Below are 57,671 nucleotides of genomic sequence, written 5' to 3' on the forward strand. Positions count from 1 at the left end.
CCACTAAAGCCGTTTGCCGGCACCATCGGCGTAGCGCCCGCAGAGCCCGGCACCCATTCGGTTGTCCCGCCTCGCCGGGTCGGCGGCAATATGGACATCCGTGACCTGACGGCAGGCGTCACACTTTATCTGCCCGTTGAAGTCGAGGGCGGCCTATTCTCAATCGGCGATACTCACGCAGCCCAGGGTGATGGCGAGGTCTGCGGCACTGCAATCGAGAGCCAGATGAATGTGGAGGCAACGATTGAAGTCGTGAAGGACGCTCGCCTGCAAACGCCGCGTTTCACCACGACGGAGCCGGTCACGCGCCATCTCGATGGCGCCGGCTACGAAGTCACCACGGGAATCGGCCCCGACCTGATGACGGGAGCGCGCGAAAGCCTTATGCGCATGATCGACCTGCTGGCGGCCGAGCACGGTTTGAGCCCAGTAGACGCCTACATGCTCTGCTCGGTTTGCGGCGATCTGCGCATCAGCGAGATCGTTGACCAGCCGAACTGGGTCGTTTCGTTTTACTTCCCGAGGATTGTATTCGCGTGATGTCATCCGCCGCGTCTGTACCCGTTCTTTCTGTTCGAAGTCTCGCTGTCGATGCTCTGACACCCGAGGGACGCAAACCGGTGCTTCGGGACATTGGTTTCGATCTTGCCGCCGGAGAGACCTTGTGTATCGCGGGGGAGTCCGGCTCCGGCAAATCAGTCACGTCGCTCGCGATCATGGGACTGCTTCCCAAGGCATCGCTTCGCGTCGTGGCGGGCAACATCATTCTTGGAGAGCGAGATCTGCTGACGCTCTCCAACCGCGCGATGCGCAGCGTGCGTGGGGGCGATGTCGCCATGGTGTTTCAAGAGCCCATGACCTCGCTCAATCCGGTCATGTCCGTTGGAGCGCAGCTGACGGAGGCGATACGCGAGCACCAGGGCAGTGAACAGGCCGAGGCCGTTGCCTTGAGGATGCTTGATGCAGTGCAGATCACCGATCCAGCGCGTCGCCTTAAGCAGTTCCCACACGAATTGTCCGGCGGGATGCGCCAACGTGTCATGATTGCAATGGCACTCAGCTGCCGCCCCAAGGTGCTGATCGCGGACGAGCCGACGACCGCCCTCGACGTCACAGTTCAGGCGCAGATCCTGAAATTGATGCGGGAACTGAAGGCGGAGTTCGGCACTTCGATCATCCTGATCACACACGACATGGGCGTCGTTGCGGAAATGGCGGATCGGGTCATCATCATGCAGCACGGCCGTATCGTTGAGAACGGTCAGTCGGCTGCAATCTTCAATACGCCCAGGCAAGCATATACGCAGCAGCTACTGGCTGCCGTCCCCCGTCTCGGCGCAATGACGGGAACGGATGGGCCGCCCCGCGTGACGCCGAGGTCGGGCAAGACACAGCAACCCGACGGCGAGCCGATCATGGCCGTGCGCGGTCTGAACGTCAGCTATGGCAACCCAGGAAGCCGTTTCCTCAAGAGCACACCGCCCGTCCAGGCTGTCAGCGATGTTTCATTCGACATTCGCCCCGGCGAGACACTCGGCCTCGTCGGAGAGAGTGGATCGGGCAAATCCACGACGGGCAAAGCCGTGCTCGGTCTCATTCCCTTCACCGGCGACGTTGTCATCGAGGGTCGCAACGTCGCTGGACGCAGTCAGCGTGACATGCAGCCGGTCCGGCGAGCAGCCCAGATGATTTTTCAGGACCCCTATGCATCACTCGATCCGCGCATGGCGGTGGGCGCAGCGGTCGCCGAACCTATGGTAATCCACGGGATCGGCAACAAAACCGACCGCCAGGAACGCGTTGCGGAACTGTTGCGCCGTGTGGGGCTTACTCCAGACGCGGCGACACGCTATCCACACGAATTCTCCGGCGGCCAGCGCCAACGTATCTGCATTGCCCGGGCGCTCGCTCTCGAGCCACGCATTATCATCGCAGATGAAAGCGTCGCAGCACTCGATGTATCGGTGCGCGCTCGGGTTCTGGATCTCCTTCTCGAGCTTCAGGAGACTTACGGTCTCGCTTACCTCTTCATTTCGCATGACATGGCCGTCGTTGAGCGCATGTGCCATAAGGTTGCTGTCATGCGGTCCGGGAAAATCGTGGAAGCAGGATCAAGGCGCGACATTTTCGAGAACCCACAGAACCCCTATACCCAGACCCTGATGGATGCTGTTCCCACGCTTCCGCCTGCTCCTGTGAGGGCGAGCGCCTAGCGACAAGTAAACCGGCAACAAAAACCATGATCATCCTCGGAGCACGGTTTCCGTCGGTTGATGAGGGCACTTCTGCGGCTCTTCGTGTTGCATTTGGCTCGGCAAAGCACTATCCAGCCGGGCGCGCCCCTAATATGGAGAAACAAACTCATATTTTGGTGTCGCGGCCGGGCGCTTTGCGCATACCCCCTTTTCGTTTCGAGTGTTTGAAATGCTGCGTCGTTTTTTCTCCTACTATCGGCCCTATCGCGGTCTTTTCATTCTCGATTTTTCCTGTGCCATCGTCTCCGGTCTGCTCGAACTGGGTTTCCCGATGGCCGTCAAGCTTTTCGTTGACCGGCTGCTGCTTAGCCAAGAGTGGTTGCTAATCCTGCTTACATCGGCAGCTCTGTTTGCCGTCTACATTGTCAATACTGGCCTCATGGCGGTCGTCACCTATTGGGGCCACATGCTCGGAATCAATATCGAGACCGACATGCGACGTGCAGCATTCAACCATCTGCAAAAGCTGTCATTCAGCTATTTCGACAACCAGAAGACGGGGCATATTGTCGGCCGGCTTACGAAAGATCTCGAAGAAATCGGCGAAGTCGCCCATCACGGTCCGGAAGATCTTTTCATCGCCCTCATGACCTTTGCCGGCGCTCTGCTGCTGATGTTTTCGGTCAACTGGCAACTGGCGCTGATCACGGCGGTTGTCGTTCCGCTAACGGCATGGGTGACCAGCCACTTCGGCAGCCGCATGACGCACAATTTCAGGCGTCTCTTCGAGAGGATCGGTGACTTCAACACGCGCATTGAGGAAAATGTTGGCGGAATCCGGGTGGTACAGGCCTTCGCCAACGAAACCCATGAGCGCGCGCTCTTCGAGAAGGACAATCAAAGCTATCGGCGCGTCAAGCTCGACGCCTACAAGCTGATGGCAGCGAGCAGCTCGCTCAGCTATATGAGCATGCGCCTGACACAGATGGTGGTGATGATCGCTGGGGCCTATTTTGTGCTGTCCGGCGACCTGACGGCTGGCGGCTTCATCGGTTTTCTGCTTTTGGTCGGTGTGTTCTTCCGCCCGGTTGAGAAGATCAACTCGGTGATCGAGACATATCCCAAGGGCATCGCCGGTTTTCGTCGTTTTACCGAACTCATCGACACTGAACCGGATATCGCCGATGCACCTGATGCCGTCACGGTCGACCACCTCAAGGGCGAGATCGTCTACGATGAGGTCTCCTTTGGCTATAGCGCGCAAGCACCAGTGTTCAAAGGCGTCAACCTGACGATCCGGGCCGGTGAAACGATTGCCTTCGTCGGGCCCTCGGGCGCCGGCAAGACGACCATCTGTTCGCTCCTACCCCGGTTCTATGAAGTTGGTGCGGGTCGTATCACGATCGACGGCACGGATATCCGGCAGATGACGAAGGTATCCCTGCGTCAGCAGATCGGTATCGTGCAGCAGGACGTCTTCCTGTTCGGCGGCACGATCCGCGAGAACATCGCCTACGGCCGGCTCGGTGCCAGCGAATTCGACATTGTCGAGGCAGCGCGCAGGGCACGACTGGAGGAGCTGTTGGCAGGACTTCCCGCAGGGCTCGATACGGTGATTGGTGAACGTGGCGTCAAGCTGTCGGGCGGTCAAAAGCAGCGTGTCGCCATTGCGCGCATGTTCCTCAAGAACCCACCGATCCTTATTCTCGACGAAGCGACCTCCGCTCTCGACACGGAAACAGAACGCGCAATTCAGCGTTCGCTCGCAGAACTGTCGGAGGGTCGCACCACACTGATCATCGCCCATCGCCTGGCGACCATCCAGGGTGCTGACCGGATCGTCGTCATCGAGGGTGACGGCATCGTCGAACAGGGCACCCACCTTGATCTGATTGCCAGACGCGGCGCCTACAACCGGCTTCATGATGCGCAAATGAGGAATCACTGAAACGGCGAAAACGTCAGGATTGATGCATCGCAATAAACTTGATAATTACACACATGTTTTATTGTAGCGGGACTTCGCCATGACATTTCAGCCGCGCATGCAGAACGAGATTGAGGGTTTCTCGGTCATCGGCGGGCTCAGACGTCGAAACTGGAACGGCATAACCGCTGATTTGTGGGATGTCGAATGCGGTCCATACGCGGGCGGACACTATGTTGCCCGCGATCCACGCCTCTTCATTCTCCTCGACCATTTCGGCCGCGGTCGTCCATCCGTCAAGCTTTCGTCACGCGCCGCCGGCAGCCCACAGGACCGACAGGCGAGCCCGATTTCCTACATTCCGGCCGAAATGGACCTTTGGGTGGATATCAGGGACGTGCAGTCCATACGCCATCTCGATATCCATTTCGATGCCGATATCCTCGGTCAGCGTTTGATGGAAGAGATCGATCCACAGAAACTAGGCGATCCGAAACTGCTGTTCTTTGACCAGCGTATCATGGCGCTTGCCGAACTGATTGCGGCCGAAATCGCCAGTCCCTCTCCGTTGCATGACCTTTATGGCGACGGACTTGCGGTCGCCCTTTTGATCGATGTCTTGAAGATGACCAAAACGCCGGAGCGCAAGCGCGGGGCACTGGCGCCCTGGCAACTTCGCCGCGCCACGGAGTTCATCGAAGAGCACTGCGTACGCAGCATCCGCCTCCAGGAACTGGCTGATCTGACCGGGTTATCCCCATCGCATTTCAGCCATTCGTTCAAGGCCTCCACGGGTCTAACTCCACATGATTGGCAGATGAACGCCAGGCTCGAGCACGCCAAGCAATTGTTGTGCGACAAAAGGCAGGCCCTGATCGCCATTGCTGCGGAAACGGGGTTCTCCGATCAGGCGCACTTCACCCGAGCTTTCCGCAAACACGTTGGAACGACGCCTGCGCGCTGGCAAAAGTCGAAGCTTGGGTGATGCATTTTTGCAAGGATTTGTCCACGAATTTTGGAATTGCCCAAAATCGTTCAATCAGCGCAGATCACGCCAAGCCCGGGAATTAAATTTGAGTTAATCGCTCACCTTATTGCGGGGCCGCATTCGGCCAGTGGCAGCAGGTGGTACGAGCGGGGTCCCGGGAATGCATGAAGTAGAAGGTTTCCAAAGCAAGCGGCGAGTTCTGAGTGCGAGCGTAGCGCTGATCGGAATGTGCGCCGCATGGGCCGCGCAAGCGCAGACTGCCGACACGGCACTCGCACCAATCGTCGTGCAGAGCAAAAACGCCGATGCCAGTGCGATCGGCCCCGTGAAGGGCTACGTCGCCAAGGAAACGACGACGGGCTCGAAAACCGACACGCCACTCAACGAGATCCCACAGTCGGTCTCCGTCATCGGAAGGCAGGAACTCGACGACCGCGGCGTCGTCAACAAGGTGGATGAAGCACTGCGCTACACCGCCGGCGTTACGGCAGCCCCATATGGTACGGATCCTGATACGGACTGGTTCTACATTCGCGGTTTCAACGCGACACAGACCGGCGTCTTCCTGGACGGTCTCAGCCTGTTTAGCTACGGCTTCGGCGGCTTTCAGATCGACCCTTTCATGCTGGAGCGTGTCGAGGTCCTGAAGGGACCCGCCTCCGTCCTTTACGGCGGCTCAAACCCAGGCGGCATCGTAAACATGGTGCGGAAGCGTCCAACTGACGAGCCGTATTACTATACCGAAACCGGCATCAACAGTAACGGCAACGGGTTCGGTGGCTTCGACTTCTCGGACAAGGTTGGTAGCAGTGATACGATGAGCTATCGTTTGACCGGCAAGATCGCTGGTGGCGATAACTATTCGGACTACTCGCACGACCTCCGCGGCTTCCTCATGCCGCAGCTCACTATATCACCGGACGAAGCCACCAAGCTTACCGTCTGGGCCTATGCGGGCGGGCTTGACCAGGTGCATACCAGCAACGGCTTCTTTCCTTATGAGGGCACCGTGGTCGACCGGCCCGGGGTCGGAAAAATCCGCCGCGACTTCTTCGCTGGTGAACCCGATCTCGACACCGGACGCTATAATCAGGAAATGGTCGGCTACGAATTCGAGCACGAGTTCGATGGCGGCTGGAAGATCGCGTCGAACTTCCGCTATGGCCATCTCAATAAATACGAGTTCGGTCCGTACCCCTATCTGTGGGCGACGCAAACCGAACTTCAGCGGATCGGCTTCGAGGGCGACACCAGCGCGGATAACGTCGCCTGGGACAATCGCGTCGAGAACGAATTTGATCTTGGCGGAGCGACGCACGAGATCATGGCTGGCATCGACTACCGCTACTACCGCATTGACAACGTCCAGAGCTCTGTGTTCGGCGCCGGCTTCCCGCCCCAGCCCTACAACGGCAATCTCGACGTACTAAATCCGAACTACGGCCAGCCGCAACCAACGCTGGGCTCGCTGTACAACGAAATCATCACGATGAACCAGCTGGGTTTCTATACCCAGGACCAAGTCCACTTCGGGGACGGCTGGCTGCTGACCCTCAACGGCCGCTACGACTTTGTCCATACGGACTTCGACAATCGACTCACACCGGCAAACAGTTTCACCAGCTCCGAAGGAGCCTGGAGCGGCCGTGCCGGGCTCGCCTATGAATTTAGCAATGGAGTGACGCCGTACATAAGCGCTGCAAGCTTCTTCAACCCCTTGGTCGGACTTGGCGCGCAAGGTCCGCTGTTACCGGAAGAGGGCGAGCAGTTCGAAGCTGGCGTGAAGTATGAACCGACTTTCATGGACGCCACTTTCACGGCCTCGGTCTTCCATATCAAGAAGCGCAACAACGTTGTCTCGATAGCAGTACCCCCATGGCAGGACCAGTTGGGCGAAGTCAAATCGCAAGGCGTCGAGCTCGAGGGTAAGGTCAACCTCAACGACAACTGGAAGGTCCTTGGGTCATTTACCTATAACGATGTCGAGGTCACCAAGAACGATCCAAATCCCGCCCTCGTGGGCAAGACTCCGTATATCGTACCGGATGTCACCGCTTCGCTTTGGCTCGATTACACGGTCACAACGGGCACATTGGAAGGCCTCAGCCTCGGAGCAGGCGTACGCTACAAGGGAGAGTCCTGGGCCGACGAGGCCAATACGCTCAAGGTTCCGGATGCAGCACTCGTGGACGCGGCGATCCGCTACACGAAGAACGACTGGGTCGCTTCGCTCAACGTCACCAACGTCTTTGACAAGGTCTACGTGGAGAGCTGCGGCGGCGTGGGCGCATGCGGATATGGCGACGCCCGTACGTTCACATTCAAGCTCAGCAAGGTCTGGTAACATATTGTTTGCATTGCAGACTGAGGCGCTAATTGCGTCCTCCTTACGCAACTGGAGTTGGATGTGAACACTCCACGTCTCACACGCAGGGCCTTTGTGGCTGGAGCAGCCGCACTCGCCGCTGGAAGCGCTTGTGCGCAGTCTTCGCAGACACGCGTTGCCACCCTCGATTGGGCGCTCCTCGAAACGCTCCTTGCAATCGGCGCCAACGTGGTCGCTGCAACCGAGTTGCGCCAGTTCCGTCAGGTGGCGGTGACACCGGAGGTGCCATCCGCCGTTGCCGATCTTGGACTTCGCGGAACGCCAAACTTCGAGGTTTTGCGTTTTTCTCGCCCCGATCTGATTTTCAACTCAAACTTCTATGCCTGGGCCAATCCGCTAATGAGCCGGATCGCGACGATTGACAGTCACACGATATATGTGCCCGGTGAGCGCCCGTATGGTAAGGCTGAACAGGCAACACTAGCGATCGGAGAGCGTCTGCAAACCCCAGCGGCGAAACCCCTCGTGGAAAATCTCTCCGCCAAGCTGGAAGCCTACAAGTCCACATTTGCAACCGCCACAGACGGGCGGCCAGTTCTGCCGATCAACCTCGGCGACGCACGCCATTATCGGGTTTTCGGTTCTGATAGCATGTTCGGCGATGTCTTGCGCCGCGTTGGTCTTTCAAACGCGTGGAAAGGTGCCACCAGCTACTCTGCCACGGCGCCCGTCGGCATAGAAACGTTGGCGGCCATGCCGGATGCATGGATCGTCCTTATCCCACCGCATCCACAAGACGCATACCAGACATTGACGCGCAGTGCGTTCTGGAAAGCCCTCCCCGCCGTTCGCGAAGGCCGCGTACTGACGACAGGATCGATCAATCCTTACGGGGCGCTTCCTGCGGCAAGTCGCTTCGCTGACTTTCTCGCCGAAGGGTTCTTGCGTGTCAAAAACGGTTAGCCCGCCTATGGTTCGTGCGCCTTCCGTTGGAGCGACAATACCCGCCATTGTCCTCGCGGTTGCCTGCGCCACGCTCTTCATTCTGCTTTTGTTGCTGCGTCCCCATGTGCCTGACGCCTCCGGACAGGCTGACGCTCTGGACGAGATTTTGCTCTGGGATAGCCTCCTGCCACGCGCCGCCATTGCACTGATCTCGGGTGCTGCTCTTGGTCTGGCAGGTGCTCTGCTGCAACGAGTCCTGCGCAATCCGATAGCGGACGCCTCGACGCTCGGAATTGCGTCGGGGGCGCAACTCGCGTTAACGCTCGGCCTGCACTTCTCACCAGTTCTCTTAGGATTGTCGCGAGAGTTGGTCGCCTTTGCCGGCGGCCTTGGCGCCATCGTGACTGTGCTTGCATTGGCCTGGCGCCGAGGTCTCGATCCGGTGACCGTCGCGATCTGCGGCATGATCGTAAGCATGGTCGCCGCTTCGCTCAGCGTCACTCTGGTGCTTGCGAGCGGTGAATATGCAATGTCGATCCATATCTGGGGTGCCGGTGCGCTTAATCAGCAAGACTGGAGTGGGGTGATGTCGCTTGCACCCCGGTTGGCGGCTGGCCTGCTGGGCGCGCTGCTGCTGCTCCGCCCGCTCAATTTGCTTGCGTTGGACGATGCCAGCGCCAAAGGCCTTGGAATCTCGCTGCATACCGTGCGGTTCGCTATTCTGCTGCTTGCGGTCTGGCTCTCGGCCTCAGTGACGGCAACAGTCGGCATCATCGGCTTCCTCGGGCTTGCGGCACCAGCGATCGCAAGGCTCTGCGGTGCACGAACCACGGCGCAGGTGATGACCGGCGCACCCCTTACGGGCGCAGCGCTACTGTTTTTGACTGATTGCCTCACGCAGCTGCTAGGCCCTGGCTTTTCGGATCTGGCACCGACCGGCGCAGCGACCGCACTGATCGGCGGCCCCCTCTTACTCTGGCTGCTCCCGCGCATTCGTGGCCGAGCGGAAGTTGCGGCCAAATCCGATCCGGCCGTTCGACGGAACTCCCGGTCAGTGCCAACAATGCTGTTTCTCGGTGCGCTGCTGACGGCGGCCATTGCTGGCGCTGTCGCAATTGGCCCAACCGAAGGTGGTTGGAATATTGCGACCGGCGGTCTCTTCTTTGACCTTCTTCCGTTCCGGCTCCCTCGCGTCCTTGTCGCCGTTGGCGCCGGAGCCATGCTCGGCGCAGCTGGGTTTCTCATGCAGCGCATGACCGGCAATCCGCTGGCAAGTCCGGAAGTGCTCGGTGTTTCCAGCGGCGCAGGTGCCGGCCTGACCGTGACGCTATTCCTGTTCGCATTCCCTTCCCCGCCGATCATGATCGGCGGAATGGCGCTGGGTGCCCTAGTGTCTTTCCTCATAATGATCGCAATCGCCCGGCGTGCAGGTCTGTCCGCCGAGGCGCTCCTGCTTGCGGGCGTTGCCATCAGTGCCTTCTGCCTGGCGATCATCAGCATGGTACTCGCGCAGGGTGACATGCGAAGCTACATCCTCTTGAACTGGATTTCCGGATCGACCAGTCGAGCAGGCAATTTGGAGGCGTGGACGGCGATCATCTCCGTAATCGTCTTGGCAACGCCGCTCTTCCTGATGACGCGCTGGTTCGCCATACTGCCGCTTGGCACCGGGATTGCGCGCAGCATTGGCGTTCGCGTCACACCGGTTCGGCTCCTGCTTGCGATGCTAGCCGCGCTCATGACGGCAATCGCTTCCTTTCTGATCGGACCGCTTAGCCTAACCGGCCTCATCGCACCTCATCTTTCGAGGCTGCTCGGTCTTCATCGTGGTCGCGACCACCTTCTCGCGGCCATGCTGACGGGAGCCTGCCTGCTCGTCTTCGCCGACTGGCTATCGCGTATCGTGATCTACCCTTACCAGGTCCCTGTCGGCCTGTTTGCCGCGCTGATCGGGGGTCCATATCTCCTCTGGCTGCTCGCCCGCAGGCGCAACGGCGCGTCGGGGTGATACTCACCCTCGTCGGTCCCGTCGGACACATTCCGTTAGGTCATGCGACGCGCAACAGTGGAAAGCTGGCATGAGCATTTCTACGCAAACAATTGATCAGCCATAATTTTCTGCGCCCCCCACGATTTCGAACCGCTTTTCCCGATCTCCGTGGGACTACTGCAGAGTTCGACTCCCGCCGTCGTCGGACGGCACTTCCGCACTCAAGAGCAGCTTGTCGATCCTGCGCCCGTCGAGATCGACCACTTCAAATCGCCATCCGTTCATGACAAAGCTCTCGCCGACCTCGGGGAGGTGCTTCATCTCTTCGAGGACGAGCCCGGCCACCGTCTGATAATCCCGGTCGGAACCGACCTGGAATCCCATGAAGTCAGCGAACTCGTCGATCGGCGTCCAACCGGAGACGAGATAGCTGCCGTCGTGACGTCGAACGATCGCCTTCTCCCCAAGCGCATCCTCCTGAACCGCACCCATAATGGCTTCGAGGATGTCACCCGAGGTCACGACGCCTTCGAAATGGCCGTATTCGTCATAAACGAGAACCATATGGCACGGTGAACGCCGAATGGCCTGAATAACATCAAGCGAACCCGACAAATCTGAAACGATCGGAACTTGCTGCACGAGCGCAGCAATATCGACATGGCCGGAAGTGGCGAGCGCATCGTAGAAATCCTTTGTGAGGAGAACCCCGATGATCTCGTCCGAACTGTTCGTCCTGACAGGCAAGCGCGCCTTGGCGGTTCGGTGAAGCTGGGCTCGGATTTCGTTGAAGCCGTCCTCGACATCGATCACCTCCACGTCGCGGCGAGGCGTCATCAATGCCCTGGCATTTCGGTCGGCCAATCTCATAACGCCGGAGATCATCGCGGACTCTTCCGTCTCAATGACGCCTGCGCTGTGCGCCTCTGCGAGCACGGTCTTGATTTCCTCATCAGTGACGATGTCTGTGGATTTGCCCGATTGACCGAGAAGCTTCAGGAGAGTGCGACCGGAGGCATCAAGAAGCCAGACAAGCGGCGCAGCCAGGCGGGAGAGAAGCATCATCGCCGGCGCAACCTTGCTGGCGACAGCCTCGGGCGCGCGAAGCGCGATCTGTTTCGGGACCAACTCGCCGACGATGAGCGACAGATATGTGATCGCCATGACCACCGAACCTACGCCGAGGGCATCGGCAGCGCCTTGGGACAAGCCTTGGGTGCTCAACCAGCCAGAAAGTCGGGCACCAAGTGTCGCGCCCGAGAAAGCACCGGACAACACGCCGACGAGGGTAATGCCGATCTGGACGGTGGAAAGGAAGCGCCCGGGCTCCTCTGCCAGCCGGATCGCCATTGCCGCCCCGCGGCTTCCTTGGTCAGCGAGTACCTTGAGGCGCGCTGGCCGCGCGGAAACCACCGCGAGCTCGGACATCGCGAGGACGCCGTTGAGGATGGTGAGAATGGCAACGATTGAAATCTCGAGGAGCAAAAATGGGAACCTTATTATTCACAACTACGCGAAACATAGGCATTCTCCCGCAGAACACCAGCACTTCCAACAGGTTCCGGTAAATGTTTACTCGCCTGTCGCCGTAGTAGATGGGGTAGTAAGGGATGGTAACCCGGCCCACAACCTGAGGGCCATCCATTTTGACGCTCACTAACTGCCTACCATGGCTTTACGAAAACAGACGTGGATGGCAGACAACTTCAAGCCTGGCTGCGGTCGGAATGCCTTGCGACCCTCCGTCTCACGGCATAGCAACCGGCGACAATGGTGATTGACGCGAAGACCAGTGCGATCAGCAAGTGCACATGAAGCTGCAACCGACCCAATAGAGCCTCAACAGCATTTCCGAACGCATATCCAATAGCGGTTATCAAAATGCCCCAGATGATGGCGGCAACACCGTTGAGCACGAGAAACCTCGCCGCGGACACCTTCGAGATGCCGATTGCCACCGGGCTGATTGTTCGGATTCCATAGATGAAGCGAAACGCTAGAATAAATCCTGTCGGGTAAGCTTCAAGAAGCCGCGTCACCCGCGTTAGCGGCTCCGATCCAAGAAGCTTCTGGACGTAGGACCACCTCGTGGCATATCGACCTGACACGAAGAAGAACTGATCGGCAGCAAACGATCCGAGACAAGCCGCCAAGGCGACTTGCCAGTAGGGAATAAGCTGTCGATGGGCGAGGACGCCCCCGAGGAAGGCGGCCGTTTCCCCTTCGATCGCTGCACCAAAAAAAACGGCGAGAACACCGTACGTGCCAATCATCTCTTCCAGCAACGCCTAAGCCTCCGGTCGCAGCAACGCCGCGCAATCTGACGCGAATTGTCTCCTATGCCAACATCTGCAGAGAAGGTACGACCTGCATTTCCAGCATTCCGCGAACTGTTTGTCTCCGCTGCCGTCTGGCAAATTCACAAGGAACACACTCGCAACGCCTTGGGAATGTGCTAGCCTAACGGTCTGGGCGGCTTTGGGCTAGCGGCCACCGAGGGAAGCGCGATGCAGGACAACGATCCGAATGGCGCCATGAAACCACCCGCCAAGCGTGGCCGGAGGAAAGTCCAAGCCGCAACCAATACCGTCGAACGCCGGATCGTCACAGCGCTTTGCTACGATCTGGTGGACTCAACCGAACTCTTCCATCGCATGGATCTCGAAGACTATCGCGAGCTGATATCCGCGTTCCAAGCAGCAGCGAACAAATGCATCGTGGCACACTCTGGCGTAATTCGAGTGGAGGCGGGCGACGGCGGTCTCGCTTTATTTCCTATCGATCTCGGACCGCGGGATGCGGCTTCCCTTGCAATTCGGGCCGGTCTCCACATCATCGAAACGTGCAGGCGCGTTGGGGAGGCAGCAGGTCGTGCCGATCTGCAGGTTCGCGTCGGCATCGCCACATCGGTTGCTCTAGTTCAAGGAGGCCACGAACAAAGCTGGAGCCATGAACCCGTCGTCGGCGTAGCCCTTGCACTCGCCACGCGTCTGGAGACCATCGCGGCTCCCAACACAGTGTTCGTGTCGGATGAAACCTGTCGCCTCGCGGGACGTTCACATCCGTTTTCATTCGAGGGTGCCTGGAACCTCAAGGGTTTCGAGACACCCGAGAGGGCATGGCGTGCACTCGGTCACAAGAACGAAGTGGACAGGTTTTATGCCTTCGGCAGGCTCGGCGGTTCCTTCGTGGGGCGTACGGACGAACTCGAGGCCCTTTCGAAGGCATGGTCAGGAGTCGTTGCGAGAAATGGACAGACTGTCGTCATTGAAGGAGACGCCGGCATCGGCAAGTCCCGCCTTCTACACGAGTTCCGCCGTTTGACTCGAGCTGAGCGGTCGAAATCCTTCTTCTTTCAATGCGTTCCCGGTGGCTTTCACTCGACGCTCCATCCCCTGGCCAATAGTCTTACTGGCATGCCCGAGACCGGCGGGCAGTCGAAATTGACCGTATCGGCGGTCGCCGCCCGCTTCCGAAGACACGGCATACGGGACGATGATATTATCGAGGACTTCGCCTATCTGCTTGGTGCTGAGGGTGGTGAAGGCCTGGCGAGCGGCACCGCCAAGCTCGTACGCGATCGAGCGAGACAAGCGATATCGCGGACGCTGCGGGCGCTATGCGAAACTGGCCCAATACTCTTGGTCATCGAGGACGTTCACTGGATCGATCCGACCTCGCGTGAATTTCTGATCGAAGCGATCCGTGGCATCTCTGACCTGCCGATCCTGCTCGTCGCGACCACACGTCCCCAACCGCTTGCAGAATGGCCGGCTGACGCCAATGCATCGCGACTGCACTTACTGCCTCTGGATGCAAGCGAAACGCGGTTGGCAATTGAACGGAACTGGCCGCAACACAGACAGGCTGAACTCTCGGAATTGGTTGAGGTAACGGAACGAATTTCCGGCGGCGTGCCGCTCTTCATCGAACAGATTTGCCAATGGGTGTCGGACACCAAAGGTGCCGATAACGTCACGATGCCGGAAACGGTATCTGCAACGCATGTGTCCGCGTTCGAGGAGATACTCGAAGCGCGGCTTCGCCAACTGGGTCCGGCACGAGATGTGGCACGCGCGGGCGCCGTTGCGGGCACTCGATTCACCTTGCCGCTACTCCAAAGGCTACTTCCGGACCATGGCAAGAAGGCTCTGGTCAACGCGGCAGACATGCTGTGCGATACCGGCTTCGTAACGCACGTACGCGTTGGTGGCGCGGTTACCTACGGCTTTCGCCACGCACTGATCCAGGAAACGATCTACAAGCCGCTACTGCGACGGCAGAGCCAGGCGCTTCATCGACGGCTCTTTGAAGCTGTTAGCGAAGATCCAGCGATCGCACCATGGATCGATGTCAGCTCCCTTGCTGAACATGCCGAACGAGCGGGCCTTCACGAGAGGGCGGTCGAACTGTTTATCCGGTCTGGTCAGGAAGCGGCACGTCGTTCAGCCCTTGCCGAGGCTCGCCACCATCTCGAGCACGCCCTGTCAATATGCGACGGCCTGGAGTTGGTCGATCGGATTGACCGGCTGCGGCTCACGGCCGTAACAGCGTTGGGGCCGGTCCTTACCGGCGCGGTTGGCCTCAATTCTCCACCGGCGCGGAAGCTCTACGAAGATGGAGTGGAGATCGCCAATCGTCAGCCGCTGGAGGAAAAGTCACAGTGGTTCCCGATCTACTGGGGTTGGTGGCTGACCGGGTCAGATTTCTTGACAATGCACGAGCGAGCGATGGAGGTCCAGGTCATGCTGGCCGGCGTCCAGGAGCCTGAAGTACGCCTGCAGATGAAGCATTGCATCTGGGCGATCGACTTCAATCTTGGACACCATGGAGAAACCCAGAACGCGATCCGCGAGGGATTGGCGCTCTACGACCCACAAACCGCAACCGAGGCCCGAACCATCTACGGCGGCCACGATGCGCGTGTCTGTGGCCTGGGCCAGTTGTCACTGTCTCTGTGGCTAACGGGCCAAACGCATGAGTCGGACCGAGCGCTCCAGGAAATGCGGCAATTCGTCAATGAGATATCTCACCTGCCGAGCAAGGCCCATTCTCTCGACACGGAGGCCGTTTCCGCATTTTATAGAAATAATTACAATCGGTTGTCAGACGTCTCTGAAGAAATGTCTGAATTTTCCGCCCAACATGAAATGCAAACTCTGGCGGGCCTCTCGCTTCTCTTCGGCGGGTGGGCCGACGCGCATCTTGGCAATCTCCAAGGCGGCTATGCGCGGTTCTGCAAGGGGTTTGATCTACTGACGGAGCTTGGAGCAGTCATTGATCTACCGATCTATCTTTCCATGCAGGCCGCGATGTTAGGCCTCGACGGCAAGATAGACGAAGCTATCAGCACTGCAAGTCAGGCCATTCTCAAGGCGCGAGAGACTGGACACGCCTATTGGCTGGCCGAGCTTTATCGTGTCCGCGCCATGCTACGCGCTCGTGCGGGTGCTGTCCAAAATCTGGTCGTGGAGGACCTTCGCATGGCGGCAGAAATCGCCAGCACCCAAAGAGCGGTTGCCCTCGAGCAGAGAATAAACCAGTCGATCGAGGACCTTGGGCTTGTTGTCGAGCGGTGAACGCCTTGTTGAAGATGAACTTCTAGCTGACCTTGCAGAGGACGTCGCCTCCAATCGTGTCTCTCCCCTGTACCACGAAGAAAAACCGACAGATCTTGCCGCCTTCCTGTGTAGGTTGAGACCGATCTGCAGGCAGGTGGGCGTAACCCGCATCGCGGACCTTACTGGGCTCGATCGGCTTGGCTTGCCTGTAGCCCAGGCAATCCGCCCACACGCCCTTTCCGAGGTGACTGCGCTTGGCCGCGGTCCATCCATCAAACATGCGGCTGTAGGAGCGATCATGGAAGCGCTTGAGCGCCACTATGCGGAAACAATTCCTGTCGACCGTATCGTTCACAGTAGCGCCGATGAGTTGGACGTTCCGGAAATGCTCTTTGATAGTCAGCTTACAGGACCACATCCAACTTGGCGACAAGCGCAGATACCCTGGATTGCTGGCCAAGACCTGATGACGGGTAGCCGCCGAATGGCACCATTCGAACTCGTTCATACTCACTACACCGAACCACCCGCAGATTTCGATGGGCTCTTCTTGCGCACCACAACGGGCCTCGCATGTCATTCGAGCTGGCATCAGGCAGTCGCACATGGGCTTTTCGAATGCGTTGAGCGCGATGCGCTTGCCCGAGCGTTCGCCACGCACGGCTTTTTTGACAGGCAGCGCCTTTCGCCCGACAGTCTTGGCTCCAGTGTCGCTCAGCTGACCGGTCTACTTGCAAAGCGCAACATAACAGCCGGGTTCTGGCAGGCGCCTTCCCCGACCGGAATATCTGTTGTCTGGTGCCAAACGATCGAATGTGGCGCCGGGCATCCGATACTTGCGTTGCCGACGGAGGGCTACTCGGCGGGACCCGATCTGAAGGTGGCGGCCGAGACTGCCTTGCTTGAGGCATTGGCGACCCGCGCGGGGGCGATATCGGGTGCCCGGGATGACCAGACCGCGAAGCACTATCACAGGCGCATAGACGAGATTGTTTCAAGAGCCCGGGCGCTAATTCTTGATCCCGTGTCCTCCACACAAAGCGTGGAAGGTCGGCCGGTCTCCACCCTCGAAGATCTGCTCGTCCGCATCGCAGATGCAGACCTTGGTCCCGTTATTGCAATTCCGCTCGGCTCGAATTCTGATGCTACCGTTTGCTGCGTCAGGATCTTGCTCCCGCGCAGTCGCCCATTTTCCATCGTGCGCTAGGAGGACGATGTGGGTAGCACTGATAGATCGCCGCCTATACTGGTGTTTCTGGGGCCGACATTGCGCCTGCCGGAAGCCCAGGCCACGCTGGATGCGATTTACCTTCAGCCTGTCGCACAGGGCGATATCCTCCTTGCTGCCCACGCATTTCGACCGAAAGCAATGGTGATCATCGATGGGCATTTCGAAGGTCGCCCATCCGTGCGACACAAGGAAATCCTGTGGGCGTTGGCGCAAGGAATCGTCGTGATCGGGGCAGCCAGCATGGGGGCGTTGCGCGCGGCGGAACTGAGCAAATTTGGCATGATTGGCGTAGGCCTGACCTACAGGTGGTACCGGCGCTGGGCGCTGGCGCCGGACGATGCGGTCGCCATCCAGTCTGGTCCGGTCGAACTTGGCTTTCCTCCCGTAACGGATGCTCTCATCGATCTTCAGCGAACGTTTTCCTTTTTGATGCGCCAGGGGAGCATTGGCGCGGCTCAACGCGACCTTCTCACGGCTACAGCGCGGCAGATGAATTTCCGTGATCGCACCTTTGACAGGGTCATGCGCGCGGCAGGCTGGCCTCGCGCAGGAATAGATGACCTGCGCCATGAAATTGTCCGACAGAAACGAACAGATGCCTTACTCGCCCTGCGGCAGGCGCCTCGTCTGGCAATTGAGTTCTCCGGTTGCCGCCCGCTCGGAGCTTGGGTTGCAACGAATACTTTCATTCGCGATCTCGAAGCCTCAAATATTGACACTGCCTTAATTAATACTTACTGATTAAACGTAAAGTTGTTTCGACCTTTAGGGCGAGGCCGACATGGATTTACACCCGAATGTTGCGCCGACCCCAAGGGAGGCCGGAACAGGGACACGGTTCTGGATCTTTCCTCAGCCGCCGTTCATCCCCGGCTACGAACAGCCTGACCGCGTCTGGCTTTCGATGCTTCCCGACGAAATCTCCGAGGGTCCGAGCGATGCCCTGATGTATGTGGCGGATCCACTATACAGCAAACAGCCTTACGGTTTGTCGCGCCTGCCACCATTCGATGGCGCCAGGCGTCCGCCAGTACCAGCAGGTCCCGATCGGCATTTCGACAGTATTGCCCCCCGATCGCGGGCCTATTTTGGCGTTCACGCCTACGCCTGCATTCATCGCGTGCTCGACATCTGGCAAAGTTACCTTGGCCATCAGATCCGCTGGTTTTTCGACGGCACGCTCCCGAGACTCGAGATTGTTCCATTTGTCGAATGGGACAATGCTCAAGCAGGCTATGGTTTTCTCGAACTTGGATGCTCGCATGCCGGAGGTTCTCCGAGACCCTATGCCCTGAATTTCGATGCGATTGCCCACGAAGTTGGTCATCTCATTCTCTTCTCGGAGATCGGCGTCCCGCTCGGGGCTTCCCGAGAAAGTGATTTCTTCCCCTTCTCCGAGGGATTTTCCGACTGCGTGTCGCTCATCTCATTCCTCTATTTCGACTCGGCCATCGACCGGCTGTTGCGGAGGACCAGTGGAAACCTTCTGCTCTACAACGAGCTCAACCGGTTCGCCGAAACCAGTCCGGAAAGCCAGATCCGCCTTGCGACAAACTTCAGACGGATGTCGCAAGTCACCCGCGAACCGCACGACCGCTCCCTTCCCTTCGTCGGTGCCGTGTTCGACAGCATCGTTGAGCTTTATCATCAGAACCTGGTCGCAAATCACTGTGCCGGGAGCCGGCTCCTCGAGGTGGATCTGCGAGAGCTGGCGCTCGATGAGTTTGATCGCTTCCGGGAATTGACGGCCGAATCTTTCCGCGAAAAGCCCCTGCTCTTCCAACTATCGCTGATGAAGGCGCGTGATGACGTGGGGCGTGCCCTGGGTGCGGCACTGGCAAATCTGGATGCACGGACATTGACGTTCGGTCAGGCCGCGATGGCGATCGTTGATGCTGCCGACGGCGCGGCGGCTGAACGTCTCGAAGACAATTTTGCGTGGCGTGAAATCATCTCGTGAGACAACCCCAGAGGAGACGACAATGAGCGACTGCTGCGGAAACCCTGGTGTCGGCTACCTGCCGAACCTTCTCGGTAACCCCACGTACGACACCTACAACCCGAGCGAGGTACGCCTTTATGGTCGACCAGCAACGGACATCACCAGAGCGCCGGTGTTGGAAACCGCCAATGAGAGTGAGATCAGGTCGGCGATTGAGTCCGATCCCGCGTACATGAACAACTTTTCACAGAACAATGATGAATTTTGGCGCCTGTTCGACAGAGTAATTGAAGCAGCAAACAGGAGAATAGAAGCCAATAGGCAAGCACTTACAGACTTCATCGACACGAACATGATGGTTTCCATTCGGTTCGACGACGACCTGGCCTCACTGCCGATCACATTGAACCTGCCTGGGCCCGACTACGGCGCTGGTGGAGCCAACTACATCAGGAGCATCGGCATCATCTACGGTTACGCCTACGAGGGACATTGTTACAAAATGCCAAAACCTCAGATCATGTTGCTACCGGCGCCACCGAGAAACATCACAGGAGATGACCGTGGCTGTGATTGCGGCTATTCGCCGGTACTTGGTTATGCCGTATGGCAGCTGGACAAGCGACAGCGGGTAGTCGCGTTGGATGTCCGCTCCGACGACCTCAAAACGGTTGTGCTTGATGAAAATCTACCGGGAAATCGGTCACCGCAGGCCTATGGCCAGTCGATGTCACTGGCTCCGATGCGGGCGCGCGACTAGTCAGGACGCCCCCTCCTTGCAAGCGATAGTGGGAGACGATATCCCGCTGTCCAGAACACGTGCGGCCCGGCGGTGCAAGGAGGTATCCAATGGTTGCAAAGACGATCGGGTTCATCGGTACCGGAACCATCACCGATGCAATGGTCAGGGGATTGCTGGCCGAGCCTGCATTCGCGTCGCAGGTAACGATTTCGCCGCGCAATGCAGAGATTGCGCAGCGCCTTGCAGGTGAGTTCGCGGAAGTCTCGATTGCGACCGACAACCAGGGCGTGGTCGACGCGAGTGACATCGTCATCCTGGCAGTGCGTCCGCAGATTGCCGAGGACGTCCTGCGGAGATTGTCGTTCCGCGATGGGCAGTCGGTTGTCAGCGTCATTGCGGCGACCGACCGCAAGGCGCTTCTCGAGTGGATCGGGAAAGACATTCACCTTGTCCAGTCCATTCCATTGCCTTTCGTCGCGGACCGCGAGGGCGTGACGGCCATCTTCCCGCCAGACGCTGAGACCGCTGCTCTCTTTGCCGCCCTTGGCACGGCAATCGAATGCGAGACCAAAGAGGAGTACGATCTTCTGGCCGCTGCCAGTTCCTTGATGTCCACTGTCTTCGGGATTATGGACACCGCGGTAGACTGGTTGGAAAAACGCGGTCTCGCCAAGGGCAAGGGCCGCGCCTACATCGCGCCACTGTTTGCCAGCCTTTCGCAGACGGCGGTGCGAGCCCATGACGTTCCCTTGGGCGAACTCAGCCGGGAATTCGCAACCAAGGGCGGCCTTAACGAACAGGTGCTGACTGATTTTCAGGGAGGCGGTGGTCGCGATGCGATTACGTCAGCTCTAGACCGCGTGATGGCAAGGATTCAAAACGGCTAGCAGGGTTGGCGGTGGCCAATGACCTCTGATGCAAATCAATGTGCCGGAACCATGCAGTCGCGCTTTGCTGACAAGGTCCATCTCCCGGCGTAGGAAAAGGCACTCTGGCAGTTTGCTTTTTTGCTGCGTCGGGATAAGGATCGCGAAACGCGGCCAAGGAGTTTTCCATATCGATGTCAAAGCCCCGGTTGAGAAGGGAAGCAGATCTCCTTCTGCATCGCGGGACCAGGACGGCCAGCGGTGACTATCCTGTCAGCCGCACGCGCAGACCTGCCCCCGTCCACCGTCTCATCGGTGCCTTGGGAAACATCCTACTGTCCGATGCCGCGCCGTTCATGGAAAAGTTCGTTGCGGGCAAGGTTTTCCACCTGCTTCAGGAGCCGGGCGCCATTGCGGCCAAGCCTCCCACTCCGCTACCGCTGGCCCCGCAGCTGCAGTTCGCGCTGCGCAACTTGGCACTGAAGGGCGAGCCTTACGCCGAGGTCGCGGCAGCCATAAACGACGTTGCGAAAAGCCTCGAGTGGGTTTCGAGCAAGAGCGGCCCATTTGCGAGCATCAATATCGAGCACACCCACGCACATGCCGTCGTCGCCGGCCCATCAGGCGTGGAAGAACGCGGCGACGTCGCACTTGGTCTGACGATCATGGCGCCCTACAGCCGCTTTCCTGACCACATTCAATATCGATCTCGTGTCTTCCTGGCACTCTCCGACTGCGAGTTCTCCTGTGACGACAAGGGATGGCAGCGCGGTTCCGTGGGCTCGATTTTCTTCAACGAGGCCGGACATAACGTCGCCATGCGATGCACCTCGCGCCCGCTGCTGGCGGCGTGGTGCCATGTCGAACGGTAGCCAATACATTTGAAGGATCGTCATGCATCGGTATGCATGACGACCCGCCCTTACTTCACCAGCAACGGCGCCTTTCCCTTCACACGCTCATAAAGATCAATCACATCCTGGTTGAACATCCGGACGCAGCCGGACGATGCGTTCTTGCCGATTGTCTGCCACTCCGGCGAGCCGTGAATACGATAGAGCGTGTCCTTGCCATCCTGGAAAATATAGAGGGCGCGGGCGCCGAGAGGATTATTGAGGCCGGGCGGCATGCCTTGCTTCCATCGTTCAAGCGTCGGATTTCGCCCGATCATCGCCGGTGTCGGCGTCCAGGTCGGAAACTTCCGCTTCCACTGAATGATCGCCCGTCCCTTCCATGCGCGCCCCTGCGCACCAAGGCTCACACCGTAGCGCATGGCGCGGCCATCGCCGAGAACGAGGTAGAGAAACTTTTTCTCCGTCTCGACTACGATAGTCCCCGGCTGTTCATCCGTTGCATAGTCGACCTCCTGGCGGAGATATTCGGGATTGACCAGCGTGTGGTTGATGGCTGGCCAACGAAATTCTCCGTCATCAACTTCGGCATAGGCCAGCGCATAATCCGGTTTGTCGGGAGCACGCATTTCCAGTTGGATCTGCGGTTCAGGCGCAGCATCAAAGGCGTGGGCCGATGGGACATCGGCAGTTACGACAATTCGCTCCGCCGGAAGTTGTGTACAGGCTGCAAGAAGTGAGGCACCGGCCGCTGCCAGCAGCGGTCGGATCATGGACGTGGCATGCAATTTCAAAGATTCCGATTTCGTAATTTGAATAGGCGAGACATGCTCTAACTCGTGCATACAATGGCCGAAATGTGGTTGCGGCCTTCAATAGTGCGAATCAAGAGCTGTTAAGTCGCACCTGTTGGCGGCGTGCAACAATCCCCGGCGGGGAAGGTAGTACCGCGCCGAAATCCATTCCCCTTTTGCTACTTCGTGATCCGGAATCCCGAAGGCATCACGCCACCTAAGACCGCCTCTACCTCGACAGCAACGACCTTGGCCCCGACCGGCCCCATCCAGAACTCCTTCAACATCACCGAGACTGCAGCCTCTGGCCCGGCGATGAGAGCCTTCACGGATCCGTCGTCCTCGTTGCGAACCCAACCTGCCAGACCATGTCGCTCGGCCTGCGCGCGCGTCCAGACACGAAAGCTCACGCCCTGTACCCGGCCGGATATCCGCACCAGCACCGCCTTTCGATCCTCGCCCATCCCAGCCTCCATGCCAGCCGCCTATAGGCAATCTGGAGTACGGAAGGATAATTCAAGCGCGTTCAGTGAGTGTGTTGCTGCAAATGCCATCAACAGCCCAATGTCGTGCAATTTTCCGCGCAAGTGCCCTTTGTCCGGCTGGCGCAAATCAAACGGCGCTCTATACTCATAAGTGTATCAACGTGAAGGAATCTCGATCATGCGCAGGCTTATCGCAGTGACTTCAGTTCTCATGTTCAGTTTCGCCGGTTCAGCCTTCGCACAGTCGAGCATGGGCATGGACGCCAGTGGCCGCTTCGACGGTTCGCCTCCTCTCGGTACGTCCCGAGAGGACGAAGCACCAAGCGGCGGATTCGCAATACCGTTCGACACGTCCGTAACCGGCAGCACGACAAACTCCGGCAACATACAGTGGACGCGATGCCCGCCACAACGCCGCGGCGTTCAAGGCAGCAACCAAGCATGCCTTGACAACAACTGAACTCCAATTTCCGGCAACCGCGAACCTTCTCAAAGGTTCGCGGCGCTCTCGTATCTGTGCTAGGGGAACCGCGAAACGCGAGGCACGAAACTATGCTCCCCTGGATCCAACTTGATTCCGCACCGATTCCTGGAGAAGGCGGCGAATTGCGCCTCAAGCAACGAGGCAGCGAATTCTCCATCATGCTGGGTTCAAACGAGCTGATGAACAGCCGCCTGAGCGGGTCGGAGGAGGCGTTGGCGACCCTTTCCCATGAAAAAATCAGGGATCGGCCTCATCCACATGTTCTGATAGGTGGCCTCGGCATGGGGTTCACGCTTCGCGCGGCCCTGTCGGTTTGCCCGCAAGACGCCACTATCACCGTCGCGGAGCTGATTCCAGCGGTGGTGCAATGGGCACGCGGCCCGATGGCGGAAGTGTTCCGGGGGTGCCTGGACGACCCACGCGTACGCATCCACGAGGGCGACGTCAGCGAACTCATCCGGCGAAGCAAGTTGCAGTTCGACGCGGTGCTCCTCGACGTGGATAACGGGCCCGACGGTCTTACCCGCCGTTCCAACGATCGTCTCTACGACTTTGCGGGCCTCACGGCAGCCCGCAACGCCCTGCGACCCGGGGGTGTTCTCGCGGTCTGGTCGTCAGGACCGGACGCAGGCTTTACCAAGCGGCTCCGCGACTGCGGCCTTTCCGTCGAGGCGGTCAACACGCGCGCCAACGGCAAGCGCGGCGGCGCACGTCATGTCATCTGGCTTGCCGTCAAATAATTCAGCTTGCCTGAACGCGACGTGCAGCCGCGATGGCGCTTGCTGCGCCTGCACGCAGTTGCTGGGTGTCGGCCCCGGCAATGACGAGATCAAAGCCCATTTTCAGGAGTTCGCCGGCCCGCTCGCCATTGCTGCCAAAGACGCAGGCGAACTTGCTGTGGGCCCGGCACCGCGCGATGAGGTGCTTGAGCACTCCGTCTATCTCGGCTGTGTCGGGCGCCAGCTTTGCTCCATCCGAGAGGGCAATCGACAGGTCGGACGGTCCCACGAAGATCCCGTCGATACCGTCGACCCGCATGATTTCGTCCGCAGCATCGAGCGCCGCGCGCGTTTCGATCATGGCAATCGTCACGGTCTGCGAATTTGCCGACGCGAGATAGTCCGCTGCAGAAAGCCCCGTATGGTTCAACGCAAGCGTCGGACCCCAACTGCGCTCGCCCAGTGGCGGATACTTGGTTGCCTTGACCAGAGCTTCAGCATTAGACACCGAGTTGATCATGGGGGCGATAATCCCCGATGCGCCAGAATCGAGGAGCCGCGACGCAGAGGCGAAATCGCCAACCGGAATTCTTGCGAGCACCGGTTTTCCGGCAAGCCTTCCCTGCCCAATGGCAACAGCCGCCGACCCAAGACCCCAAACACCGTGCTGCATATCCAGCACGACCGCATCGAACGCCTCCTGCGCCAGATGATTGACAAAAAGTGGATCCGGAATACCGATCCACGCGGAAATCAATCCGCCCCCACCGCTTGTGATCCGCTTTGCGAAGCTGTCGATCATCGTTGGTATGCTCATTGCATTCTCCTTTGGCGGCCTAAACGGCCGCGCGCTGCTTTTCCTGATGAAGTTCCTCGATGAAGGCCTTCTGCAGCAGGATCCCATCCCACTCGTCGGCAAAAAATGGTGAATCATAAATCAGCGTATAAGGCCCGCTGTAGCCAGCCTTCCGGCACGCTTCGACAGTCTTGCGGTAGTCTGCCGCATCGAGCCCTGCATCATTGTATTCTGCCTTGGCATGGCAGAGCTCTGCCCGGCGCATGATGTCGGCGAGCCCTGCGTATTTTTCAGGAGCAGCCCAGTTGCCGAGATCGCCATTCAGGCCGACCTGCCCCTCAAGAGCATCGAGGAGCCAGTTCGTCTCCTTCGGCGAGGGAAGAAGGTCGAACCAGTTTTCGATGACGATGCGGACGCCGCTGCCTTCGGCTTGTGCGGCGAGCCACGCAAGGTGGTGGGCGCAGCGCTCAAGGTTCTCCTTGGTGGGTGCCTGCTTGCCTGCGATGACCCGCATGTTCCTGGCGCCTAGCGCAGCCGCAATTTCGATCCAGCCGGCAATCCAGCGAATGTCGCGCTCGGCCTCTTGCGGATGGCTTGGATCTCCGTCTTCTACAAGCAGGGTCTGAAGCAGAACCCCAGACGTCTCGAGCGCTTCGCGCATCTCCACCAGATAGCCATGGTCAAGGCTCGGCAGATGGAACGAGCATACTTCAAGCCGGCCGATGCCACGCTTGGCGAGTTGTCCCGCGACATCTATCAGCGAGGCGCGTCCGGCCCCGTATGGCTCCTTGCGAGCTACGTTCATTCCCGGATCAGGGCTATAGGGATAAACGGCTCCCAGCAGCCGATGCAGCGACCATGTCGAAACCGCAAATCGGCTACTGTCTAAAATGCCTTCCATCATATTCTCCTCCACTCACAGCCGGCAGCAGCTGCCCGCAGTCTCAAATGAAATCGCCGCGGATGACCTCTTCCGCCGACAAGGCCGCACCAAGGAGATCTTCGTCCCGCCCACCTATTGCCGACAGCAGGAACCCGACCGGCATGTTCGCGTCGCCCGTACCACAGGGGATCGAGACACCACACCAGTCGAGGAAGTTGCCAAGCATGGTGTTGCGCAGCGTCTTCCCATTGGTGGCAACAAAGAGATCGTCATCGGCCTCAAGGGGCTCAATTGGTGGTGCGATATGAGCGATCGTTGGGAGTGCGATGAAGCTATTGCCGATAAGGCGTCCGACATCGGCAATCAGCCTTTCGCGTCCCTCGAGTATCGCAAGATAGCTCGCCAATGTCGTCTTCTCGCCCATCCTCGTTCGCATCACGACACGGCGATCCATTTCAGAAGCTTGCGGCCCGGCAAGCCGTTCGCGGTGAAGTGCGAAGGCCTCTGCTGTAACAAGCGCGCCGTATTTCCCCATCAGCGCCAGGATCTCGTCAAAAGCGGGGATTTTGATGCGGCTTACTGAGGCTCCTTCTGCAACGAGCCAGTCGATGGCAGTTTCGAACGCAGCAACGACGCCAGCCTCCGCGCCATCGAAGACCACATTCTCAGGAACCACAATGTCCAGTTCCTTGAGCGGGCGCCTTACGACGGATGGCGCAGCTGCGCCGCGCATACCCGCGTCGATCCATACGGTATCCTGGACAGTCCTGCACAGGGGACCCAGTGAATCGAGGCTCTTCGCCAGAGGAAAGACGCCCTCCATAGGGTAGCGACCGCGCGTTGCCTTGTAGCCGACTATACCATTGAAGGCGGCGGGGATGCGCACCGACCCCCCGGTATCGGTGCCGATCGCAACCGGCAGGAGACCAGCCGCGACCGCCACGCCGGCACCGGATGACGAGCCGCCGGGAATGCGCGGAACGTCGGGGCTACGCGGATTGTGGGGTGTACCGTAATGCGGGTTAAGCCCAAGCCCCGAGAAGGCGAACTCGCTCATGTTCGTGCAACCGACCGAGATGACACCGGCATGCCTCAGGGCCGAAACAACTGCCGCATCTGCTTGTGCGGCGGGCTCAGTGGCAAGTATCGTTGACCCGGCGGATGTCGCCCTCCCCTCGATGTCGAAAAGGTCCTTCCAGGCGAGGGGTATGCCGTCCAGTAGCCCTCGTGAGCGCCCTTCTTTCAATCGCTTCGACGAGGTCCTTGCCTCGCCAAGCGCGCGCTCTTTGAGAACTGCAGTAAAGATTGATTGATCCGGGTAGGCTTCAATGCCTTCGATAACAGCCTCGGTCACGTCGATAGGATCAACGGCTGCTGTCTGGATGAGACTGGAAAGCTGCGCGATAGACATCGCGCCAAAAGGTTTCGTCATGGGGGTTTCCGCAATCTGTCTGACGCACCGAACTAAGCCGAATTTCGACAGCACGCCAAGCCCTTAAAGTCAGATCAAACCGATTGGTTCGATTTTATGAACACTGCGTTTGCGTATCCGGTCTTCAACTTGAACCGCAGACATCACAAATGACGGAAAGCGTGCTAGTATTCGCCGGCTTGAGAGGACGAGCGTACGCCGGTGCACGCCTCAGTGTAGGAGTAAAGACAATGACAAACGGCGAGAGTTGGAACACGGCGCGCGGCGACGTGGTGCACCACCACGCAACGGATGACGAGCTGGACGGTATGGGTGAACGAGAATACGCCGAGCATGTGAACGCGCACAAACCATCGATGTCGGAACGAACGATCGTGATCGGAGCGCTTGCGCTTCTAGCGATCGCCGGATTGACGGTCCATTTTGGGGTCCCCATGGCTTCTGGCCTTGACACGTCAGCGGTCGGATCGATTTCGGAACCACTGCCGTCGGTCGATTTCTGCCGTGAGCACAGCCCTTACCCCAACAGATCCTGCTAGGAAAATGCCTCGATCCGGGCATGGACAACCCCTCGTGGCGAACTAGTTACGCACACGGGAGGGTCGTCAATGCCCGGGGAGATCGATTACAATCTGGACCGCTTCATCGATGCGCAAAATGGCATTTATGAGCGTGCGCTGTCCGAGCTGAGGGCGGGGCGAAAGCGTTCCCACTGGATGTGGTTCATATTTCCGCAGATCGCGGGTCTTGGATCATCCTTCATGGCAGAAAAATATGCCATCCGTTCGGCAGAGGAAGCCTTGGCTTATCTTGCTGATCCGGTTCTCGGTAGCCGGATGGTGCGTTGTGCTGAGGCCGTGCTCTCCATCGAAGACAGGTCCGCGCATGACGTCTTTGGTTCTCCCGACGATTTGAAGCTAAAATCATCCATGACACTCTTTGCAGCCGTCAGTGAGCACGGATCGCCTTTTCACAGAGTGATTGATCGCTTCTACGAAGGCCGGTTTGATGAGCGCACGATCCAGCTTCTGGATGCAAGTAATTAAGGTGCGCTCGAATGCTCGAGCGAGTCTATTTCAGCCGATATTTCGACTATTTGGTCCCGCAATTCCCGCTCTGTGCCATCATCGATCTCTTCGTCGCCAAAGCAGCTGCGCGCTTCATAGAGCTCAAGCTTTTCCTCGAGTTCAGCGCGTCTGGCATACAAGCGATAAAGGTAACTGCAGTTCATTTTCTTGCTTCCCACATCACTCAGAAACGACAGTGAGAGCATATGGTTCCCGCCGCAAACGGGCGCCATCACGCAAACGCGGTGATGGCGGCGTTGCAGGCCTTGGAGAAGTGGTTGCAGCAGGTGTCGTTACCCATTGCCTGGCGGGTTACGCGTGCACCCTCAAGCAGGAGTGTCAAAGTGTCGGCTAGAAGCTTTGGTTCGCGCGCACCGGCTGCAAGACAGAGTGCCTCAAGCCTGTCACGTTGCTCGGCCTTGTGGCGTTCGATAACACCGTAGGCGGGATGGCCCTCACCTTTCAGCTCGATCGCGGCATTGGCCAGATCGCAGCCCACGTGCTCGCCACAGAGACTCTGCGTTCTTGCCTCGACCCACGCCCTCAGTTGCGCCTTCGGATCGCCCGGATGAGAGGCATCAAGCTCGCGCCAGATCGCCTCCGCCTTTTCCGAGGCGCGCCGAAGCGTCTCGCACACCAATTCGTCCTTCGAGCCGAAATGGCGATAGAGTGTCATTTTGTTGGTAAGAGCTGCATCCGCAATTGCGTCGACGCCAATACCGCGTATGCCGTGCTCTCTAAAAAGCTCGGCAGCGGTCGAGACAATTCGCTCCCGCGGCGGGATTTTATCGTCAGTGTTTGCAGGAGACAGCAGGTTCAACGATTCTGATTTTTTTGCGGACAAGGTCCTTGACATCCATGTGACCGATCGGTAACAAATGCATTGTTACTTACCGGTAACACCACCCTTCGCAAAAGTCAATGTCGATGAATATGCGACTGCGGTGGAACACGGGCGACTGCCCACGAAAGGAGGCAACCATGAGCAAGACCAGAGAAGACCTGACAATCACCGAAGCCCTTCGTGACCCACTGATCGCCATGGTGCTCCGTGCCGATGGCGTGAAACTCGACGACTTCAAACGCCTCCTCGAGACGGCGGCCAAGAAGCGCGAGCAGCGAACCTCTCCGGTGGGCAAGTTTCTGAACGTGATTTCCAACAATCCGGCAGCCATGTGCAGCTATTGCTGAAGTTTCGGGCGCTTCCCTGCCCCTGTGAGAGTCGTCGCTAACCAGCGACGGCTTTTTCCGTTTCGACCCATGCACTGCGAGAAACGCGTATCCCGGGCTTACGAGTGTCCGCTCCCGCGAGGGTGCCCACATCTGGAAAGGCACTCCGACAACACGAACTTGGTAGCGCTCGCCATCTCCATCGCCAAGATGAAATGTCCGTAGGCGGCTGAATATCGCAACCGGCAGATCGTCGGTCAGCGGCAAACACAAAGGGCCGTTGGCTTGACGCCAGCGGCCCCACGAAAAGCCTTGGGAGGCTGAGGATCAGATGATGCCGCCGCCACCGGCGACGGATGCGGGACGCTCTGCGGCGACCTTCTTGCGGTAGCCGCTGGCGCGGTAGGTCGCGACCGGATCGATCGCACCGCCAGCACGACGACGGGCTTCCGCCAGGATCGGCTCAACGTCCGTGCGGTAGCCCCGCTTTAGGGTTTCTGTCGCCATCAGCGCGTCGTTTTCGTCCTGGAAGCCTGCCAGCGCCTTGCGGTCTACGATCAGCGCCTGCGCATAGGCGCGGCGAATTTCGTTGGCGCTGTTGATCAGGCTTTCGATCGGATCGGTCACATTGTGCGATTGATCGATCATGTGCGCCGGGTTGAAGTCGTTGACGCCGCGTTGTTCGGCCTCAACGAGCTCGTTGAAGACGAGGAACAGGCGGTAAGGCTCGATTGCACCCGCGTCGAGATCGTCATCTCCGTACTTCGAGTCGTTGAAATGGAAGCCGCCGAGCTTGCCGAACTGGATCAGGCGGGCGACGATCATCTCGATATTGGTGTTTGGCGCATGGTGGCCGAGGTCGACAAGGCAATGCGCTTTCGGTCCCAGCGTCTGGGCGATCAGGTAGTTGGTGCCCCAGTCCTGTACGACGGTCGAATAGAAGGCCGGCTCGTACATCTTGTGCTCGGAGAACAGCTTCCAGTCGTCAGGCAGCGCCTTGTAGATGTCGGCCATCGAGGCGAGATAACGTTCGAAGGCCTTCGTAAAGTTGCTCTGGCCCGGGAAGTTCGAACCATCGCCGACCCAGACGGTCAAAGCCTTCGAGCCGATGGCCTTGCCGATCTCGATGCATTCGATGTTGTGCTCGACGGCCTGCGCGCGCGTTGCCGCGTCGGTGTGGCTCAGCGAACCATACTTGTATGAATGGGCCTGGCCGGGCGCATCTGAGAAGGTATTGGAGTTCATTGCGTCGAAGCCGAGGCCGAGCTGATCGCCCTTTGCCTTCAATTCCTTGACGTCAGTCTTGTCCCAAGGAATGTGGAGCGAGACGTTCGGCGTGGCGCGCGTCAGCTCGTTGATGACCGAGCAGTCGTCCAGCTTGTCGAAAATGCCACGCGGCTCGCCGGTACCAGGGAAGCGGGCAAAGCGCGTCCCGCCCGTGCCCACGCCCCAGGACGGAACGGCGACGAAGAATTCGGATACGCGGCGCGTGACGTTTTCAATGTCGATGCCACGGCGCGAAAGGTTGGCGCCCAGCGCTTCGTAATCGGATTTGAGCGCGGATGCGCGCTTGTCGTTTTCCTGCGCAATCACATCCTGCGCGATTTTGGACTCGGCCATGAGTTCCTCCCGAGATAGTGGATGAGACGCGGCGGGCATAACGCCCGCCGCAGCAATTGACTTAGCGTGGGAAGCTCTGCGCGTTGCCGGCATCAACATTGATGATGTTGCCGGTGGACTTTGCCGAGAGATCGGACGCCAGGAAGTAGATCGCTTCAGCGATGTCTTCAGGGAAGACGTTGAGCTTCAGCATGGAGCGCTTGCGGTAGTGCTCCTCGAGCTCGTTGATCTCGATCTTTGACGATGCTGCACGCTGCTCGCGCCACTCGCCGTTCCAGATTTTCGATCCGCGCAGGACCGCATCCGGATTGACGGTGTTGACGCGAATGCCGGCTTCTGCGCCTTCCAGCGCCAGGCAACGGGCGAGATGGATCTCGGCAGCCTTGGCCGTGCAGTATGCGGCGGCATTTGGCGAGGAAGCCAGCCCGTTCTTGGACGCGACGAACACAACGTTGCCGCCGAGGTTCTGCTTGCGGAAAAGACGGAAGGCTTCGCGCGAAACGAGGAAGTAGCCGGTCGCCAGAATGTCGATATTCTTGTTCCACATCGAAAGCTCGGTGCTTTCGATCGGAGCGGACGAAGCGATGCCGGCGTTCGAGACGAGGATATCGACGCCGCCGAACTCCACGCAGGCTTCCGCGAAGGACGAGATCACGCCGTCTTCCTTGGTCACATCGAGCTTGACGCCGCGAACGGCATCTGCACCGAACTGCTTGGCGAAATCAGCCTTGGTGCTGTCGAGGGCTTCCAGGTCGATATCGGCCAGAACCACGCAGGCACCCTCACCGATCAGGCGGGCAGCTGTCGCGCGACCGATGCCGCCGGCGCCGCCGGTGACGAAGGCAACCTTTCCGGCCAGGCTCTTCGGCTTCGGCATGCGCTGAAGCTTGGCTTCTTCGAGCAGCCAGTATTCGATATCGAAGGCTTCCTGCTCAGGCAGACCTTGATATTCCGAAACGGTCGATGCGCCGCGCATGACGTTGATTGCGTTGACATAGAACTCGCTGGCGATGCGGGCAGTTGCCTTGTCGCGGGCAAACGAGAGCATGCCGACGCCGGGAACGAGGAAGATAACCGGGTTCGCGTCACGCATGGCGGGCGAATTGTCATGCTTGCAGTCGTTATAGTAGCGTGCATAGTCGGCGCGGTAGTCCTCGAGTGCCTTGTCGAGACCGGCAACGATCGCATCCACGTCAGGCTTTGCCGGGTCGAAATCGACGATCAGCGGACGGATCTTGGTACGCAGGAAGTGGTCGGGGCAGCTCGTACCAAGCGCGCCAAGCGGCTGCAGGTTCTTCGAATTGACGAATTCGAGAACGGCGTCCTGATCATCAAAGTGACCGAGCTTGCGCTCCGCCTTGCCGATGCGGCCGCGGATTTCGGGCATCAGGCGGGCTGCGATGGCGCGGCGCTGTTCAACAGCCAAGCTCTGCGTGGCCGCACCACCGAAGATGGTCTTGCCTTGTGTCTTTTCGGCGAACCAGACAATCGCCTTGTTGATGATCTCGAGCGTCAGCTCGTAGCAGGCCTTTGCATCGTTGGCCCAGGTGAAGAGACCGTGGCTTTCGAGCACAACGCCCTTCGAGTTCGGGTTTGCCTTGACGAAGGCTTCGAGATCGAGGCCGAGCTGGAAGCCCGGGCGGCGCCACGGCAGCCAGCCGATTTCGTCGCCAAAGATCTGCTTCGTCAGTTCCTTGGAGTTCTTCGAAGCGGCGATTGCGATGATCGCATCGGGATGCATGTGGTCGACATGCGTGAAGGGCACGAAACCATGCAGCGGCGTGTCGATCGAAGCGGCGCGGCTGTTTAGGTTATAGGTGCAATGCGGGAGGAAGCCGACCATACGGTCTTCGTCTTCAACGCCCTTGTAGATACTCTTCAGCGAGTCCAGCTTGTCCTGGTAAAGGGTCGCAAAGCCATCAAGCTTGATGGTGCCGACGTCGCCGCCAGAACCCTTGACCCAGAGAACCTTGACCTTTTCACCTGTCAACGGGTCGGTTTCCATGACCTTTGCAGAGGTGTTACCGCCGCCATAATTGGTGATGCGCTTATCGGCACCAAGCAGATTCGAGCGATACAGCAGCTTGCCTGGCTCATCGAGGCCAGCAGCGTAAGCATCGTCCCAACGGTTATCTAGAAGCCGGACGGTGGCCGCCATGTCATCCTCCCATAAAGAAATTTCTTGAGGACGCGGAACGAGAACTGCGCCCTTTGCGCTGACGGTATCGCTCATCAAAATACGCGTTGTCAATCGAAAACGATCAAATTCGCTTATTGTGCAGTGCAATATGCAAATTTCTGATCGTTTTTGATTGACACATTCTCACAACTGCGAAATAAGCAAGCTAGGAGGAACCCCATGCACGAACGCGAACGCCATCGCATCATTCTGAGCGCCGTTCAGGAGAAGTCCGTTGTCACGGTTCAGGATATTTCCGAGCTGACCGAGGCTTCTGAGGCGACCATTCGACGTGACATCACGGCCCTTCATGTGCAGGGAAAGATCCGCCGCGTTCGCGGTGGGGCGGAGGCTGTGCATCCACCGCAGCTCGGAAATCTAGCCGGACGCCCATTCCGCGTTTCAGAATCAGTCAATATCGATAAAAAGCGCTCAATAGCGCGAGCCGCAGTCGATTTGTGCGACCCCGGCGATGCGATCATCATCAACGGTGGCACCACCACCTTCCAGATGGTGCACTTCATGGCGGCCCATCGCATGCAGGTCATGACGAACTCGTTTGCGATCGCAGAGCATCTCGTCAAGCACTCGAAGAATACGGTCACCGTGCCTGGAGGCGTGATCTATCGCGAGCAGAGCCTGATCCTGTCGCCTTTCGACAATGATGCGATCCGCAATTTCTACGCCCGTCGCTTTTTTATCGGCGCACAGGGCGTAGGGCCGCACGGCATCATGGAAGCCGACGCGCAGATTATTCAGAGTGAACAGAAGCTGATGCACCAGGCCGACGAACTCGTCGTCATGGTTGATTCCAGCAAGTTTAACCGCCGGTCGAGCCTGATCTTGTGCCCGCTCGACCGTGTTTCGACCATCATCACCGATGAGGGAATTCCCGAAGAGTCGGTACGGATGATCGAGGATGCGGGCATCAGACTCGTCATTGCGAGCACGATCTCGCAAGCGAAGGAGGATTCCTCGTCGGTCGCGTGAGTGGCACCGGCAGGATGTATTCAAGCCTTAACAACGTGGGAGGATGAAAGCATGAAACTCGCAAAAACACTGGCAGTGGGCGTCGCCTTTGCCGTCGCCTTGATGGCAGGCGCAGCAAGCGCCAAGGACGTCAAGATTGGTCTTGTCGTAAAGTCTCTCGGAAACGGCTTCTTTGAAGCTGCCAACAAGGGCGCACAGGAAGCAGCCAAGGAACTCGGCGGCGTAGAAGTAATCTACACCGGCCCGACCTCGACGACGGCCGAAGGCCAGATCGAAGTCATCAACTCGCTGATCGCTCAGGGCGTTGACGCCATTGCGATCTCCGCCAACGATCCGGACGCTGTCGTACCGGCCCTCAAGAAGGCCAAGCAGCGCGGTATCAAGGTCATCTCCTGGGATTCCGGCGTCAACAAGGACGGCCGTATCCTGCAGCTGAACCCGTCGTCGAACGAACTGATCGGCAAGATGTGCCTGACGCTCGTCAAGGATCATCTTGAAGGCGGCAAGGGCGACTTCGCAATCCTGTCTGCAACCACCACCTCGACGAACCAGAACATCTGGATCGACCAGATGAAGAAGCAGCTCAAGGACTTCGCTGGTCTCAACCTCGTTACAACCGTTTATGGCGACGACCTGTCTGACAAGTCCTATCGCGAAGCTGAAGGCCTGCTGAAGTCCAACCCGAACGTCAAGGTCATTGTCGCTCCGACGACCGTCGGCGTTCTGGCTGCGTCGAAGGTTGTCGAAGACAAGGGTCTCGTCGGTAAGGTCTACGTAACGGGCCTCGGCCTGCCGTCAGAAATGGCAGGTGCGATCAAGTCGGGTGCGACGAAGGAGTTCGCAATCTGGAACCCGATCGACCTCGGCTACTCCGCAACACAGATTGCTTATCACCTGGTCAAGGGTGACGCGACGGGCGAGCCTGGCACCGAAATTGAAGCCGGCCGCATGGGCAAGATCAAGGTTGGCGAAAACGGCGAAGCCGCGATGGCCGATCCCTTTGTCTACAATGCGTCGAACATCGACCAGTTCTCGAAGGTTTTCTAAGACCTCGCTGAAGACACAAAACCCGGCGGTTCATGCCGCCGGGCCTTTCCCAATGAACACTGGTAGACGCTGATGAACACTGCCCTTCAACAACCCGTCGCGAGCGCCAAGGCGGACGACGCACGCCCGATTCTGGAGATGCGTGGCATCTCGCAGATTTTCCCGGGCGTGAAGGCTCTCGATAACGTCAGCATCGCGCTCTATCCCGGCAAGGTGACTGCACTGATCGGCGAAAACGGCGCCGGCAAATCGACACTCGTCAAGATCCTGACGGGCATCTATCGGCCGAACGAAGGCGAGATCATCGTCGACGGCAAGCCAACGACATTCGCTAACGCGCAAGCCGCGATCGATGTCGGCGTAACCGCCATTCACCAGGAGACCGTCCTCTTCGACGAGTTGACGGTGGCCGAGAACATTTTCCTCGGCCATGCGCCGCGCACCAGGTTCCGGACAATCGACTGGAAACTGATGAACAGTCGCTCCAAGCAATTGCTGCATTCCCTTGAAAGTAATATCGATCCGACGATCCGCTTGAAGGATCTCTCGATTGCACAACGCCATCTCGTAGCCATCGCCCGCGCCCTTTCGATCGAGGCTCGCATCGTCATCATGGACGAGCCTACCGCGGCCCTTTCACGCAAAGAAATCGATGATCTCTTCCGGATCGTCGACGGTTTGAAGGCACAGGGAAAGGCTATCCTTTTCATCAGCCACAAGTTCGACGAGCTTTATGAGATCGCCGATAACTTTGTCGTCTTTCGCGATGGGCGTGCTGTTGGCCACGGCCAACTCAAGCAGACGCCGCAAGACGATATCGTCCGCCTCATGGTCGGGCGCGACGTCGAGAATGCGTTCCCCAAAATTGACGTTGCGATCGGCGGTCCGGTTCTGCAGGTAGAGAAATACTGTCACCAGACCGAGTTTCGCGATATCTCCTTTACCCTCCGCAAGGGTGAGATCCTCGGTGTCTACGGGCTGATCGGCGCCGGTCGCTCCGAACTCTGCCAATCGCTCTTCGGCATCACCAAGCCGGCCTCTGGAAGCCTTACACTCGACGGTCAAAATCTTGTTGTCCATTCGCCGCTCGACGCCATCCGTGCAGGCATCGTCTACGTCCCGGAAGAGCGCGGCCGCCACGGTTTGGCGTTGCCGATGCCGATCTACCAGAACATGACGCTGCCTTCGCTTGCACGCACCTCGCGGAAGGGCTTCCTGAAGGCGGCCAATGAGTTTGCCTTGGCACGAAAATACGCAGAGCGGCTTGACCTGCGCGCGGCAGCCCTTTCCGTGCCGGTCGGCACACTGTCAGGCGGCAACCAGCAGAAGGTCGTTATCGGCAAGTGGTTGGCAACCCTGCCCAAGGTGATCATCCTCGACGAGCCGACCAAGGGTATCGACATCGGCTCGAAAGCTGCCGTTCATGGCTTCATCAGCGAGCTTGCTGCCGAAGGGCTCTCCATCATCATGATCTCCTCAGAGTTGCCGGAGATCATCGGAATGTCCGACCGGGTCCTCGTCATGAAGGAGGGTCTGATGGCCGGCCTCTTTGAACGCAAGGAACTGACGCCGGAAACGCTGGTTCGCGCGGCGACCGGCAACGCTTGAGGTAAACAGAATGTCCAGACTGCTGAAAAAACGCGAAACCCTACTCTTCGCAATTATCGCGATAATGGTCGCGATATTTTCGACACGAGCCCAGGATTTCGCAACACCGGGCAACCTCGCTGCGATCTTCAACGACACGTCGATCCTGATCATTCTCGCGCTGGCGCAAATGACAGTCATCCTCACAAAATCGATTGACCTGTCGGTTGCTGCAAATCTGGCCTTCACGGGTATGGCAATCGCGATGTTGAACGCGACCTATCCCGATCTGCCGCTTATTGCCCTTATCCTTGCAGCCATTTTCATCGGCGCCTTCCTCGGAGCTATCAACGGCTTCCTCGTATGGGCACTTGAGATTCCGCCGATCGTCGTCACGCTGGGTACGCTTACCATCTATCGCGGCATGGCCTTCGTGCTGTCGGGTGGCGAATGGGTCAATGCTCACCAGATGACGCCAACCTTCCTCAACGTTCCTCGCACTGTTGTCGCCGGCATGCCTGTCCTTAGCTGGGCCGCCATTGTTGTCGTCGCTCTCATTTATGTTCTTCTGAAGTACACGCAGTTCGGGCGTTCTGCCTATGCCGCTGGCGGCAATCCGACGGCAGCCGTTTACGCCGGCATCGATGTTGGTTGGACCAAGTTCCTGGCATTCGTCCTATCGGGCGCGCTCGCCGGCCTCGCTAGCTATCTCTGGGTATCGCGCTATGCGGTTGCCTATGTTGATATCGCCAATGGCTTTGAACTCGACAGTGTAGCTGCCTGTGTCATTGGCGGAATCTCAATTGCCGGGGGCGTCGGCTCCGTCATTGGAACAGTGCTGGGCGCCTTATTCCTTGGCGTCATCAAGAATGCCCTTCCGGTCATCGGCATTTCGCCCTTCACGCAAATGGCGATCTCGGGAACCGTCATCATCCTTGCCGTCGTCTTCAATGCACGGCGCGAACGCAATCGCGGCCGCATCATCCTGCGCGACAAGGCCGCCTCAGAAAACCCGGCAGAGGTGGCAGCATGAGCACCGTCGTTTCTACAGCCACCGAAAAGCGCGTTATTCCCGACCGTCTCGGCACTCCGTTCAAGCGGATAATGTCGAGCTGGGAGGTGCTGCTCTTTGGCGTCGCGGTCCTTATCTTCATTTTCAATTCAGTTGCATCGCCATATTTCCTCGATGCCTGGAACCTTTCCGACGCGACCTTCAACTTCACCGAGAAAGCGATGATCGCCTTTGCTATGGCAATGTTGGTGATCGTTGGCGAGATCGACCTGTCTGTTGCCGCCATCATAGCACTTGCCTCGACCGCGATGGGTGCTGCTGCTCAGGCCGGAGTGGGTGCTCCCGGACTTGTTGCGATCGGCATCGGCGTTGGACTGCTCTGCGGCATGTTCAATGGATTCCTGGTATCGGTCATGAAGCTGCCGTCCATCGTCGTAACCATCGGTACCATGAGCCTCTTTCGAGGTATTTCCTACATCGTCCTCGGCGACCAGGCCTATGGTGGCTATCCTGAAGACTTCGCCTACTTCGGCCAGGGCTATGTGTTCTGGGTATTCTCTTTTGAGTTCGTACTGTTCATCGTGCTGGCGATTGTCTTTGCTATCCTGCTGCACGCCACAAATTTCGGCCGTCAGGTTTACACGATCGGGAACAACGAGTTTGCGGCGCGCTTCTCGGGCATTCCAGTAGAGCGCGTCAAATTCATCCTGTTCTTGCTGACCGGTGTCATGAGCGGAGTTGCCGCCGTCTGCCTGACCTCCCGCCTCGGGTCCACGCGCCCGTCGATCGCGCAAGGCTGGGAGCTTGAAGTTGTTACCATGGTGGTCCTCGGTGGCGTTTCGATCCTTGGCGGCTCTGGTAAGATTGGGGGCGTCGTCATCGCCGCCTTTGTCATGGGTCTCGTCACCTTTGGTCTCGGCCTCCTCAACGTGCCCGGTATCGTGATGTCGATCTTCATCGGCTTGCTGCTGATCGTGACGATCGCAATTCCGATCATCGCGCGCCGCATCAAAGCCATGAGCACCAAATGAGTGGGTTCCAAATGACGCTCCAAAAACACGCCTTCAAGATGAAACTCAACCCGGGCATGGAAGCCGAATACAAGAAGCGGCATGACGAGATCTGGCCGGAATTGCTGGAACTGCTGCACCAATCCGGCGCCCGCGACTACTCAATCCATCTAGACCGCGAAACGAACACGCTCTTCGGTGTATTGACGCGTCCCACTGATCACACAATGGCAAACCTGCCGGATCACCCCGTCATGAAGAAATGGTGGGCACACATGGCCGACATCATGGAAACCAACCCGGACAACTCTCCCGTCCAAAGCGATCTCGTCACCGTATTCCATATGCCATGACCGTAAACTACCGCCGTATCGCCGTTCTCGACATCGGCAAGACCAATGCCAAAGTGGTCGTTCTGGACAGTGCCACCGGGGTAGAGATTTCGGTAGCCAAGATGCCGAATTCCGTAGTCCGTGATGGAATTTACCCGCACTACGACGTCGAGAAACTATGGACCTTTACGCTGGATGCCCTGCGCTCGTTCGCTAGGGAGCCCGGCTTCGACGCGATCTCGATCACGACACACGGCGCATCGGCTGCCCTGCTGAATGCAGCTGGCGATCTTGCTATGCCGGTACTGGATTACGAGCATGAATATCCTGCCGACGTTCGCGAAGCGTATGCCTTGCTGCGGCCTCCCTTCGAGGAGACGTTCTCGCCACATCAGAGCATGGGTCTGAACGTCGGCGCGCAGTTGCATTACCAGAAGACGACCTTTCCCGACGCCTTCGCGAAAGTGACAACGATCGTCACCTATCCGCAATACTGGGCATCTCGCTTGACGGGCGTCGTGTCTAACGAGGTCACATCGCTTGGCTGCCACACCGACCTCTGGGCGCCCCGAGAAAGCACTTACTCCTCACTCGTTGACACCCTTGGCATCCGCTCGCTGATGGCGCCGATCCACTCAGCCTTCGATGCACTCGGCCCGGTTCTTCCGGCGATTAACAAAGAGATTGGTCTTTCCCGCGACATTCCGGTCTTTTGCGGCATCCACGATTCCAACGCGTCGCTTCTGCCGCACCTTCTTGTTCGCCCTGCCCCCTTCGCAGTCGTTTCAACCGGCACGTGGGTGATCAATTTTGGTGTCGGGGGCGATCTCGATCATCTCGAGCCGAGCCGCGATACGCTGGCCAATGTCGATGCCTATGGCCGCGCCGTGCCCTCCTCCCGCTTCATGGGCGGACGCGAGTTCGAAACGGTCTCTGCCGAAATCGGCCACGTAGATCAGGAATACAGTAGTGCTGCAATCGAGCGGGTGGTCTCAAACAGCATATTGCTGCTTCCAAACGTTGCGCCGGGCTCAGGGCCGTTTCCAGGTCAAACCGCGCGCTGGATCAATGCTGAAGGCGCAAGCGCCGAAGCGCGCTATGGCGCACTGTGCCTATATCTGGCGCTGATGAATGAAGCCTGCCTCAATCTGATCGGCGCACGCGGTCCTGTTATCGTCGAAGGACCGTTTGCGCTGAACGACACCTACCTCACTCTGCTCGCTGCGCTAACTGATCGCGATGTGATCGCGGTTCCCGGCTCGACCGGCACCAGCCAGGGGGCCGCACTCCTGACCGGCATTCAACCGCCCGCCGCCGTTGAACGACGGATTCAGCCAGGGAAAATCACAGGGCTCAGTGCCTACCGCCAGTCCTGGCATACAGCGTTGGCATAGCAGTCTTTCCGCCGATGCCCCTCGCTCCACTTTGGTGTTGCCTATAGGTTAGCGACTCACAACAAACAGGAGGAGTCCCATGGTAGAGTCGACCGCTGCACCCTTTGATCCACGTGCGCTTGCGTCAAAGCTTCACGGCCTGCGTCGAGTACGAAATCAGGCCCCGACGGCCGATTTCGCCTTGCCTCCTAATCTTAGGCAAGCGGTGGATGCCCAGAACTTCCTGGCAGCCGACGAGGCTATCACGAGTAATGCCTGGAAGGTGACGGTCTCGCCCGATGGGCAGGCAGTTGCTGCACCGCTCCATCCTTTTGTGCAGGCTGATTCCGGTGCGCGGATTGACTGGCAAAAGGGTATCAGGTTCGAGGCGGAGATCGCGGTGCGCCTTGGCAAGGATTTGCCTATACTTCGAGATGGCAACTACTCCAGAGCCGACATTGTGGGCGCGATCGCGGCTGTATATATCGGCGCCGAATTGCTGGTCAGCGCTATCGAAGAAAGCGGCAAGATCTCATTTCTACTGTTCCTCGCCGACCGGCTTGGAAACGCCGGATATGTTCTCGGCCCCACTGTCGCAAAGTCAGTCGTTGATACGGCGGGTGGCACGCCGCTCAAGGTCACCCTCAACGGCCAGTCGATCTACGACGCACCTGCTCAGCATCCGAAGGGCGACGTGTTGACCTGGCTCTTTGAGTACGCAAATGATGGGTTGCGACCGGCCTCCTCCCTCAAGGCTGGGGATGTCATCACCACAGGCACCCTCTGTGGTGCAATTGAACTCTTAACGCCTGGGGATATTGAAATTACCTTTGGCGGGTCTGCCCATCTAAGGATTACACTCGCCTGAAATGATGTCGGATGCGTCCGCCGGTAACCGGTGGACGCATCCGTTCTTGTCCATTATTCGCCTCGGCGGCTAACTTCCGGCTAGCCCTCCGCCACCCAAGCCGGGGCCGCGGAAACGGCCAATCTTTTTCGATTGTTCATGGGAATGTACCTACCAGGCGGAGCCAACTGGCGTCCCACGATTTCTTGCCCGAAGCGCCAACCCTAAGATGACGCGGCTCCAGCCCTGAGAGATAAGATCAATCCTGAGCTTGATCGCAAGAAGCCGAGCCTACTGGCCACGCGCGCAAAATCATCCCGCCAAACACAATACAATAGTTCACGCTGATGGTGGCAAACCCTCCCCATACCTTTTTGATTGGTCACGGAACCCCACGAACATTCGGAGAGTGCCGGATACTCATTCAAATCACAATTGTTATTGCTAAACAGTCTATTAGCTAAGATTATTCAAGTTCTCATCCTGTAACGTCAGGGTCCACTACCCTCATTCGCTCCAACGATGGTTTCCAAGGGTTGGCCCGGTGCGATCTGCTCATTTCCGCCAGGAACAACGAGGGGAGCAAAAACCCCGGCTAACATGAAAGCAACTATCAACAGCATCAGCATTCGCATCCTGCACGCTCCACCATCCGATTTCGAATGCCTACCCAGCAGACCCAGCCGCTTTTGATCTGGTAGCACCAAGTCAAACGTTTCTAATGATAATCCTGGTCCTGACGTTGCCGGGCAGGACGGCAGATGCGCTGAACATCACCGTCAAATCTTCCGCTTGTGCGTCAAGTGAACCGAAATCCGACAACCCCAAACCGTCCCTTCCAAACCATGTCGAGGATATAATGGGGCAGCCTGCCGCGATCGCTCCGAGTATACTCGCTCTGGGGTGCATCAGTGCTCCGGGATCGGTTGTTGTCACGAGCCTAAGGCGACAATGTCCCTATTGGAATCCAACCTTTGTCCGCGCGCGCAATACGTTTGTATAGTTGGCACTGGACCCCAATTCGCGGCACGTACGAAATTGAATTTCCAAGTTTCCGCTTCGATCATTGGAGGCGCAGATATGAACCGAAATGCATTGATTGAAGTCGGAAATCTTAAGACGAAAAAAGGACAGGAAGACCAATTACGGATCGATGCCCTGCTGCAGCGAGACCCTGATGAGTCGCTTTGGGACCGTCTCTATTGGCAGTTTAAACTCTCACCACTTCTTAGGGCCGAGATGGCCGAGGCCGTTGCTAGCGTCTCCTCAAGTCTCATCGAGCCGCAGGAATGAAAGAGCTGACGCATACCCCATACTGGCGAAATCGTCGCCAAAGACACCGGCGGATACGTCCCGATGGGCACTGCCAATAGCGGTGAGCCACACCAATCGAGGACCTCCCATAGACTCTCGTACGATATCAAACACATGAATTCGAAACGATATTGTTCGACACATGAACCAATATCTGGTGTCGGGACAATGTCACAAGAGCGTTCGGTAGCCATCATCGATGACGACGGGTCTACAAGGGAGGCTTTGGAAGATCTCCTGGATTCATACGGCCTGCCAAGCCACTCGTTTCAATCCGCAGATCAGTTCCTTTCCGACCTCCGTCGAACAGGGGTTTGCTGCCTTCTTCTCGATGTGAACATGCCCGGGTGTAGCGGAATAGAGTTGCAGGCCGAGCTGGCAAAGGATCCAAACCCGCCGGCAATCATATTCGTCACGTCCTATCAGGATACGCGCACCCGCACTGCTGCGATGAGGGCCGGTGCTGTAGCTTTCCTCGCCAAGCCGGTCGACGTTTCATTGCTGATTGCTGCGCTCGAGACAGTGTTACACGAGACGATCGTGTAGCCTTGGAGGCATCAAGCATGCGGAACCTGAAGGTGCGCATCCTTAAACTCGCCCATATGACGCCGGAATCGGCGGTCGTGCAAATAGACCCAAGAAACTGGTGATGTCCTCATTTGGAGAGCGGCGATGCACGAGCGTGGCAACAGGGTATTCTTACAACTGCCGGCCATAATAGCGCTGGGAACTGTCGTTGCGCGCGCATTCGTTTCGTAGGGGACTGCCGTACCGGTCTTACCCGAAGTCGGCATGAGCGCCTCTTCGATACTGCCGCCGCTATCGAATGGACGGGCTGGAATGGCCTGGCTGGCAGAGGTGATGCCCGCGGTGATCCACCGGTACCTGGCAGACTGGCGTCGCGTCTTGTCGAGAGGGAGTGAAATTGAAGCGCGGTGCTACCCAATCGTTTTTCAGTGTGACCGTTCTCGCAAAGTCCCAGCTTGCCTTCCAAGTGAGGGATCCGGCCTCGCTTTGGACTTGCGCACTAACGCTGCTATTCTCTCTTGCTCGACAGGGGTCGCTACCGGTTGGACGCCGGTAGCAGTATCGGCTCGGATGGCAAGCACTCTTCCAGGGACCAATGGCTAATTGGCGATCCGGAGCGTAAGTGCTGTGATGCCGGCAGCAAGATTGAGGCCCTCCTCGGCCTGAACGGCAACCGGCTGCAGGGAAATCGTACCGTGCTCGCCTCCGACTAGAACTTTCGCTCCAACACCAACACCGACGGCTGCATCGGCGCTGACGCCGCTATAGGTTCCGGCAAGTGCTCCCTTGCTGCGGGTCGTTGGCGCGAATACGAGCCATGCCATCTTTCCCTTGTCGGTTTCCCCGATATCGAGACCGAACTCCGTAATCTTGCCCTTGTAATTTTCCCTGGCGCCGCCCCCCGTGGGCGTGAATACACAGCTGACTTCCTGCTGACCGCCAACGATGACGCCGATTCCAGCCGATACGTCACAGTTGATCGCGCCGACTTCTGTATGCTCGGCCGCGAAAGATGCACCGCATCCAAGGGCAGACAAGATTGCCGTTGCTGCTGTCGAAATCATGAGTTTGCGCATTTTGGAGTCCTTTTCTTGAGTGCTTGTCGACATATCCGCAGTCGCACCGCCGGAACGCGACAGACATGAATGAGATAAATTTTGTGGGAGGCCACCGTACAGAGGTGGCAGCGCATTGATCGTCTCAGCGAACCCAGAACGTTATGCTGCCGTCGGCCGCCTGCTCGGCATTCACGACGTTCTTGACGTCGATACCCTTTGCCGCAAGCTTTTCAGCAAGCCGTCCATTTGATTTGATTGCGGCCTGGATATGTTGGACACCGTCTGCGGTGCGGGGCAGGAACGCATCCGCTGCATCCGGCTGGTCCATCTGGTTCTGGTAATCGCTCAGATACTTGACGTCGAAATTCCGAGCGAACGTTGTCAGCGTCTTTTCGATCTCCGGACCGCCGTTCATCGCGAGGCTGTCAGCATAGCTGTTGGTTGCGAGAGCGAGTGTGGATATGACGGCAGCGATAGCGCATCTTGAAACGCGGTTCATGTCTTCCCTTTCAATGGCGGGTATTGCGACGTGGCTCAATCGTCTGAAACAAAACGGTTTTTGTTGTCGGCCAGTCGGTGACCGGCAAGTAAAACGTATGGGCGCCGCGCATTCACTGAAATCATACTCAGGTGTCTAGGATCCTATCCTTTGGTTTGGGCTGAGCGTCATTGGACGCAAGATGTGCTCGAGCCGCAGTGCAGAGCCTTAAACAAGGTTGACAATCGATGCTTGTCGCCCCCTGTTTCGCTCCTCCGCGGCGATCCCTCGGGCGCCCACCAGCTTTTGAGGTCTCCAATTGAATCGACGACGGCGCCCCGATCTTAACGTCGGCGCGCCGTCGCTTGTCATTGTTCCTACTGTCCTCGCTCGACGACCGCGTCAATTACGGCACGAGGCACGCGCGCAAGGTTTTGATAGCGCTCATCCTCCGGAACCTGGGCTGCTACCCAAGGTGTGGCGTGTCAGCCAAACGTAAATGCATAGGCGTTCACACCAGGATCGAGGAAGCGGATTTCGAATAGGCGAGCTCTTACGTCACCAGATTGACGCACGAGTTGGTAAAGCTTGGTGGAGGTCACGGTGCCATTGCCGGCCGCGTCGATATCAGTACCATGATCTGCACTTGGTGCCTTGCCATCGATTTTCACCTGAAAGCGGATGGGCTTTCCATCTGAACCAGGACCAAGGACGAGATTGAGGTCGCGCGCGCTGAAGCGATAAGTGATGCTGCCGTCGGGCTGATCGAGGGTCGCTTCCTCTGCCCCAATTGTCCAGCTCCCTGCGAGCCCCCATTCGTTCAGGCTGGGCGACTTTACTGTGTAGGTCTGCGCAGCGTCAGCACGAACCGGCTCGCTGGAGACGAAGTTTGTTGCCTCTCGATATCCGATGTAGGTCTCGCCCGAACGCAAATCCTTGATATCGGGGCTTGCCTCGGCCCCTTTGGCTTCAGGAGTGACAAACGCATTCGCACCGGTGGCGCTGCCGGCTTCCTTTAGAAGGTCCTGGATGGCTCCCTCGGTCTCTTGATAGTTTCCCTCGCCAAAATGGTGGTACCGGATCTGCCCGTTTGCATCGATCAGGTAGTGGGCCGGCCAATAGTTATTTTGGAACGCACGCCAGATTTTGTAGTCATTATCGATAGCAACGGGATATGTAATCCCGAAATCGCCAATCGCTTTCCTGACGTTGTCGATATTCTTCTCGAAGGCAAACTCTGGCGAGTGCACACCGATGACGACCAGCCCTTGATCCTTATACTTATCGGCCCAGGCTCGAACATAGGGCAGCGTACGAATGCAATTGATGCACGAGTAGGTCCAGAAGTCGATGAGAACCACTTTGCCTCGAAGCTGCTCCATTGACAGCGGTGGCGAATTCAACCAGTCGACCGCACCGCTGAGCGAAGGTGCACGTCCCTCGACGGCAAGATCGCTGCGAAAGGGCTTCGTTTTGTTTGCGGCTGCAGAGATCATGCTGTTTCTGGCCAGTTCAGTGGGTCTAGCTTCGCCGTTCGACGCCTCGAAACGATCAAGGACCGACTGCTCTAGAGACGTTGTGCTCGTATAAGAGAGCCTTGCAAGCAGGGTAGTGTCAAAGCCGAGGGCGATGACCGCCACCCCCGCTAGGACAGCAACGCCTGCGGCTTGGCGAATACGTTCGCTGACACCCAACGACCGCTTCAGCCCCGCAAAGACCCTTCCGCCCAACAGGAGCGCGATCGCCAACGATGTTGCTGCGCCTCCGGCATAAGCAAGCAAAAGAAGCGTCGTATGGAGGTTGACGCCCTGGAGCGCTGCGCCGGTCAGTACCAAGCCGAGAATTGGGCCGGCGCAGGGCGCCCAAAGAAAACCGGTGGCAACACCCAGGACAAAAGAGCCGACGACAGAGGCACCAGACGCTGAATTGCCAAACGAATTTAAGAGCCTGTTGCCTAGATTGACGATCGGTTGCGTAATTGCGCCTGAGACCCGCGCCGACAGCAAGCTGATGCCAAATACGACCAACAATACGATGGCGACGGTCCGCCCGTACGCATTCGCCTCGATTGCCCAGCCACCGCCGACGGCGGCCAAAGTTGCAACAACAGCAAAAGTGGCTGCCATACCCACCAACATTGGCAGGGTGCTACGCAGGAAAGGTTGACCCGCGCGTGCAAAGACGAACGGAAGGATCGGAAGGATGCATGGGCTGAGGATTGTCAGCGCGCCTCCCAGATAGGCTATGACAAGTAGCGTCATAATCGTTCCTTTGAATCGAGTATTCGAGCTCGAGCCGAGGCCACACCTCGACCGACAAGAGCCCAAGTCTGGTCGTTCTGATGTATCTCAGGTGTGTCGGGCTTTTGCCTCAAGTGTACCGAATTGTAGGTTCAAAAGCCTGGACGACGTCGCGACCAAATCCCCGCCAGCCAAATTGTACCGAAAAGTATCTCGATGCCGATTTTCTACACGCGTATTCAATATCGTGCCCGACGCGACATATTCGGGATACACGGGTAGGTGCCTCTTAGCCGTGTCAGAAAACAACCCGGAGAGTGCCCATGTCCGATAGCATCAATCATCAGCGCCGCAGCTTGCTCGGTGCCGCCGCCTTGACCGTTGCCGCCGTCGAGTTCGGCGTCATCGGATCGGCCAGGGCACAGACCCCCGTGTCAGCTGCACCAGCGCCCACGGTCAATCCCGGATTGCACACTTCGTTCGCCGCATTGAAGCAAATCAAGACCAAGGTTCTGGACATCGGCTACGCGGAAGATGGCCCAGCCGACGGCCCTGTCGCGCTCCTGCTTCACGGATGGCCCTATGACATCTACAGCTACGTCGATGTTGCACCAATTCTTGCGGCCGCCGGCTACCGCGTCATTATTCCCTATCTGCGCGGCTATGGAACAACCAGCTTCCTGTCGGAGAAGACATTCCGGAATGCGCAGCAGGCTGCTCTCGCAGTCGACATGATCGATTTCATGGACGCGCTGAAGATCAAGCAGGCAGTCGTCGGAGGCTTCGACTGGGGTGCCAGGACGGTAAACATCATGGCCGCGCTTTGGCCGGAACGCTGCAAGGGCATGGTCTCGGTCAGTGGTTATCTGATTGGCAGCCAGGAGGCCAACAAGAAGCCGCTTCCCCCGAAAGCGGAGCTCGCCTGGTGGTATCAGTACTACTTTGCGACCGAACGAGGCCGCGAAGGCTATGACAAATACCGCCATGAATTCGCAAAGCTTATCTGGCAGCTCGCGTCTCCGGACTGGCATTTTGACGACGCGACATTCGACCGCTCTGCTAAGGCGCTCGATAACCCTGACAATGTGGCAATCACCATCGACAACTACCGTTGGCGGCTTGGTCTGGCCGAGAGCCAGAAAGAGTATGACATCCTGGAAAGGAAGCTCGCCGCATCGCCGACGATTGGCATCCCGACGATTACGATGGAAGGAGATGCCAACGGCGCACCGCATCCGGAACCATCCAGCTACGCAAAGAAGTTCACAGGCAAGTACGAGCACCGCAACATCGCGGGAGGCATCGGTCACAACCTTCCTCAGGAAGCGCCGCAAGCCTTTGCGCAGGCCATTCTGGATGTCGATCGGTTCTGATGTCGCTTCGGTTTGCCAGGGCATATCATATCCTGCAATCTCAACCCGACTGACGCCGGCTTCAGCCCGCTCTTTGAAAAATGACCGCGGGCGCTTCATTAGCAGCGCCCGCCACACAACCGCCATTCCAGTGTTTCTTTCGACTTCCACTGAGGCGCGAATGCCGTCGATGGCCTCTCACAGTTCAACCGGGCACCTTGCTGCTCGCGTAGTGGTGCTCAAAGTGAGAGTGGGCAAGCCACCGCACATCTAGAAAGACCGGCCAGTCGATCCCGCAGGCAACACACACGTCGCGTTGGCGGGCATTGGTGTGTGTTGACTGTCCGGCCGAATTGCCCGGTTGAAAAGTCCTGGAGGATGGCGCGCGTCGATGAGACGCGGACCAATTGCTCGGTGGACAGACCCATATTGTCGAGATGATCAAGCGATTTGAAGATCAGGAACTCAGCATTGCTTCGATGAAGTCGTTCCTTGGTGCCTGTCGATCCGCAGCAGTAGTCGATGATCAAGGCGATGTTGGCGACCAGCGCTTGTAATGTTGTTTCCTGAGGCAGCTGTCGTGCCGTCACGAACTTACCAACCGTGTGATTGTCAGAAACCACGACATTCAGGCTCTCGCAAGTCACGTCCAACCAAACATCAGACAGGACGCCATAAGCAAGGATCGGCCGAAGAAACCGCAGGAAGTATCCATAAGACCAGAGCGATGAGGCCGCTATCGGATCGCCTGGCCCCCACTTTGCTATGATCGCATGAATACCCCTCTCGATAATCGTCGGATCACGCACGAGGTCCTTCAGGCCGATATCTGTTGGTCCCGGTACTTGGGTTATATGGGCAGCACAATCTCCAAATGGTGCAGGTAGAGATGAGAACGTAAGGTTCGTCATGCCCGTCTCGACACAAGGTAGGTCAAGTATGGAGCACCGATCAGCGCTGCGAACAGCCCCAGCGGAAGTTCATATGGGAACGTCAGGTTTCGCGCACCTAGGTCGGCAAGCAGCATCAAGGCGCTACCGAGCACGAACGACGCGGTGAGTTGATCACGAGACCGGCTGAAACCAGCCCGCAACGCGATATGCGGTGCCAGTAGGCCGACAAAGCTTAATGGGCCTACCAAAAGAGACGCGGCACCAGTTGAAACAGCTGCCAGAACGATGACGAGAACCCTCGCGGGTCGCAAGGGCACGCCAAGCGCTGTACTGACGCTATAGCCAAGAGGCAGCAGCGTCAGCCATCGGCTGACAAGAAGCGAACAAGCCAAGACCACCGTAGCTATGCCAGCAAGCGTCAGTGCGGGGGTTCCCGTCACCGTCGCAGCCGAACCAGCTAACCAGTTCAGGATTTGCCATGACCTCTGGTCGCCAATCGCCAACAATGCACCCAAAACCGCAGAGGTGAGAGAGCTTACTGCGACCCCTGCCAGCAGCAGCCGTTCAGGTTCAAGCTGTCGGCGGCCACCGTAACTGGTGACAACCGCAGTGCTGATCGTGGCTCCAACAACGCTACCCAAAATGATCTCGGCTTGAGTTGGAGCCGGTATCAGCGTCAATACGGCTGCGAAACCGATGCCGGCGCCGCCGCTCACACCGAGCACCTCGGGACCAGCCAAGGGGTTTGACGTGAGCCTCTGAAGCATCGCACCGGACACACCGAGCAAGCCACCGGCGGCGGCTGTCGCCACCACGCGTGGCCAGCGCATTGAAAAGATCTGCTGGAACTCGCTCATGGACAGCAATAGCCACCCGCCCTGGTCCTGAGCGACGAAGAAACTCGCAAGCGTGACAATGGCCACGCAACCGCCAATCGCGGCCAACATGGGGGCTGCCGGCCGGATGACTTGCTGCCCGTAGGCTCGCCCCGGGGTCGTGTGTCGGATCCTTGAAAGGAGCCACAGAAGAAGGGGCCCGCCCAGCAAACCAGTGATTGCACCAGTGGGGAAGCTTTCGTCTGCCGACGACGCAATGATCTGTACAAAGCCGTCGCAGATCCAGAGCAGTAGACCTCCGGCCAATGCGCTGAAAGCGAGCATGCTCCGGGCGTCCCTGGTACCGCAAGCTCTTACAATGTGCGGCGCCGCGAGCCCTACGAAACTCACGAGACCGACAAAGGCGGACACGAGACCGGTCAAAAGTACGCCAAGTGCCGCGACTGCCACTCTCACCTGCGTGATGCGAACCCCGAGGCCGCTTGCGACCTCCTCGCCAAACGAAAGCAAATGCAGCGGCCGTGCGAGTGCAACGCCCAAGGTCAAAGCTGCGGCAAATGCCACCGTGAGATAAAATGAAGGCGCCCAATCTTGCTGGCTGAGGGCCCCGCCGTTCCATGTCACAAGCGACATCAAGTACTCCCCCTGGGAAATGGTCATGGCTGCGGCAATGGCACTGGTCGTGATGCTGACAAGCATGCCTGCGATCACCATCGCAACCGGATCGAACCGACGACGCCAGGCCAGGAAGAAAACAACACTTGCGGCAATTCCCGCACCGGCAATCGCAACGGCACTGCGCCCTTCATCTACCAAGGAAGGCGCAAACAGTGTTGCCGAGACAATTGCCAGCTGGGCGCCCGCGGAAATTCCGAGAGTTGAGGAATCCGCGATCGGATTTCGAAACAGTTGTTGGAATAAAGCTCCTGCCAGACCAAGCATGGCGCCTGCAAGAAAGGCGACCGTTCCACGCGGTAACACGGCGTAGTAGAGGATGATTTGCTGCGTCGTCATCTCGGCATCGGGTTGCCACAAGGACCATTCCGAATATGGCAAGAAACTCGTCGCATTGTAGAGCTGGAGGCCAACAGCGACGAATGCAGCAAGCGTGAACCAGACTGACGTTCGGGTGATCACGGCTCACCTGCCGTCAGAGCGTTCGTAAAGAGCCTGGCGAACCGCAGACTGGCCTCGATACCGCCATAAGGATTGATGTTCGCGAGGTAGTGAACCCGAGAGCGCTTCACGGGTTCCAGTGAACGCCAGATACGACTTTCGTGCAGAGAATTGCGAGCTTCAACGGGTACGTCTGAAACAACCACTATGCGGGCATCGGGACGCGCAGCCAAGGCTTCCAGGGGCACTGGCGCTGCAAAGGTATAGCGTGACCGATCGGTCCAGGCATTCGATAACCCAAGGGCGGCCATGGTATCGCCAAACATGCTGTCGCTTCCAAAGGCGCGGAAGTGTCGGGCATCGCCAATGTTGATGAGATATGTGGCTCGTTTGCTAAACGGCGCCAGTAGAGCCTTCATAGACCGTACGGTCTCTTCCCTATCGGCAAGTACACGCTGGGCTTCCTTTTGTCGCCCGAGACGGGCCCCGAGTATGCTCACTGCGTCGATTGCCTTGGCGAGGGGACCCTCGCCCTTCACGTAGAAAGGCAGGGAAAGCACAGGCGCTATTCTCTCCAAGGCTGCTTTCTGTCGCGCATAGAAAGGCGAACTAAGGATCAAGTCAGGCTTCAGTCGCACCAGATACTCGAAGTTGGGCGAGCCACGCAGTCCGAGATCGGCGACGGAATTCGGCACCACCGGCTCCACGGCATCCTGCCGGAACTGAAGGAGCTCCGTTGCGGCAATCGGCATGACGCCGAGTGCGATGCTTGTCTCAAGCATCGCCCAGTCTATTGCAGCCACTCGCAGTCCCTGCGCGGAATGGCCTGATGCGGGTAGAGCCGTGGCGGCCAGCGATATCAGAAGCTGGCGCCTATTCAGCATTCGAAGTCACCATGAAAAAGTCAGACGTCCCATAATGCTGCGACCGTTGCCATAGTTGCACCCAAATGTACCGCAGCTGGAAATGTATTCCTTATCGCCGAGGTTCGCCAAGTTGACGGATGCTCTTATTCCATCCTTCTGGTAGTGGATGGAAGCATCCACAAGAGCGACGGCATCGAGGTCATAAGTGTTGGCGGTGTTACCATACCGTTGACCAACATAGCGGACGCCGGCGCCCACACCAAAACCTTCAAGCGCAGAACCTTCGCGGAAGGTGTAGTCAGCCCAAAGGCTGGCCGCATGGCGAGGTGTATTGTCCAGCTCGTTGCCATCGTCGACACCGCCGACGATCTCGCTGTCGGTATAGGTGTAAGCCGCGCGCAAATCCAGTCCATCGGTCAAGCTGACGACACCTTCGGCCTCGATCCCCTTCACATTCGCGCCGCCGATCTGGAAATAGGTCAGAGTTGTCGCATCAAACACAGCAACGTTCTTCTGCCGCAAGTCGTACGCCGCAATGGAGAAGAAGCCATTCCAGCTAGTCGGTTGATATTTGATTCCGATTTCGACCTGCTTGCCGGTGGTAGGATCGAGCGGCTGACCGCTTGTGGGTACCGGAACCGGCTCAAACGAAGTCGCGTAGCTGACATAGGGCGCGATCCCGTTGTCGAAGATGTAGGAAAGACCGGCTCGCCCCGTAAGCTTGTGATCATCCTTGTCCAGAGGTCGTGCTATGCCGTTGTTCCGGTTCAGCGAATCCCCATCCGTTTGCGCCCAGTCCTGGCGCAGGCCAAGTGTCGCCCGCCACTTGTCCAAGGCAACCTCGTCCTGGGCATAGATGCCGAACTGACTTAACGTCGATTGGACAAGAGTGTTGGTTGTCGGCGTCTTTGCCAGAACAATCGGCGCCCCATATACGGGGTTGCGAGAGTTCAGGCCCGTCGCCTGAAAAAACTGTGTGCCCGTATCGTTGTCGAAGTAACGGTACTCAGCACCGATCAGCAGCTTGTGATCAACGTCCCCGGTCGAGAACTCGCCCAGTACATTGTTGTCAACATTCACGGTATTTAGCCGCTCATCTTGGAACGTCGCGTTGCGTCGGATCGTGACGCCATCAGGGAGAACGCCTCCTGTCAGCGACGACATGCCAAGCGACTGATACTTCCAGTCGAGGTTGGAGTAACGGAAGCTCTGACGGAATTTCCAGTCATCGCTAAACCTGTGCTCGAACTGGTAGCCAACATTCGCCTGGTTCCGGCTTGAGCGGTCGAAACCCTCATCGCCAACGAAAAAGTCTCGACCGAGCGGATTGCTTGAGTTCAGTGTCAAGGATACTGGTAGCATCGACGGCGAACTCGGATTGTCGTGCTGGAAACTCGTCAACAGGGTGAAGGACGTGTCTTCATCTGGCTTCCAGGTGAGTGCTGGGGCGATGAAGTACCTGTCGTTATCCAGTTCCTCGACTTGCTGATTGGCCAGTCTGGCAACGCCCGTAAGGCGGTAGGCGAAATCCGATCCCGGAGAAACTGGCCCGCCGACATCAAAGAAACTGCCATAGGTTTCGTAGCTGCCTGCTTCGAGCCCAACCTCGCCAAACGTTTCAAAGACAGGACGCTTGCTGATCAGGTTTATCAAACCGCCAGGATTGCCCTGGCCATACATGACGGACGCAGGTCCCTTGAGAACCTCGACACGCTCCAAGCCGTAAAGCTCATAGGACGGCGCTCCGGCAGTGCGCATCATTTTCAGGCCATCGAGAAATTGAGATTGTCTTCCGTCAAAGCCCCGGATTCTCGGGGAATCGAAGCGGGAATCAGCGCCATATGGTTCGCTGATCACGCCGGAACTGTAGCCCAGAGCCTGCCCAAGGGTTGTTGCGCCCTGGGCCTTGATCTGATCGGCCGTAACCACTGAAATCGACTGCTGCGTCTCCAGAAGCGGGGTTCCGGTCTTGGTTGCCGTCGAACTCGTCTTTGCAACATATCCCCTTACTGGCGCGGTGGGATTTTCCTGCTGCTCTCCTGTAACCGTAATTGGAGCGAGCGCGGTCGCGCCCTGCTCATCCTGTCCTGATGCGACTGCGGGCATCAACACCGTGCCGCAGACTGTTGACAGCATCACAAGATAAAAGCCCTTCAAGCTCACGTTACCCTCATGAAAATCGCGAGAGGCGCCCCGCCCCTCAAAACTTGACAAAACCAGTCATCTTCCTAGAGGGTTTCCATCCTGCGATCCAATATTGTAACAAACAAATTTCAGAAGCCCGGATTATGAAAGAAAGCCGGAGATGGCAAACGCGTCCGACATCGAACTTAGGCATCTCAGATACTTCGTCGCCTTGGCCGAGGAGCAGAATTTCGAACGAGCCGCTGCGCGACTTGGAATCGCCCAACCGGGCCTAAGCCAACAAATCATCAAGCTGGAAGCGCTGCTTGGCGTATCCCTGCTGGACCGAAGCCGGAGGTCACTGCGATTGACCGGACCTGGCCTGGAGTTCGTCGAGCAGGCGCGCAGGGTTATAGGCACGCTTCAGGACGCGATCGAGGCCGTTCATCGAGCTGCCCGAGGCGATCTCGAACGCGTCTCAGTGGGTTACGTAGCGTCCGCGGCGTACTCGGGAGTGCTTGTGGAGGCCCTATCGAAATTCAAGGCATCCAAGCCAAGTATTGACTTCCATCTAATCGAAATGGAGATGCGGCTTCAGCTTGAAAAGATCTCAGACAAGACGCTGGATGTAGGCTTCATAAGGCCGCCAATTGCCCTTCCATCCGGCTTATCGGCAGAGGTTGCTGTCCGCGAGGACTTCGTGGTCGCACTGCCTGTGGGTCACAAATACGCAGCTGTGTCCTCGATCCCGCTGAAGGCGTTGTCGTCGGAGATTTTCATCACGCCACGACAGCCCCCGGACGTTGGCTTTCATCGCAATACGCTGGCTGCATGCAAGGAAGCGGGCTTCCAGCCAAACATAAACAGCTCGGGCCGAGACTTTACAACGATTGCCAGCATGGTGGTCCTGGGCGTTGGTGTCGCCTTGGTGCCGCGCTCGTTCCAGTGCGTGCGCCTTCCGGGTATTTCCTACACCAAGCTAAAGGGTTGCTCGGTTACCTCCGACCTTGCAATCGCTTACAGAAAGGTTGAACCGTCCCCGACCATCAAGAGTTTTATCGCCCATTTCAAAAGGACCTTGCCGAGCGAACAGGAGAGCTTCGAAGGCTAAGGTCGTGCAAACCGGCGCTGGTATAACGCCAGCACTCTCGCGGCAACGCTGAAGCTCCGCCACTGATGCCAAGGCATCATTTCGCCTCCAGCAGGGGAAGGTTTCCCGATGCGAAACTGTGGGCGCCACAAACGTGACGCCCACAGCATTAAGTCACTTCTTTCGCAGATTGAGCGCCGGATTATGGGCGAAGAAATTGTGGGGCATAATATGAACGGTCTTCCATTCCGTCGACATGACCGGCCAATCCTCCATACGAGGAATATGGTGGAAGCCAGCGGTGAACCAGGTGACGATGTCCTGGTCCATTAGCGGCCGGTCCTTCTTCACCCATTCGGCCAGCGTGTCTGAACCGTCGCTCTGCATAGCGTACTTGCCTCCAGCATAACGCTGTGCCGGGTCATAGACGGTGTTCCAAACCGAGTACTCGATATACGCGTTGCGCTTCATCGGCGGGTCGTTGGCAAAATCGAACGGACCGTAGGCGACATTGCCGTGGTGAATCATCCAGCCCGGCTCATGTCCGAGATAACCCTTCCTCGATGGGTCTGAGATGTGGAAATACTTGGGCTCCATCGCCGAGAGACGATAGCGGGCCTGCATTTCGGAGTGTGGCATCGAATGCTTGACAGACCACATGGACTTGCGCGGGCTGCCCTCCGGAACCTTGGCCGGAACGATGTCCATCGTCGAAAAGTGATTGATCGGCTGATCGACGTCGAAATCGACCCGGAAATTGAAGTAGTGGTCGTGGTTGGCAGCAACCAGGTTTGGCGCGATCAGCGTGCCCCAAGCAGTATCGGCCGAAGCTGTCGGATCTTGCATCGACGTCGAGGCCACCCCCTTGACAGCATCCAGGCCAGTTGCCCCGATGTAGATGTTGATCTGCCCGTTTTGCTGCAGACGGTAGTCGATCAGATAGTCATAATTGCCGACCTCCGACGCAGTGCGCACCACGAGTTCGGTTGCAGGGCGTCCTTCGGCCGGGATCGGCTTGTCGGGCGTCTGTGCGAAGACCTCGAAATGGCGCCAGGCAGGATCGCCGACATTGCGCTCGAAGACGCAGATCGCATTCGGAATGACGAGTGGGCTTCCCTTGTCGTCTGCAATAGTTGCTGGAAGGAAGGTGGCGTAGTCCGGGCAATCGATACCAGCCCGCAGTGGGCTCAGGAACAGACCAAAGCCATACTCGCCGCTGTCCATGTAGGTACGCCAGTACCAGCCCTCGGTCGGATCCATATAGGGCACGAAGACTTCTGAGAGGTGGGTCTGGTAAATTACTGAACGCCAATTGCCGTCATCATTGACGTCGAGATTGGAGATCACAAGGCCTGGGCGCTTGTCGACGCGGAAGTTGAGCCGCCAGATATCCCATTCAAGATGGCTCCCGTTGACCTTGAAATTCGCGCCACCAGGCTGGGAAAGCGTCGCAGGGTTCTGCTCCGGGCGCAGGGGAAGACGTTTGGAGACTTCCTCTTCCGTATAGCCCCAGTCGTCCTTCGGCAGTTCAACAACACCGGTGTCGATGACCTTTACAACCTGCTTCTTGCCGATGTCATAGACGGCAAACAGTCCTTCTATCGGCTTGGCGTAGTAGTTGGACCCTTCGGGCACCCGATAACAGGGCACCTTCATCAGGCGCGAGTTCTTGTATTCTTCGGTGAAGAAGTTGCCGCCTGTCAGCGGCAAGCAGAAAGCTTGGTCGGCCTTAAGTCCGCGCTTTTGGAGACCCGCCACCATGTCGGGATGGCTGAGTGCACCTTCGAGCGCATTCATGAACTCGGTGAAAAGGACCATGGGCTGGCCGGAAATCACCTCGTTGCTTTCGATGGTGCCGGCACTGATGTTGACCACTGCCTCCTTGAAGCCGCCCTGGTCGGTGAACTGGACGGAGGCCTTGCGGTCAAGCTTGTCGCCGTCCTTCCACTTCAGCACTTCGGCCTTGGCAGGCTCCTTGAGCTCGATCAGCGGAAACAGCGTGTCGTCATTGATGACTTTCTGTTCGCGCAGGATCTGGTTGATGCGCTGGTACTCCTCCGCAGTCAGGCCATCAAGCGGATGGGCAACAGCTACGGGTGCAAAAATTGCCATCGCCAATGCGGTGGCGGCAAGGTGTTTCAGTCGTTTCATATCGGTTCCCTCTTGGTCTTTTTCAGTGGATCGGCTTAGGCGAAGACCACCTGGATATTTGTGTATTCCTGCAGTCCCTCCTCGGCGAACTCGACGCCGAGGCCGGAGGCCTTGATGCCGCCAAAGGGGGCATTGGGCTGGATCGCGCCGTGTTTGTTGATCCACACCGAGCCGCAGGCCATGCGGCTTGCGACCACTTTCGCCGCTGCCGTGTCCGACGACCAGACCGATCCG

At 58.1% G+C, this 57,671-nt stretch carries 50 protein-coding genes (1 of these 50 running past the window's edge); 31 read left to right on the forward strand and 19 right to left on the reverse strand.

Annotated features, from left to right (window positions below):
• From JNB88_RS30270 to fhuB (JNB88_RS30300), 7 genes are all read left to right on the forward strand, one after another.
• Window positions 1-540 (forward strand): acetamidase/formamidase family protein (locus JNB88_RS30270; RefSeq protein ID WP_220358668.1); only part of this gene is annotated, 540 nt, incomplete at its 5' end.
• Window positions 540-2,213, forward strand: coding sequence for an ABC transporter ATP-binding protein (locus tag JNB88_RS30275; RefSeq protein WP_220358719.1), 1,674 nt, complete (start codon window positions 540-542; stop codon window positions 2,211-2,213). The genes JNB88_RS30270 and JNB88_RS30275, both read left to right, overlap by 1 nt.
• 211 nt (window positions 2,214-2,424) lie before the next feature.
• On the forward strand, window positions 2,425-4,143 hold the full coding sequence (locus JNB88_RS30280) for an ABC transporter ATP-binding protein (protein WP_220358669.1): 1,719 nt from the start codon (window positions 2,425-2,427) through the stop codon (window positions 4,141-4,143).
• Window positions 4,144-4,222: 79 nt separating this feature from the next.
• Window positions 4,223-5,107, forward strand: coding sequence for a helix-turn-helix domain-containing protein (locus tag JNB88_RS30285; RefSeq protein ID WP_037129933.1), 885 nt, complete (start codon window positions 4,223-4,225; stop codon window positions 5,105-5,107).
• A 163-nt stretch (window positions 5,108-5,270) separates the two neighbouring features.
• Window positions 5,271-7,454, forward strand: a complete 2,184-nt coding sequence (locus JNB88_RS30290) for a TonB-dependent siderophore receptor (RefSeq protein ID WP_220358670.1) — start codon at window positions 5,271-5,273, stop codon at window positions 7,452-7,454.
• Between the two features lie 63 nt (window positions 7,455-7,517).
• Window positions 7,518-8,399 (forward strand): ABC transporter substrate-binding protein, encoded by an 882-nt coding sequence (locus tag JNB88_RS30295; RefSeq protein WP_220358671.1) that lies wholly within the window; start codon window positions 7,518-7,520, stop codon window positions 8,397-8,399.
• Window positions 8,400-8,406: 7 nt separating this feature from the next.
• Entirely contained in the window at window positions 8,407-10,389 is a 1,983-nt protein-coding gene (fhuB, locus tag JNB88_RS30300) for a Fe(3+)-hydroxamate ABC transporter permease FhuB (protein WP_220358720.1), read from the forward strand.
• Window positions 10,390-10,545: 156 nt separating this feature from the next.
• On the opposite strand, the gene JNB88_RS30305 is transcribed toward fhuB (JNB88_RS30300), so the two are convergent.
• Both JNB88_RS30305 and JNB88_RS30310 read right to left on the reverse strand, forming a co-directional pair.
• The gene (locus JNB88_RS30305; protein WP_037129928.1) at window positions 10,546-11,856 is read right to left on the reverse strand and encodes a hemolysin family protein; all 1,311 of its coding nucleotides are present in this window, start codon (window positions 11,854-11,856) and stop codon (window positions 10,546-10,548) included.
• Between the two features lie 221 nt (window positions 11,857-12,077).
• Window positions 12,078-12,644: a DedA family protein gene (locus JNB88_RS30310; protein ID WP_220358721.1), complete on the reverse strand. Its 567-nt coding sequence runs from the start codon at window positions 12,642-12,644 to the stop codon at window positions 12,078-12,080.
• 234 nt (window positions 12,645-12,878) lie between these two features.
• Between JNB88_RS30310 and JNB88_RS30315 the strand changes: the two genes are divergently transcribed.
• The 7 genes from JNB88_RS30315 to JNB88_RS30345 all read left to right on the forward strand — a co-directional run bounded on the left by JNB88_RS30315 (window position 12,879) and on the right by JNB88_RS30345 (window position 21,585).
• A complete protein-coding gene (locus JNB88_RS30315) occupies window positions 12,879-15,950 on the forward strand; it encodes an ATP-binding protein (RefSeq protein WP_220358672.1) in 3,072 nt (1,023 codons plus the stop codon).
• Entirely contained in the window at window positions 15,934-17,139 is a 1,206-nt protein-coding gene (locus tag JNB88_RS30320) for a YcaO-like family protein (protein WP_220358673.1), read from the forward strand. Before JNB88_RS30315 ends, JNB88_RS30320 begins: the two co-directional genes overlap by 17 nt.
• Before the next feature lie 9 nt (window positions 17,140-17,148).
• A complete protein-coding gene (locus tag JNB88_RS30325; protein ID WP_220358674.1) occupies window positions 17,149-17,904 on the forward strand; it encodes a TfuA-like protein in 756 nt (251 codons plus the stop codon).
• A gap of 40 nt (window positions 17,905-17,944) precedes the next feature.
• Window positions 17,945-19,123 carry a gluzincin family metallopeptidase gene (locus tag JNB88_RS30330; RefSeq protein WP_220358675.1) on the forward strand — a complete coding sequence of 393 codons (1,179 nt, stop codon included), beginning with the start codon at window positions 17,945-17,947 and terminating at the stop codon, window positions 19,121-19,123.
• Window positions 19,124-19,145: 22 nt separating this feature from the next.
• Entirely contained in the window at window positions 19,146-19,865 is a 720-nt protein-coding gene (locus JNB88_RS30335; protein WP_220358676.1) for a hypothetical protein, read from the forward strand.
• 89 nt (window positions 19,866-19,954) lie between these two features.
• Window positions 19,955-20,734: a pyrroline-5-carboxylate reductase gene (locus tag JNB88_RS30340; RefSeq protein ID WP_220358677.1), complete on the forward strand. Its 780-nt coding sequence runs from the start codon at window positions 19,955-19,957 to the stop codon at window positions 20,732-20,734.
• Window positions 20,735-20,907: 173 nt separating this feature from the next.
• Window positions 20,908-21,585, forward strand: a complete 678-nt coding sequence (locus JNB88_RS30345) for a dimethylsulfonioproprionate lyase family protein (RefSeq protein WP_220358678.1) — start codon at window positions 20,908-20,910, stop codon at window positions 21,583-21,585.
• A gap of 50 nt (window positions 21,586-21,635) precedes the next feature.
• Here JNB88_RS30345 and JNB88_RS30350 read toward each other — a convergent pair whose 3' ends face one another.
• Entirely contained in the window at window positions 21,636-22,337 is a 702-nt protein-coding gene (locus JNB88_RS30350) for a L,D-transpeptidase (RefSeq protein ID WP_220358679.1), read from the reverse strand.
• Window positions 22,338-22,537: 200 nt separating this feature from the next.
• A complete protein-coding gene (locus JNB88_RS30355) occupies window positions 22,538-22,822 on the reverse strand; it encodes an acylphosphatase (protein WP_220358680.1) in 285 nt (94 codons plus the stop codon).
• A 573-nt stretch (window positions 22,823-23,395) separates the two neighbouring features.
• Between JNB88_RS30355 and JNB88_RS30360 the strand changes: the two genes are divergently transcribed.
• Window positions 23,396-24,067, forward strand: coding sequence for a spermine/spermidine synthase domain-containing protein (locus JNB88_RS30360; protein ID WP_220358681.1), 672 nt, complete (start codon window positions 23,396-23,398; stop codon window positions 24,065-24,067).
• A 1-nt stretch (window position 24,068) separates the two neighbouring features.
• Here the strand turns inward: JNB88_RS30360 and JNB88_RS30365 are convergent, their stop codons facing one another.
• Genes JNB88_RS30365 through JNB88_RS30375 form a run of 3 tightly spaced genes read right to left on the reverse strand, consistent with a single transcriptional unit; the run spans window position 24,069 to window position 27,157 of the window.
• Window positions 24,069-24,863 (reverse strand): HpcH/HpaI aldolase family protein, encoded by a 795-nt coding sequence (locus JNB88_RS30365; RefSeq protein WP_220358682.1) that lies wholly within the window; start codon window positions 24,861-24,863, stop codon window positions 24,069-24,071.
• A 19-nt stretch (window positions 24,864-24,882) separates the two neighbouring features.
• Window positions 24,883-25,746: a sugar phosphate isomerase/epimerase family protein gene (locus JNB88_RS30370; protein ID WP_220358683.1), complete on the reverse strand. Its 864-nt coding sequence runs from the start codon at window positions 25,744-25,746 to the stop codon at window positions 24,883-24,885.
• A 40-nt stretch (window positions 25,747-25,786) separates the two neighbouring features.
• Entirely contained in the window at window positions 25,787-27,157 is a 1,371-nt protein-coding gene (locus JNB88_RS30375; protein WP_220358684.1) for an amidase, read from the reverse strand.
• 230 nt (window positions 27,158-27,387) lie between these two features.
• Between JNB88_RS30375 and JNB88_RS30380 the strand changes: the two genes are divergently transcribed.
• The 3 genes from JNB88_RS30380 (at window position 27,388) to JNB88_RS34460 (ending at window position 28,424) form a co-directional block, all read left to right on the forward strand.
• Window positions 27,388-27,696, forward strand: a complete 309-nt coding sequence (locus tag JNB88_RS30380) for a hypothetical protein (protein WP_220358685.1) — start codon at window positions 27,388-27,390, stop codon at window positions 27,694-27,696.
• 69 nt (window positions 27,697-27,765) lie between these two features.
• Window positions 27,766-28,203 carry a DUF1810 domain-containing protein gene (locus tag JNB88_RS30385; RefSeq protein WP_037129897.1) on the forward strand — a complete coding sequence of 146 codons (438 nt, stop codon included), beginning with the start codon at window positions 27,766-27,768 and terminating at the stop codon, window positions 28,201-28,203.
• Window positions 28,204-28,214: 11 nt separating this feature from the next.
• The gene (locus JNB88_RS34460) at window positions 28,215-28,424 is read left to right on the forward strand and encodes a hypothetical protein (protein ID WP_156142436.1); all 210 of its coding nucleotides are present in this window, start codon (window positions 28,215-28,217) and stop codon (window positions 28,422-28,424) included.
• Between the two features lie 32 nt (window positions 28,425-28,456).
• Here the strand turns inward: JNB88_RS34460 and JNB88_RS30395 are convergent, their stop codons facing one another.
• Window positions 28,457-29,080 (reverse strand): TetR/AcrR family transcriptional regulator, encoded by a 624-nt coding sequence (locus JNB88_RS30395; RefSeq protein ID WP_220358686.1) that lies wholly within the window; start codon window positions 29,078-29,080, stop codon window positions 28,457-28,459.
• Between the two features lie 125 nt (window positions 29,081-29,205).
• Between JNB88_RS30395 and JNB88_RS30400 the strand changes: the two genes are divergently transcribed.
• Window positions 29,206-29,415 carry a hypothetical protein gene (locus JNB88_RS30400; RefSeq protein WP_037129892.1) on the forward strand — a complete coding sequence of 70 codons (210 nt, stop codon included), beginning with the start codon at window positions 29,206-29,208 and terminating at the stop codon, window positions 29,413-29,415.
• Between the two features lie 306 nt (window positions 29,416-29,721).
• On the opposite strand, the gene rhaI is transcribed toward JNB88_RS30400, so the two are convergent.
• Window positions 29,722-31,014: an L-rhamnose catabolism isomerase gene (gene rhaI, locus JNB88_RS30405; RefSeq protein WP_220358687.1), complete on the reverse strand. Its 1,293-nt coding sequence runs from the start codon at window positions 31,012-31,014 to the stop codon at window positions 29,722-29,724.
• Window positions 31,015-31,075: 61 nt separating this feature from the next.
• Window positions 31,076-33,172, reverse strand: coding sequence for a bifunctional rhamnulose-1-phosphate aldolase/short-chain dehydrogenase (locus tag JNB88_RS30410; RefSeq protein WP_220358689.1), 2,097 nt, complete (start codon window positions 33,170-33,172; stop codon window positions 31,076-31,078).
• A 201-nt stretch (window positions 33,173-33,373) separates the two neighbouring features.
• On the opposite strand from JNB88_RS30410, the gene JNB88_RS30415 reads away from it, so the two are divergent.
• From JNB88_RS30415 to JNB88_RS30460, 10 genes are all read left to right on the forward strand, one after another.
• Window positions 33,374-34,183, forward strand: coding sequence for a DeoR/GlpR family DNA-binding transcription regulator (locus tag JNB88_RS30415; protein WP_220358690.1), 810 nt, complete (start codon window positions 33,374-33,376; stop codon window positions 34,181-34,183).
• A 51-nt stretch (window positions 34,184-34,234) separates the two neighbouring features.
• Window positions 34,235-35,230, forward strand: coding sequence for a rhamnose ABC transporter substrate-binding protein (gene rhaS, locus JNB88_RS30420; RefSeq protein ID WP_037129882.1), 996 nt, complete (start codon window positions 34,235-34,237; stop codon window positions 35,228-35,230).
• A 72-nt stretch (window positions 35,231-35,302) separates the two neighbouring features.
• Window positions 35,303-36,838 (forward strand): sugar ABC transporter ATP-binding protein, encoded by a 1,536-nt coding sequence (locus JNB88_RS30425; RefSeq protein WP_037129879.1) that lies wholly within the window; start codon window positions 35,303-35,305, stop codon window positions 36,836-36,838.
• Between the two features lie 10 nt (window positions 36,839-36,848).
• On the forward strand, window positions 36,849-37,850 hold the full coding sequence (locus JNB88_RS30430; RefSeq protein ID WP_220358691.1) for an ABC transporter permease: 1,002 nt from the start codon (window positions 36,849-36,851) through the stop codon (window positions 37,848-37,850).
• Entirely contained in the window at window positions 37,847-38,860 is a 1,014-nt protein-coding gene (locus tag JNB88_RS30435) for an ABC transporter permease (protein ID WP_220358692.1), read from the forward strand. Before JNB88_RS30430 ends, JNB88_RS30435 begins: the two co-directional genes overlap by 4 nt.
• Window positions 38,861-38,871: 11 nt before the next feature.
• On the forward strand, window positions 38,872-39,192 hold the full coding sequence (rhaM, locus tag JNB88_RS30440; RefSeq protein WP_220358694.1) for an L-rhamnose mutarotase: 321 nt from the start codon (window positions 38,872-38,874) through the stop codon (window positions 39,190-39,192).
• A complete protein-coding gene (locus tag JNB88_RS30445; protein ID WP_220358695.1) occupies window positions 39,189-40,565 on the forward strand; it encodes an FGGY-family carbohydrate kinase in 1,377 nt (458 codons plus the stop codon). The genes rhaM and JNB88_RS30445 overlap by 4 nt, the downstream gene beginning before the upstream one ends.
• Before the next feature lie 79 nt (window positions 40,566-40,644).
• Window positions 40,645-41,412 carry a fumarylacetoacetate hydrolase family protein gene (locus JNB88_RS30450; RefSeq protein ID WP_220358696.1) on the forward strand — a complete coding sequence of 256 codons (768 nt, stop codon included), beginning with the start codon at window positions 40,645-40,647 and terminating at the stop codon, window positions 41,410-41,412.
• Window positions 41,413-42,471: 1,059 nt separating this feature from the next.
• A complete protein-coding gene (locus tag JNB88_RS30455) occupies window positions 42,472-42,684 on the forward strand; it encodes a hypothetical protein (RefSeq protein ID WP_220358697.1) in 213 nt (70 codons plus the stop codon).
• 189 nt (window positions 42,685-42,873) lie between these two features.
• A complete protein-coding gene (locus JNB88_RS30460; RefSeq protein ID WP_220358698.1) occupies window positions 42,874-43,251 on the forward strand; it encodes a response regulator transcription factor in 378 nt (125 codons plus the stop codon).
• Window positions 43,252-43,832: 581 nt separating this feature from the next.
• On the opposite strand, the gene JNB88_RS30465 is transcribed toward JNB88_RS30460, so the two are convergent.
• The 3 genes from JNB88_RS30465 to JNB88_RS30475 all read right to left on the reverse strand — a co-directional run bounded on the left by JNB88_RS30465 (window position 43,833) and on the right by JNB88_RS30475 (window position 47,030).
• Window positions 43,833-44,309 carry a DUF992 domain-containing protein gene (locus tag JNB88_RS30465; RefSeq protein ID WP_220358699.1) on the reverse strand — a complete coding sequence of 159 codons (477 nt, stop codon included), beginning with the start codon at window positions 44,307-44,309 and terminating at the stop codon, window positions 43,833-43,835.
• Window positions 44,310-44,433: 124 nt separating this feature from the next.
• A complete protein-coding gene (locus JNB88_RS30470; protein WP_220358700.1) occupies window positions 44,434-44,790 on the reverse strand; it encodes a hypothetical protein in 357 nt (118 codons plus the stop codon).
• Between the two features lie 464 nt (window positions 44,791-45,254).
• Entirely contained in the window at window positions 45,255-47,030 is a 1,776-nt protein-coding gene (locus JNB88_RS30475; RefSeq protein WP_220358701.1) for a cytochrome c biogenesis protein DipZ, read from the reverse strand.
• Window positions 47,031-47,332: 302 nt separating this feature from the next.
• Here JNB88_RS30475 and JNB88_RS30480 point away from each other — a divergent pair, with 302 nt between their 5' ends.
• Complete coding sequence (locus JNB88_RS30480) at window positions 47,333-48,382, forward strand: alpha/beta fold hydrolase (RefSeq protein WP_220358702.1); 1,050 nt, start codon at window positions 47,333-47,335, stop codon at window positions 48,380-48,382.
• Between the two features lie 218 nt (window positions 48,383-48,600).
• On the opposite strand, the gene JNB88_RS30485 is transcribed toward JNB88_RS30480, so the two are convergent.
• Genes JNB88_RS30485 through JNB88_RS30500 form a run of 4 tightly spaced genes read right to left on the reverse strand, consistent with a single transcriptional unit; the run spans window position 48,601 to window position 54,208 of the window.
• The gene (locus JNB88_RS30485; protein WP_156142434.1) at window positions 48,601-49,272 is read right to left on the reverse strand and encodes a hypothetical protein; all 672 of its coding nucleotides are present in this window, start codon (window positions 49,270-49,272) and stop codon (window positions 48,601-48,603) included.
• Window positions 49,269-51,227 (reverse strand): Fe(3+)-hydroxamate ABC transporter permease FhuB, encoded by a 1,959-nt coding sequence (fhuB, locus tag JNB88_RS30490; protein WP_220358703.1) that lies wholly within the window; start codon window positions 51,225-51,227, stop codon window positions 49,269-49,271. The genes JNB88_RS30485 and fhuB (JNB88_RS30490) overlap by 4 nt, the downstream gene beginning before the upstream one ends.
• Window positions 51,224-52,090: an iron-siderophore ABC transporter substrate-binding protein gene (locus tag JNB88_RS30495; protein ID WP_220358704.1), complete on the reverse strand. Its 867-nt coding sequence runs from the start codon at window positions 52,088-52,090 to the stop codon at window positions 51,224-51,226. The genes fhuB (JNB88_RS30490) and JNB88_RS30495 overlap by 4 nt, the downstream gene beginning before the upstream one ends.
• A gap of 6 nt (window positions 52,091-52,096) precedes the next feature.
• Complete coding sequence (locus JNB88_RS30500) at window positions 52,097-54,208, reverse strand: TonB-dependent siderophore receptor (protein WP_220358722.1); 2,112 nt, start codon at window positions 54,206-54,208, stop codon at window positions 52,097-52,099.
• 169 nt (window positions 54,209-54,377) lie between these two features.
• Here JNB88_RS30500 and JNB88_RS30505 point away from each other — a divergent pair, with 169 nt between their 5' ends.
• Entirely contained in the window at window positions 54,378-55,307 is a 930-nt protein-coding gene (locus JNB88_RS30505) for a LysR substrate-binding domain-containing protein (RefSeq protein WP_220358705.1), read from the forward strand.
• Between the two features lie 153 nt (window positions 55,308-55,460).
• Here JNB88_RS30505 and JNB88_RS30510 read toward each other — a convergent pair whose 3' ends face one another.
• Both JNB88_RS30510 and JNB88_RS30515 read right to left on the reverse strand, forming a co-directional pair.
• Entirely contained in the window at window positions 55,461-57,437 is a 1,977-nt protein-coding gene (locus JNB88_RS30510) for a copper amine oxidase (RefSeq protein ID WP_220358706.1), read from the reverse strand.
• A 35-nt stretch (window positions 57,438-57,472) separates the two neighbouring features.
• Window positions 57,473-57,671: the 3' portion of an aldehyde dehydrogenase family protein gene (locus JNB88_RS30515; protein ID WP_220358707.1), read on the reverse strand. It continues 1,208 nt past the right edge of the window; only the last 199 of its 1,407 coding nucleotides appear in the window; its start codon lies off the right edge, out of view; it ends in the stop codon at window positions 57,473-57,475.

The organism is Rhizobium cauense, assembly GCF_019511525.1.
GTDB classification, from domain to species: Bacteria; Pseudomonadota; Alphaproteobacteria; order Rhizobiales; family Rhizobiaceae; genus Rhizobium; species Rhizobium cauense.

Coding starts and splice junctions, on each gene's coding strand:
- JNB88_RS30385 (WP_037129897.1), top strand. CDS start 27,766: ATGCCCGGGGAGATCGATTACAATCTGGACCGCTTCATCGATGCGCAA.
- JNB88_RS30315 (WP_220358672.1), top strand. CDS start 12,879: ATGCAGGACAACGATCCGAATGGCGCCATGAAACCACCCGCCAAGCGT.
- fhuB (WP_220358720.1), top strand. CDS start 8,407: ATGGTTCGTGCGCCTTCCGTTGGAGCGACAATACCCGCCATTGTCCTC.
- JNB88_RS30455 (WP_220358697.1), top strand. CDS start 42,472: ATGAACCGAAATGCATTGATTGAAGTCGGAAATCTTAAGACGAAAAAA.
- JNB88_RS30415 (WP_220358690.1), top strand. CDS start 33,374: ATGCACGAACGCGAACGCCATCGCATCATTCTGAGCGCCGTTCAGGAG.
- JNB88_RS30500 (WP_220358722.1), bottom strand. CDS start 54,208: ATGCTGTCAACAGTCTGCGGCACGGTGTTGATGCCCGCAGTCGCATCA.
- JNB88_RS30410 (WP_220358689.1), bottom strand. CDS start 33,172: ATGGCGGCCACCGTCCGGCTTCTAGATAACCGTTGGGACGATGCTTAC.
- JNB88_RS30365 (WP_220358682.1), bottom strand. CDS start 24,863: ATGAGCATACCAACGATGATCGACAGCTTCGCAAAGCGGATCACAAGC.
- JNB88_RS30470 (WP_220358700.1), bottom strand. CDS start 44,790: ATGAACCGCGTTTCAAGATGCGCTATCGCTGCCGTCATATCCACACTC.
- JNB88_RS30370 (WP_220358683.1), bottom strand. CDS start 25,746: ATGATGGAAGGCATTTTAGACAGTAGCCGATTTGCGGTTTCGACATGG.
- JNB88_RS30425 (WP_037129879.1), top strand. CDS start 35,303: ATGAACACTGCCCTTCAACAACCCGTCGCGAGCGCCAAGGCGGACGAC.
- JNB88_RS34460 (WP_156142436.1), top strand. CDS start 28,215: ATGCTCGAGCGAGTCTATTTCAGCCGATATTTCGACTATTTGGTCCCG.
- JNB88_RS30480 (WP_220358702.1), top strand. CDS start 47,333: ATGTCCGATAGCATCAATCATCAGCGCCGCAGCTTGCTCGGTGCCGCC.
- JNB88_RS30340 (WP_220358677.1), top strand. CDS start 19,955: ATGGTTGCAAAGACGATCGGGTTCATCGGTACCGGAACCATCACCGAT.
- JNB88_RS30275 (WP_220358719.1), top strand. CDS start 540: ATGTCATCCGCCGCGTCTGTACCCGTTCTTTCTGTTCGAAGTCTCGCT.
- JNB88_RS30465 (WP_220358699.1), bottom strand. CDS start 44,309: ATGCGCAAACTCATGATTTCGACAGCAGCAACGGCAATCTTGTCTGCC.
- JNB88_RS30335 (WP_220358676.1), top strand. CDS start 19,146: ATGAGCGACTGCTGCGGAAACCCTGGTGTCGGCTACCTGCCGAACCTT.
- JNB88_RS30375 (WP_220358684.1), bottom strand. CDS start 27,157: ATGACGAAACCTTTTGGCGCGATGTCTATCGCGCAGCTTTCCAGTCTC.
- JNB88_RS30495 (WP_220358704.1), bottom strand. CDS start 52,090: ATGCTGAATAGGCGCCAGCTTCTGATATCGCTGGCCGCCACGGCTCTA.
- rhaM (WP_220358694.1), top strand. CDS start 38,872: ATGACGCTCCAAAAACACGCCTTCAAGATGAAACTCAACCCGGGCATG.
- JNB88_RS30460 (WP_220358698.1), top strand. CDS start 42,874: ATGTCACAAGAGCGTTCGGTAGCCATCATCGATGACGACGGGTCTACA.
- JNB88_RS30450 (WP_220358696.1), top strand. CDS start 40,645: ATGGTAGAGTCGACCGCTGCACCCTTTGATCCACGTGCGCTTGCGTCA.
- JNB88_RS30290 (WP_220358670.1), top strand. CDS start 5,271: ATGCATGAAGTAGAAGGTTTCCAAAGCAAGCGGCGAGTTCTGAGTGCG.
- JNB88_RS30395 (WP_220358686.1), bottom strand. CDS start 29,080: ATGTCAAGGACCTTGTCCGCAAAAAAATCAGAATCGTTGAACCTGCTG.
- JNB88_RS30430 (WP_220358691.1), top strand. CDS start 36,849: ATGTCCAGACTGCTGAAAAAACGCGAAACCCTACTCTTCGCAATTATC.
- JNB88_RS30285 (WP_037129933.1), top strand. CDS start 4,223: ATGACATTTCAGCCGCGCATGCAGAACGAGATTGAGGGTTTCTCGGTC.
- JNB88_RS30360 (WP_220358681.1), top strand. CDS start 23,396: ATGCTCCCCTGGATCCAACTTGATTCCGCACCGATTCCTGGAGAAGGC.
- JNB88_RS30400 (WP_037129892.1), top strand. CDS start 29,206: ATGAGCAAGACCAGAGAAGACCTGACAATCACCGAAGCCCTTCGTGAC.
- JNB88_RS30475 (WP_220358701.1), bottom strand. CDS start 47,030: ATGACGCTACTTGTCATAGCCTATCTGGGAGGCGCGCTGACAATCCTC.
- JNB88_RS30310 (WP_220358721.1), bottom strand. CDS start 12,644: ATGATTGGCACGTACGGTGTTCTCGCCGTTTTTTTTGGTGCAGCGATC.
- JNB88_RS30445 (WP_220358695.1), top strand. CDS start 39,189: ATGACCGTAAACTACCGCCGTATCGCCGTTCTCGACATCGGCAAGACC.
- JNB88_RS30280 (WP_220358669.1), top strand. CDS start 2,425: ATGCTGCGTCGTTTTTTCTCCTACTATCGGCCCTATCGCGGTCTTTTC.
- rhaI (WP_220358687.1), bottom strand. CDS start 31,014: ATGGCCGAGTCCAAAATCGCGCAGGATGTGATTGCGCAGGAAAACGAC.
- JNB88_RS30505 (WP_220358705.1), top strand. CDS start 54,378: ATGGCAAACGCGTCCGACATCGAACTTAGGCATCTCAGATACTTCGTC.
- JNB88_RS30435 (WP_220358692.1), top strand. CDS start 37,847: ATGAGCACCGTCGTTTCTACAGCCACCGAAAAGCGCGTTATTCCCGAC.
- JNB88_RS30510 (WP_220358706.1), bottom strand. CDS start 57,437: ATGAAACGACTGAAACACCTTGCCGCCACCGCATTGGCGATGGCAATT.
- JNB88_RS30355 (WP_220358680.1), bottom strand. CDS start 22,822: ATGGGCGAGGATCGAAAGGCGGTGCTGGTGCGGATATCCGGCCGGGTA.
- rhaS (WP_037129882.1), top strand. CDS start 34,235: ATGAAACTCGCAAAAACACTGGCAGTGGGCGTCGCCTTTGCCGTCGCC.
- JNB88_RS30345 (WP_220358678.1), top strand. CDS start 20,908: ATGTCAAAGCCCCGGTTGAGAAGGGAAGCAGATCTCCTTCTGCATCGC.
- JNB88_RS30380 (WP_220358685.1), top strand. CDS start 27,388: ATGACAAACGGCGAGAGTTGGAACACGGCGCGCGGCGACGTGGTGCAC.
- JNB88_RS30485 (WP_156142434.1), bottom strand. CDS start 49,272: ATGACGAACCTTACGTTCTCATCTCTACCTGCACCATTTGGAGATTGT.
- JNB88_RS30350 (WP_220358679.1), bottom strand. CDS start 22,337: ATGATCCGACCGCTGCTGGCAGCGGCCGGTGCCTCACTTCTTGCAGCC.
- JNB88_RS30330 (WP_220358675.1), top strand. CDS start 17,945: ATGGATTTACACCCGAATGTTGCGCCGACCCCAAGGGAGGCCGGAACA.